The following is a 57,671-nucleotide window of genomic DNA, read 5'->3' as shown; positions in this document are numbered from 1 at the left end:
AAGATTTTATAGAACAAAGTTTAATTGAAACAAGTTTGCATAAAACTGAAAAAAATTACTATTTAGTAGGAGATGGGATTAAATATCAACTACTGCCCGATAGGAAAAATGGATATTTCAAAGTAATTAAGGTCTTTTCAATAGATAAGTATCATGAAAACGAATTAGAAAAGTTAAAAGGAATCCAGATAAAACTGAATTTAGATATTATCCAAGTTAGACCTAATGGTATAGATCCTTCCGAACTGATTAATTTACTAAACGAAATTGATGCAAGTTTCGAATCATTCAAGCAAAAAATAGCAAAATCAGAACAAAAGAATAAATTAATTGCTAATTGGGAAGAAGTCATAAAAATACTAAAAACAGTAAATTTTAATAGAGAACGTATAGGTAATTATGAAAGTTTTGAATATGAAGCTTCAAGTAATTTCTTAATAATTAAAATGGACTCTAATTATGATTCTTCTATGTTGCAAGATGGAGACTATATTCGTTTACAGAAAGGTTCAAATAAGTTTGTAACTGTCGGTCCCTTAAAAAGTATAAAAGAAGATAAGTTAAAAGTAGCTTTACTTTCGGATGTTGATATACAAAATTTAAGTAAACGCGGCGAGGTAAGAGTTGATATATCAATGAGTAACAAAATGCTAAAAAGATATAGTAATGCTCTATATTCATTGAGAAATAATGAATCAGTAAACAGAGATCTAATGGATATACTTATTAATCCTGAACAGATAACAATGAAGGAACTCCAACTAGATTTAGACTTTGTAAATAAAAATATAGATGAAGTTAACAAAGAAGCAGTTGAAAAAGCCTTGAAGACTAACGATATGTTTTTAATTCAAGGTCCACCCGGAACCGGTAAATCAACAGTAATAACAGAGTTAATTAATCAAATATTTTTAATGGATTCTAAATCAACTGTTTTAATAACGTCTCCTTCTCATGTAGCTGTTGATCATTTGTTGAAAAATGTACTTAAAAATCAATCTGATAAAAAGATAGTTCGTATAGGAACTAGTGAAAAGATTTCAAAGGATGCTAAAAATCTATTAGCCACTGAACAAATTAAAGTATGGGCTGAAGAAGTAAAGTCAAATTCAATAAGAAATACAATTGAATATATAGAAGAGTTATATGGTAAAGATAAAGAACTCCAAAAGTATATGGATTATACTTTAAATAATAATAATAATAGATCTGATGAAGTAGATAATAGGTTATTTGACAAAAATGCTGTTGAGATAATTAACATTATTAGAGATTGGACAAATAGGTTGGATTTACTAGATGAATTTGATGATATCTTTGCTAGGGAAGCATCAATTGTAGCGGCAACTTGCGTAGGTGTTTCATCTCGCCATACTTTAAGAAATTTAACATATGATTGGGTAATTATAGATGAGGCTGCGCGAGCGACTGCTCCAGAACTTATTTTGCCAATGTTACTAGGCAAAAAAATTGTTTTAGTTGGTGATCATAGGCAATTACCGCCAATAGTTAATCTAGTTCAAGATAGAGGGCTAGAGCCAAAAATCAATACAAAAAAATTAGAAAAGAGTTTATTTGAAGATATATTTGAACTCTGCGCGCCAGAAGGCAAAAAAACATTAACTTCACAGTTTCGAATGCATCCTGTGATTTCAAAACTAGTAAATACAAGCTTTTATCCTACTTATAAAATAAACACAAAAGTAAAAGCTGAAAAAAGAAAACATAACTTAGGTTTTAATGAAGTTGTATTATGGATTGACACATCAACATTATCTGATAATTTAGAGGAAAAGTTTAATGATTCTTTTAGAAATAATTTAGAAGTTATTATAATTAAGAATGAACTTGATAAAATTAACAAGATATATGCTGAAAAAGGTATAAAGGCTAGTGTGGCAGTTATTTCCGGATATAACGCTCAGAAACAGTTATTAATAAATAAATTAGAGCCAAATGACCAAAAATGGACTAATGTTGAAATTCAAATTGATAATATTGATGCATTTCAAGGTTCTGAAAGTGATATAGTTTTTTATAGTCTAGTTCGTTCAAATGAAAATAATAACTTAGGCTTTTTAAAAGATCAAAGAAGAATCAATGTGGCTTTATCGAGAGGAAAAAATTGTCTGTTCATTGTTGGAAATAAAGAATGTGTTCTAAACAGTGAAGATAAATATAAAGAAGGAATCGGAAAAGTAGTTCAGTTTATTAATCGACACCCAAGTACGTGTATTATTAAGGGGGGAGAAGTATGAAGTTAGTGTTTGATGCAGTAAAATCTGACTTTCCAGATTATAAGATAATTAACATTACAGAAGTAGGTTTCCCTATTTTCCAAAAGGAAGTTATCTGTTTAGCTACTCTATATAAAGGTTTACCTGTATTAATGGATTTTTCCCTAAAGTTACTTAATCAAGGATTGGACATTAGTCAGATATCAAAAATGTTATCTATTGATGAAGAGCTAATAAAGAATTCAGTTTATGATTTAGAACTTAATAATATGTATGATATTAAGACTAAACAGTTAACAGATGATGGTAGAAAATATATTAGTGATAATAAATACGAATTATTACAAAGAATTGTTTTGCCGATAACAGTTGATGGATTCACAGGATATATAAAAAAATCTAGAAATTATATTACCAATAAAAATGCCAAGTTTACTAATTTAAATACATTAGAGCCGATTCTTGATAAAAAGGATAATAGTACCATTCATGGACAAACTATCAAAAGAATTCTAAAAGAGTATATTAATGAAAGTAACGCTGAATATGAAGGACAGTTAGTTGAAATAGTTTCAGTAAATCAAAAACAAACGGAATACAAGAAAATGTACATTGTGGTAATAGAAGATTCAGATAAAGAAAGTAGACTAGTTGTTTATGATAGAAATACTAGGGTAAATTATATAGATTCTGAGTTAATTAAGGCAGATGAAATTGGAATAAGCTTCTATACTGATAACTCAACTGATACATTTATTGATATGGTTAAAGATTCTACAGAGTTTGAAACAAGTGAAGAAGCACGTAATGAAGAAGTATATGATATTTTTAACTATGATTACTTTTACAGGGATTACAATAGAATATTTTTTGAGATACCAATGATTGAGGCCTACGATATTAATGATGAATGGATAAGTGAATTAGAAAGGTATTTAAAAAGAAAGCGTAATGTAAAAATCACCTTTACTGGTCATTATTATCCAACAACTAACATAAAAAATAAAGTATATAAAATTATAGAGTTAAGTAAAAAGTATGGTAGCTTGGAGTTAAAACATCAGGTTGATTATAAACATGGAAAAGTAATTTTAAATGAAAAAAGAGGATTCATTGATATACTTGCTAAGTATAAATTAAACTTAAAAAACAATAGATCCTGTGTTACTCACAATATCTTTAGGATTAATAAAGTAGAATCAGTAAATGCTGATTCGAAAAGTAACTTTGAGGTTATCCAACCGATTAATAATTTAGATGAATTAAAGGAATTAGTTAAAAGGATTATTGCAGCAGCTAAGAGTCTTGATGCGGAAATGGAAGACTTTTATGGAATGGGATGGCTTGATAATGGCCAATTCTTTAATGAATATAACTTAGATAATATTAAGTTGGCAAAAAGTGAAAAGGTCTTTAGTAATTTTACAAAAGACTTTAATTCATCAATGGTTGAGGTAATCGATGAGTTGGGAAAAAATATGGGAATTAAGAAGTACTTTTATGAAGATTTTAAAATGAATTATCCTAAATTACATTATGCACTAGATAGATTAAGAGTATACCGTAATTCTATGCAACATAACAAATTGAACTCCCTAAATTTAGAAAAATACTTGGAGTATATAAATCGTGATCTAAATGGAACATTTCCAGAATTTTATTCAAACGGTTATTTAATATTACAAACAATTATTTTAAAAGAAATATATAATTCTATTATTGAAACGTCTAAGGAATTAAATATGGCCTATCAATAAGATATAAATTTTCTAGTTATGAAATTATTGCGGTTTTCCATCCGCAATTCCACTCGTCCCACGGGCTTCCTATGATGTAAAAAAACCTAGCCCTAATTGTGCAGCCATAAGTACGTACACTTCTTTTAACGAAATTCCTACTGTACTTAGGCATTTAAGAAGCACCCTAAATAGGTGCTTCTTAATATGCACACAATAACCTATTATTTTAAATAATAGTGAGTTCCATTTCGTTCAATGTGATTTGTTCCTTCAAAAGTGATAGAATCTCTATCGGCGTGTGATTCCCAATCTACCTGAAAAGCCACTGGCTCTCCAAGACCATTAATTTGATAAACAATATAATAAATCTGTTCTCCATTTGGACCTAATGTTTGTCCGGGATTTTGCCCTTGCATTCTTCTGTCAAAATAAACATTACTCATAAGGGTGTTCCTCCTCTCATTAAATTATTGTTTTTCTTATAGAAAAAATTGTTTCTATTATTAATATAGCAGCAAGACATAAATATTTTCAGATTTTCAGAATTAAATAAATTTAGAGTATTAGGGATTAATGTTTCCAGTACTTTTTTTGCCTCTTAAATCACCACGGTGAACCGTACCATAAGTAAAGGCAGATAAAATTGAAAAGGAACCTATTTAAAAACAGGCTCTTTTTCAATTTTTATCTTCCTCTTTATAAAAACGTTCGCCAGATTCTGGATTGAAGTAAACAACTAATCTTTTATTCGTAATTGGATCAATTGAAATCTCATTTGTCCGGATGAATCCTTTTGGTACTTGCCTGCCGTGTTTTGTTTTGAAACGATGATCCCAAATGAACCATGATCCGATGATTAAAACAATGAGAATAAGGAATTGGATACTGTAAATTCCTATAATCCATGTCATTTATTTATCTCTTCTATAATAACTGCTGTTCCATAAGCTACAATTTCACTTATGTTTTGACCGATTTCACCTGAGTCAAAACGCATCATAATAATAGCATTGGCACCCATTGCTGTAGCATTTTGCACCATACGATCCATTGCTTATTTTCTAGCATCTTCAAGCATTTCCGTATACTGATTGATTTCTCCACCGACTAACCCCTTAAGAGAAGCAACTATATCTTTGCCAATCCCTCTTGCTCTTACGGTTAAACCAAATACTGGATCTAACACTTCTGTAACTTGGTGATTAGCAATATTCTCAGTTGTTACGATCATCATATGAATCCGCTCCTTAATTATTATTTATAGTATAATAAACTCTTCCGAGAATGAGGGTATTTACCATTGTATTTTTAGGCTAAAACTACATTATGGAAAGCCTCATCATTACTAAACGAGGTTCTTACCTAACATTCTTATGCAACTTTAATATACAAAATTACGTACAGGAAAGGGAAATAAAACATGGATTTTTGGAATACAATACTGTTTTCTGTGATTTCACTAGTTTTTTTCATTATTGGTTTATTAATGTGGCGTAGACCGGATTTATCGGGTGGAGAATTCAAATTAATAAAATTTCCAACATTTTATTCTATCAAATACATTAGATCATCAAACGCTTATCTTTTAAAGCATGTTGGGTATATTGTATTGGATTTATGATTATAGGGTTAATGTCAGTGGCTTTTACAATCGCATACATAATCCAACCAGAGGTATTACAAATTTTATAGGTTTAATTAGAATTAATTAGAACCACATAAAACGTTGATATATCAAGAAGAGAATGGAAATAGCAAATGAGAAATCCCAACTTATTTGGTACATGAATAAATTCGATAGCCCAATATCTCTTTATACCTCGTCATCATGTCAGAATGTTTATCCATAATTTCATAAAGCTCAGCTTCTAACTCATTTGCGTCAGGGATATCAGGTACTGACTCAATGGATGTATTTTCTTCTATGCGAATACGATCAAAACCCGCCTGTTGTAATAATGCCACCCAATCTTTTTCCGTAGAGAGGGAGTCAAATCCATAAAATTGTTTAATTTCGTTTTCCTCATTTTCCTTAAGTCGCCCGTTAATCGTTTGTTCAATAGCAATGAAGCGACCGCCACTTTTCAATAAACGAAAGATTTCTTTAAGGGCCATTGGCTTATTTACAAAAGCAAGAACAGATTCCGAAGCAATAAAATCAAAATGATTATCTGGTAAAGGGATTTCCTCAACTAAGCATTGCATTATTGTTACCGGTAATTGATTTTTTTTCATTCTCATTTTAGCCTTTGCAACCATTGTTGGATTGATATCGATGCCAGTTACTTTTGCTCCATATCTGTAAGCTATATAAGCAGCAGTTTGGCCAGTGCCGCACCCAACATCTAAAATGTGAGAATTTCTGTTTATGTCCTCCCTCTTGAATATTTCCTTTGTTAGATTAATACCACCAGGATGTGCACCCTCAATACCGAGTTTAGACAATAAATCTAGATACTTGGAGTTCTGAATTATGTCCACCTTCTTTATTTTTTTGAAAGATAAGAAGTATAGATGTCACTGCTTGAGAGCGGTTATTCGGGCATGAATGTTTTCTTGTTGTATAATATGAATTTAAAAAAGTCTGGTTCGCGCAAGCAAAATAAGAACTATCTATAAACCTCATTTAGTACTAAGACGGTAAATTGTAAAAGGTTTTGATATTAAGGTCTACCTAATGGGGTGGGCTTTTTTGGTTTGCATGTTTTTCATTAGATAATTGAACTATACCTCATTCGTTTTACTAGATTCTTCGATGTTATAAAAAAATGGTTTAGTTCACCTCTTTCATTGTAATACTTCATTAGCTTTTATCTCACCTTTAAAAACTACGTACTTGCGTATTACGTTACGTAATAGTTTATGCTAAAGGCAAATATTTTATGGAGTTGAGACTATGAAAAAGAAATTGATAAAATCCGTAACTATTTTAGTGGGAATACTGTTTGTTGTGCTGCTTGCAGTTGGATTATTGTTTCGGGATGATGATAAATTGGGAGGTTTTACTGACGAAGAAGGGAAAAGAGAGTTTATTGAGGCATACCATTCAGCTATGGAAGATTTGCCTAAATCAACGGAAGAGTTTTTGGTAGAGACCGAATTCGGCGAGGTGAAGGTTTATAAATTTTTGGAAGAAGGAACAGAATCAAAAACACCATTATTGCTGTTACCAGGAAAGTCAGCTTCTACACCAATGTGGGAACCAAATTTGAAAGATCTTATGAAAGATCGGCCTGTATACACAATCGATCTATTAGGAGAACCCGGATTAAGTGTTCAAACCAAAAGTATAGTAACCGCTACCGATCAAGCTGTTTGGTTAAACGACGTAATTGAACAATTGCCAGAAGAAACGATTCATTTATTGGGTTTATCCTTTGGTGGGTGGAGTGCAGTATATGTCACATTATTCAAATCAGAAAAAATTGCATCTTTGACATTGATTGACCCAGTCTACGTTTTTGGACCCATCCCTTTAAAAATGATCATAGCCTCCATTCCGGCTTCTATACCAGCTGTGCCAAAATCAATTCGGGAGAAAATGTTAAGTTATATCGCTGGTGGTGCAGAAACGGATGAAAGTGAACCTATCGGAAAGTTAATTGAAACAGGTATGAGAACCTATAAAAGTAAACTTCCTTTGCCGAAAAAAATAACAGAAGAACAGTTGCAAGAATTAACTATGCCCGTCTTAGGGATTTTAGCTGAAGACTCGACAATGCATCATTCAGAAGAATCGATGGATGTTGGCATAGAAAACTTGAAAAATCCATTAAGTCATATGGTCATGTATCCAAATGCCTCTCATGCAATAAATGGTGAATATCCAGAAAAACTAGCAAAAAATATAGTAGAATTTTTACAGGAAGTAGATCTAAATATGAAGCAATAAAGGAGCTTAGGGTGTGAAAAAGGAACGATATTATGTAAGTGATCTTTCCAACATATCAGGATTAACAGTGCGTACCATTCAATACTATGATAATGAAGGGGTATTAAAACCTGCAGGTCGGGATGAAAACAATCGGCGTTATTATACTGATAAGGAATTGAGTATATTAGAACAAATTACTTTTTATCGTAATTTAGGTTTCACTCTTAAACAATTAAAAGAAGAAATCAATTGTAATGACAATAAAGAATCATTATTAGATATACTATCCAAACAAGAAAACTACTTATATTCACAATTGGAAGAGACTCAGGGAAAAATCGATGCCGTAGCCACTTCAAAACGGTTAATTGAAGAGGGATATTCCCCTCCCTGGGAGTTATTATCGAAAATCATGAGGAACATCAATAAAGTGGATATTTCCATTTGGGGTGACTATCCCTTTTCAGAGACCCAGTTAACGATATTTGAAGATGTATTTGATTCTCAACAACATGTTTTCAACTTTTATAATGCATTTCGAAAAATATCCATAAAGGCAGTCTCGTATAAAGGAGCTGGGGTACCAGTAAATTCAAATCTTGCAATTGAGTTAGCAGAAGAGTGGATTAATATGGTTGAAAAAGTGACAAAAGGCAATTCAGAGATTACAAACTCTTTTCTCCAAGTAGATAAGCATCGGGAAAGATGGAATAAGGGTGAAAAAGATTTAATTGAAGAAGCAGAACCTTATTTAGAAGACATTCTTAAATCGTATTATGAGGGTAGAATTGACGAACTATAGTGCGGTCAACGGTAGCAAACAAACTTAATAAACTAATTAGTAAAAGCATTAGACCTTGCTTCGATACATACGGTGAAAAGCGATTTCTGCCTTTTCATGTATTGTTTTCGTAAATGGTTATTAAAGAAGACATGCCTCTATCTACATCCTAACAAAAACTATATTATAAGTCTATTATTAATTTTGTATAAATGTAATAATTAGTTTGCGCAAATACTTCATAACGTTATGGGAAATGAAGGAGACAATGAAACAGAATATCTACGATAACAATACGTTTTTTGAAAAATATAAAGAACTAAGAGCGCGAAAAAATAATTATAACAATTTACTGGAGCAGCCAAACTTTTTCACCCTAATTCCTACTGTCAAAAATAAAGTAATTTTAGATATTGGCTGTGGAATGGGAGATTTTGCAGCCTATTGTATTAGTCAAGGTGCAAAACATGTAACTGGGATTGATATTTCTTCGAACATGATTGCAAATGCGAAAAAGCGTCATAATTATGAGGGGCTAACCTTTGAGCAGGCTGCATTTGAGGATTTAACAATCCTGGACGGGACAATTGATTTTGTTAGTAGTTCCTTAGCTTTCCACTATATTGCGGATTTTCAGTTACTTGTTAAGAAGATAAGTATGGCATTATGTGAAGAAGGAATTTTATTATTTTCTTTAGAGCACCCGATTGTAACAGCAAATAAGGGAAATGAAAGTTGGATCACAAATGAAGAAGGTAACCTACTTCATTTTGCAGTCGATAATTATCAAAATGAAGGACTGCGTACTCAAAATTGGATAGTTGATAATGTTATAATGTATCACCGTACAATGTCTACTATCCTAAATACGCTTATTGAAAATGGTTTACAAATTGAAAAAGTTATTGAGCCAATACCGACTAAAGAAGCAGTCAGTAATTTACCAAGTCTTCATAAAGAAATTCGTCGACCTTCATTCTTAATTATAAGAGCAAAAAAGGTTAAAAATTGAAGTGACCATAGAAAAAATGCACATTTTTTTAGGTTTTTAGTTATGAGATAGATGTTTGCCCAGCTTGGCTTGAAAACGCTTGCCACGCGGAAGTCTAAGTGCGCGACTTCCGCAGTGCCTTAATTTCCGCAAAGAGCGCGTAAATACGGCAAATTGAACTCTTCGCAGTTCGATTGACTGCATGACCTGCATCGTGCAGGCCCGCGTGAAGTCGAGCGAAGACCCGAATCGAACGTAAGGTTCATGAGGGGACGGGCGAAGGAAAGGCAACCTAAACCCGCTGCATCCTGCAGCAACGGTTGCATGACCAGCGTCCTGCTGGCCCCAACGTAGTATGCGAGCGTCTGTCAACAAGCTGAAGCACCCCCAATTAGTGGAAGGTGCTGTTTTTTTGATTGTATAGATTGAAAGCAAAAAAGATGACTCTAATGAAGTTCAAGAGCCACCCTATGGAATTAACAAATCCGTTTCCTCAAGCGTTAATATTCTCCTTTAATGACGAAAAACGAGCCTCGAATTGTTCCGGCGAGTTTGGATTTCTGCCTAGCGAATTTGAATTTCCCTTCTAATTCCTTTGGAACATCCATCCCTTCGGAAAGTTTAAAACCAACAGCCCGCTTCTTAGGGTTATCGACGGTATACATTACGTTAACCTCAAGGCCATCCTCATAAAAGATGAAAGCCCATTGGATATTTTCCACTTGGAAACGGGATGTTTCCAAAGGTTTTGCTGTAAATTGAAGATCGCGTTCTTCTTTCAAAATCCGGTTCACATAATCGATGGTCGCATCGCTTTCGCTAGCTTGAACGACTGTAAATTCATGCTTATATTTGTTCATGAAATATCGGGCTTCATTGGCACGCAAACCAGCAAGTGCCTCTGCAACAGGTGAAGATTCTAAACCCGCTGTTGACACATTTTTAAAATCAACAATATAAGGCATTTCCTTCACTCCTGTTCCTATTTTCTAACGACAGGAATCCACATTTCACCGAATAAAAGACCGTTTCTTTGTCCCATTTCAACTGTTGTATTCGGACCGCCGACATAGGCAACATTCTTTTCTGCAGGCAATACTTGGCCAAAGGCGATGCCGGTAAGCGTATTGCTTAACTCTTGAGATGTCTTTCCTTCACCTTTTACAACTACATATTCCCCTTTAGGAAACTGGATCAATCTGGTTGCTTCAGGAATCGATTCTTCTGTTTGGACACCAGCATAATGCATCATCTTGTTGTTCACTGCTTCGTTTACGGTAAAAATGTAGTCATTTGTCGCAATCGCTTTTAAAGCGTCAAGCGTACCATCTTCACTAATCGTCTGCCAAAAGTCTGCCTTTTCTTGATTAATACCTGCGTAATCTGTGTAATCGCTTTTTAGCTCGACTCCAATGCCTAATACAGTAAAGCTGTCTTTTTCTTCAATTGTATATTCCGCCATGTGTAACACTCCTTCTTTTATGATGTTCAAATGATTTGCCATTTCATTTGATGAGTTTATAATAACGTGTAACTATGTCAAAAAATGATACTGTTTAGGAGGCTTCCCATGAAAAAGGTTGAACGGATTAATATTATGATGCGGTATATGAACAACCGTGCCCACTTTACAATTTCTGAGCTTATGCGGGAATTTACGATTTCTCGTTCAACTGCTATTCGAGATATTCGAGAAATCGAAGCGATGGGAATGCCTCTTGTTGCTGAAGTAGGACGGGATGGGGGCTATTTTGTCATGAGCAACTCGGTTCTGCCTGCTGTCCGATTTACCGATAGTGAGGTTAAAGCGCTTTTTATTGCCTTTATGGCTACAAGAAATAAACAACTCCCTTATTTAAAAAGCCGTCAGTCTTTAGCTGAAAAATTATTAGGACTTATTTCAGAAAACCAACAAGATGACCTTGTTCTGCTAAATCAAATTTTGCTTTTTGAAGGAACCAATCCGAATAATCCCGACTTGCTTGAACTGTCAGATCTTCCGCATCCGATGTTAGAAAAACTAATCCAACTCCTTCTTTCGGACAGCTATTTATTATTAACGATTCGGGAAGATGAAGTGATTAAATCATATCCAATTTACCTTTTGCACCTTTATCATGAAAAAGGTCTCTGGCTAATCGAAGGCTTTGATGTAAAGGATCAAAAAAGAAGGATTGTCTTAGTGGACAATCTCATCGATGTTCAATCATACACAGTGAAAAAGAAGTTAAGTAGGAAAAAGATATTAGAAAACCTTCGCAAGCAAGAAGAAATGAAGAATCTTATCGTCCAACTTGGTCCAAAGGCAATTGCCCAGTTCAAAAAATACCATCCTTTACAGATTTCAATTTCCTATACGAATCCTTACCAAACGACTGCCATTATAGAGGCTATTATCAATATTCATAGCCCCGAAGAAATGGACGAAATAATCAATTGGTTGCTTTTCTTAGGGAGTGATATTGAAGTTAGAAAGATACCGGTAGAAGTCTTGGGAAAACTGCAAGACAGGTTGCACATATTCTGCCCAGATATACGTTCACTCAAAACACAATAAAAGGACATACGATGAAAAAATTCATGCTAAACTTAACTATACAGAAAGGGGCACTGATAACGTTGTTGCTTGAGAAATTGAAGGAATCGAATTATACCGTTGTTTTGACAGGGGCTGGCATGTCAACCGAGAGCGGGCTTCCGGATTTCCGTTCTTCGGGAGGTCTTTGGGCAAAAGAAGATCCAAGCGCGATTGCCAGCACGGACGCGCTGAACCGGAACGTTGAAAAGTTTTTTGAGTTCTATCGGCACCGTGTCATTGGGCTGCAAAGCTGTAAGCCTCATGGAGGTCATGAAATTTTAGCCAAATGGGAAAGGGAAGGTTTAATTCAAAGTATTATTACGCAAAACGTAGACGGGTTCCATCAAGAAGCGGGAAGCAAGAACGTCGTTGAGCTTCATGGGACACTCCAAAAAGTCCATTGCCAGTCGTGTGGGAAAGAATATAACAATGATAAATACGTCAATGAACAATATCAATGTGAGTGCGGCGGCAAGCTTCGACCTTCTGTTGTGCTTTTTGGGGAAATGTTGCCGGAAGAAGCCCTATTAAAGGCTGCGGAAGAAAGTGAAAAGGCTGATCTGTTCATCGTATTCGGTTCATCATTAACGGTAACTCCTGCCAACCAGTTTCCATTGATAGCAAAGCAAAATGGCGCTCATCTCACAATTGTAAATATGGAGCCAACGGAATTGGATTTGTATGCGGATGAAACAGTACATGGCCGAAAAATCGGGGAAATACTTAAGGAATTGCATGTTAGTTTGAGGTAATGTTGAAAATCATTGAATCCAAAACACTTAACAATGAATATCACACTCAATCAAGATTGAAAAGAATCTTCGACCAGAAAGATAATGTTACGGCGGTTATTGGATTGAAATCCTTACATAGCAGCAAAGCTAACTGTAAATTGTTAAGGCTTTTCGTTTTGCTGATGATTGGATGTAAGGAAGAGCGTAGTCCAATCGAGTGAGTTCTTAGTTCCGTTGATGGGAAAAGTAGAACTTGAATATGGGGAATAAGGCAAGCGCAAACTCGTTCCTGCTTAGGGGCGGGTATTTTTATTGTCAATAACTTGGAGTGAATATTTCGAAAAAATGATTTAAAAAACTTAATTGTCATTGATTGGGGCGTTTTTCTGTGAAAATAAAAATTGTTTATGCGCTATTCCGAAGTAGTTATATGTTTTATAGGCAGTTATATGTTTTTTGAACGGATTATGCGTCCTAAACGGTCTTATGCGCTAAATTGATAGGTTTATATGTTGCTGTATGATTTATTTGTTGAAGGGAAGTTTTTATGCATTTTGGAAGTGGAAGCTCATGAATGATTTGTTTTTATTTCTTTTTAGTTCAGTCGGAAAGAATACCAAAAATCAAAGGAGGGTATGTTGAACGTATCGAGGGAATGAGGGAGAGGATTGAAAGTGAGAAGTGGAGTTACGGAAGGGAATGGGAAGGTTGTTCCTTTTCTTGTCGCAACGATGAAAGGCATCTCTCAAGTAGTTCTCATTGAAAATTGGGTGACGGGTTTGTTCATATTGGCAGCCATTACGATTACCTCTTTTCAGTTAGGCTTGATCGCGTTTCTTTCGGTGGCAATCGGGACACTTGTCGGACGAGTGGGCGGCGGTGATCCTGTAAGTGTGTCACAAGGTTTGTACGGTTATAATCCGATGCTGACAGGGATGGCGGTTCATTTATTCTTAGAAGGACCTGCAAGCTGGGGGATTGCATTATTTGGGGCATTGATTACAGCTGCCTTTACTGCATCGGTGCTCACACTTTTAGAGCCTACCGGCATGCCGACTTTAACATTTCCGTACATTGTGACGACATGGCTCATAATGTTATCCTCTTATCGTCTCGAATCACTTAAACTGACCGATGGTTTAGTACCACAAGATTTATCGCATTGGAAGTTGAAAATCGAAGGGAATATTGATTGGCTGAGCGCTTTCATTGACGGAGCTGGTCAAATATTTTTTCTACAAGGTATTATCGCTGGATTGTTAATTTTTATAGGAATATTCTTTGCGGGGTTAAAATTTGGGATGTACGCACTTGTCGGAAACTTTGTAGCTATGGTTACCGCCTATATCCTCGGTGCAGAACATTCTCTAATAGACGCAGGGCTTTACGGTTATAATGCCATTTTAACAGCGTTAGCAGTTGGGGTCGTATTTCGGGGAGGAGAGAGCTGGATGGCGCCTCTCACTGCAACGATCGGCTCAATTTTAACGGTGTTGCTAATCGCAAGCGTTGATACAATTCTATTGCCGTATGGATTGCCAGCATTGACGATGCCGTTTGCTTTAAGCACATCAATTTTTATCGGTGCAAGGAAAATCATGCAATATACTTGAGGCTACAGAAATCTAAAGCAAGGCGCAATTTCGTTTAGTAAATACCGAAGTTGTGCCTTGTCTTTACAACTCATTCCTGTCAGTTATAGGAGACAATATGCTTCAACTATAAATGTTAATAAGCTGTCCAGCCTCCATCAATTGCAATTACTTGTCCATTTACGAAGCTTGATTCATCAGAGCCTAAGAAGATCGCTAATTGTGCAATTTCCTCAGGTTGTCCAGCGCGAGGGTTAATGGCCATACCTAATGCTTGGCGGCTTGCGCCCATTTCGCTTATATTCGTCATGGAAGAGCTGATGTTCGTGATGACCGCTCCTGGTGCGATACCGTTGCAACGGATGTTTTTGTCAGCATACATGAATGCCGTGTTTTTCGTTAATCCGACGACTGCATGCTTAGATGCTGTGTAAGCAGCTCCAGCGCGTGCACCGTACAATCCACCTGCAGAGATGTTGTTGACGATTGTGCCATGTCCTTGTTGGAGGAAAAGGTTCACTGCGATGCGCATTGATTTCATGACGGCAGTTGTGTTGACAGCGAATACTTTTTCCCAACGTTCATCTGAAACTTCACCGACAGGCTCCATGCCGTCCATAATGCCAGCATTATTCACAAGGATGTCCAATTTTCCAAAAGCCCCTTTTGTTTCGTCAAATAAACGCTGTACATCCTCTTCAGAAGCAACATTTGTTTGAAGCGCAATCGCTTCAGCACCAGCAGCTTTTAATGTATCTGCTACTGCTTGTGCACCGTCCAAGTTAATGTCTGAAACAACGACTTTTGCGCCTTCCTTCGCATAACCTTCTGCAATTGCTTTCCCCATGCCAGATGCCGCGCCAGTAACGATTGCAACTTTTCCTTCAAGTCTCATTTCCAATCAGCCTCCTTAATTATAATAAACAATTGTTCAATAAAAATTATAGTAGTAGTATAGAGTTGTTGCAATAATCAAAAACACGGTATTTGTTCATTAATAGACAAAAACAAAAATACTGTTCAGTAAGAGGTGATAAATGATGCGTACGGATTTGCGCATAGTGAAAACGAAAGAGGCATTGCATAATGCGTTATTAGACATATTGGATGAAAAGAGCTTAGATGCAATTTCTATAACGGAAATATGTAGGCGGGCAAAAGTGAATAGAGGCACTTTTTATTTGCACTATACGAAGGTGGAAGATCTATTTGAAGAGTATTTTAAGGAAATTACTGCAGATTTAGCACGTTCTTATCAAGAACCTTACCGCCATGTATCAGTTTTGAAAACGAGTGAGTTAAATCCGGATACAATTCGTATTTTCCATCACATTGAAAAGTATAAACATTTTTATCGGATTGTTTTTTCAAAGAAAGTGCCGTTAATGTACTATTATTTATTATTTGAGGAAATTAAACGTCTATTGTTTCAAGATGAGGAAGCTTTTGTCAAGGAAGGAATCAATCATGAGCTTTTTTGTGATTATCAAGCCAATGCCATTATTGGAATTATTATAGGATGGTATCAAAAAGATTTTTCTTACAGTGCAGACTATTTAAATCGCCAGCTTGTGCAATTTGTCAATATACGGGTTGATCATGATTAAGAAACAAGGTAGTGTAAAGATGGCAGATGTAATAAAAGTGATTATGTCACCAAACCGAAAGTTTAAAGTAGAAATTATTAAAAGACCGGATCAGCTTTTTACGGTAATGGTTTATAGATGGATTGAGTGGGAGGATGACTACTCTTATAAGTATTGGAGCCCCATGAAACAAGGCTTGTCATTAATTGATCCGGAAGGAAATGCGATAAAAATTGCCATAGAGCGATTAATGGAACTATCGGGTGAAGAAATAGAGATAGATGATTGAGCGATTGTACATATTCAAAAAAGCCGTGCTCATCTGCGCACGGCTTTTTTTGAATATGAGTTACTATTTCTCTTCTTCGCGTTCTTCTTCGATTTTCTTTATTTCCATCATATGTTCCCGATATTCTTCCTCGACTTCAGAAGTGGAAGGGATGAATGGCTCGGTATTGTAATCAATGCGTTTGCCATATCGGATCATCTCATAGATGATCATTCCGTTATTCGGTTTACCGTTAATGGTCATCATCGGCACGATGTCAAATAAAACATAATAAAAGGCATAGAAAATAAAACGATCCCAAAATGTCTTATACTCCTCCATCCAGCCATTCGCAAGCAAGAAATTGATCAATAGAGCAATGGAAAGATTCATTAAAATAGGTCCAGCATAAATGCATATATAAGCGAAATTGCTTTTCCGCTTGATTGCATCATACGAAAACCAACTATACATATGATAATATTTTCGAATATCTATCATGCCAAATTTAATGATCCGCGGTCCAGAACCAATTGTGATTCTTGGTTTTACAACACCGAAAAGATAGCTTACGATCAAATAACCCATCTCCCGCAAGAATACGACGACAGGCAAAATGATGAATGCAGATATTATGAGAGATATAAGGTCAGCTACTCCAAACATGGCGACACAACCCATTGAGAGGTACTTTATATCTTTGTATAAATACCCGGAGCATAGTCTTCTAAACAAAATTACTACTACTTCACTTTAAAAAAATATAAAACACCAGCCCCTTCACATGGCTGGTGTTTTTAGCTCACTTCATTTTTAAGTTCTTTGTATACCGCATAGGCTTTTTTTTCAGCGCTTTTTTTATCTTTATCAAAAATCGTGATCAATTTATTTCCGATAATGAAGTTCCATTGTTTTGTCATGTTGTTCACCTTCCTTCACCTCCCTTTTTGCATACCACTTATGAACTGTTTATAAACATTCCTAACCAATCATGCATATTTACAGGACTTTTTACGATACTAGAATTGCTTTAAAAATGATTGGCTGGAGGGAAAAACATGGCAAAGGATTCAAAACCAAGCTGGAAGAAAGAGCATCCTAATACTTTTTTGGGCAACTCGGTCCAAAAGGCAACTCGTTCCGTGAAACAAGCGATGTCACATCCTGAAGAGATGGCAGTAGAGCATGCATTCAATTCGATATCACGTGCAGAAAATGCTCTTTCAAATGCCGAACAGCACAATGAGCATATGGATACCGTAGAGCAAAACAAGGAGCAGTTAAACAGAATGAAGCAGCAGTTGAAGGCCGTTCAGGAGAAAGTTGAAGAGTAATTTGTATACACTTATAGCTTTCAATAAAAAAGACAAGTTGGATGTTATCCGTCCAACTTGTCTTTTGAAGTTGCTATTGTTTGTTGAGGTTCTTTATCGGTCACGTCTAATATGTCGAGCAAGAACACGAAGACAGGAATTCCGATGATCAGTCCCCAGACACCAAAGAAGTTTTGCGAAAAGATGAGTACGACAAATGTGTAAAAGACGGGGAGATCCGTTTTAGATGACATTAGCTTAGGATTTAATATGTACGCTTCAATCGCATGGATGACCGTAATTGCGATGAGCAAATAGACGACTGTCAAATAGCCTCCAATTGTAAAACCGATAATCGAAAGAGGAATCAGTGAAATGATCACTCCTGCAACAGGGATCAGTCCACAGAAGAAAATCATAATGCTCAATCCGATAATTTGCGGGTAGCCGAGAATCATTAACACAATGACCGACAAAAATGTATTTACTAAGGCAATGATGAACTGTGCCTCGATTACTTTACCAAACGTACGGGAAAACTTTTTTCCAAAAAACTCAATTTCATAATAGAACGGAGCAATCTTACTGTTTTTAAATTTACTCGTAAATTCAATGAGTCGCGGTTTCTCTAAAAGGAAAAACAAGCTTAAGATTAACGCGATGAATACTTGAATACTAATTTTGCTAATATCTGAAAATGACTTTAATAAAAATGAAACACCGTTATCGACATAAGCTTTAATTTGATCGCCAGATATGAAAGAGTCAATAACGCCAAGCAACGGATTTTCTTGTGGGTGAGTAAAGAAATTCTTTATTTGCTTAACTAACTGGCTAATTTCAAAGGAGATAAGGGGTAAATATTTTACAACTACGATTGCCAAGACACCTACTATGAATGTATAAATCATCATAACAATCAATTTGCGATTCAATCGAATGCCCTTAGCTGTAAACTCGACAAGTCGATTTAATAAAAATGAAAAAATAAAAGTAAGCAAGATTAAATTCATCATGCTTCTTACACTAAATAGCAATATAATGATTAACGCAAAAATGATAACGCGTTTTACTTCTTTCCTCCGAAGTAGCTCTATGATCACATCCATGTAAACAAATACTCCTCATATCCAAATTTTTGTATGTATTGGTTGAAATCAAGCATTCTTTCTACCTGTTTATTGCCATTCCGGTGGATGCTTCCGCAGGGAAGGCTAAGAACACAAACGTTTAACCCTTTTACGTTTCCATTCTTCTTATCAAACGAAGATTACAAACTTGAATTCCTTATCTATCGTACTTCATTTTGCACCTATAAGTGAATAGCTATACAAAAAATATTCAATTATGCATAAGTATTTGCATATATCTTACAGCTGTGTATGTAGGCAATACAATTAGTAGTTTCGCTTCTCCTCTTTTACTGAAAGAATGTGTGCCTCAATGCCATACTCTCCCCTGATGACTTTTCTTGCCCCAATGGCGTTTCTTGCTGTAACTTGCATAATCTGTATCGAACCTTTCAGTTTCATTTCAACGAGAAAGCATTTAGAACCGCACATCATTTATAAATCCCTCATTTCGGAAAAATGTTATGGTACTATCTTGTATTGTAGAATAGCGATGCATAGATTGGAAATGTGCTGCTGTAACGAAAAGGAAGGTGATCTCTGCGGTGCTTCATCATATGAGATAGAGTAATCCAAAGATGATCATTACTTTTCAAAATTAATAGTGTTCCTGCTCTGAGCTTAATCATTGTTATAATAAAGGAGTGTCTCAAGATCAATGAATTTGACGCTCTTTTTTAATATGACAGATCATAGTAGCCAAGGAGTGGGGATAATAGATGAATAAAAAAGCAATTGCGGATATACGTAAGCATTTCAAATTAGATACAGATTTATTGACGGTTAAAAACATTTATAACGTTTATATACGGCAGGAAAGCAATGAGATCTACCATGAAGTTAGCCAGCCATTTGCTATGTTGGACCGCGAGCAGCAAGAGCTGTTTCTTGCCAATTTCAAAAAAGTGTTGGGCGGAAAATTAGATGTAAAGCTGTTTGAAGTGAGATTCCGGTCTGAAGCAGATGAGCGAACGGAAACGACGCAAACGATCCTTTATGAAGGGCTGCATACAGAAAATGTAGAGGAATGGAAGGCAGATATGCAGCGCATCGCCCAAAAGATGGTGCAAGACGTTCAATATGAAAAGGATATTGTCGTGACGTTCATTCGAGGAAATTATTATAAGCCGACGAAACGGCATAGCGAAGAGTCGGAGGTGGCTGAACGGGATGAAGTGTTTACGACGCCTTTTATTCTTTGCAGCTTGAACCAGACGGAACAGCCGAAGCGTTCGCTCGTCTTTGACTTCGTTGAAAAGGAATTTAAATCGAGATTTATCGGTGATCCAATCATTAACCTTACATCGCCGATTGGCGGGTTTTTATTCCCCTGCTTTACGGATAATGCAGCAGACGTGAATCACGTTTTGTATGCTGCTGGCAAAGCGAATAAGCCAGATTTCCATTTCATCGAGAATGTATTGGACGGAGAGGAAATTATGACTGCTGAGGAAGATAAGGTTGTCTTTGAAGAGATTGTAAAATCAGTCGTCGGTGAAGAAATGAATACGAAAACTCTTGCAAGCGTTTATGATGAAATTCAACGTATGATGGAATTGGACGATGAGGAAGAGGCAGAGGAAACTGTGCCGACTTTGGACACGAAAGAAGTAACTCGTGTACTAAAGGCGAGCGGCATAGAGGACGTAGATTCAGCAAAGGTGGAAAGAGCATTCCAAAAAGTTGTCGAGGATGAGACGTATGAAATGAAAGCAGCCCATATTGTACCAAGCTATGCGTCGAAATCGATTAAAATCGAAACGAAAGTTGCGAACATCGCCATTAGCCCACAAGACTTACGATATGTGAGGCAAGTCACAGTTAACGGCAAGCGCTGTCTATTGATTGAAGTAGAAGAAGACACGGTCATTGAAGGATTTACTTTGCTTTCGGAAGAGTTGCTGTAGGTACTGTTAAGAAAAACAGCTTTGGAAATAATAAGGTGGAAGGCAATAAGGAGGCAATAGGAATGAAACGAGTATATTTGGCAAGCCCGTTTTTTAATGACAAAGAGATAGGCTATTTGGAACAGGTTGAGATGATGTTAGACGAAAAAGGATTGAAAGTATTTTCACCGTTCAGACATTCAGCAGATGCAGAGATGGGTTCCCGTCAATGGTCGATTGAGACATTCATGGACGATATCAAACATATTAAATGGGCAGAGGTTGTCGTAGGAATTTATCATGGAAACTATTCAGACAGCGGAACGGCGTGGGAGCTTGGTTACGCCTATGCGACAGACAAGCCCGTCATCTTAATCCATGTAGGAGAAAACAGCAATCTAATGGTGCATGAAGGTGCCCATGCAAATATTACATTAAAAGAATTGAAAGACTATGACTTTGATCAGCTGCCAAGCTCGTTTTATTCGGGGGCAATGCTTTAATGAGTCAAATGAAAGCAGACAGTGCATTATGGCGTACTGTCTGCTTTTTTCATTGTAGAATCCCCTTTTTTCTGGAGTGTTGTTTCACGTACTGCTTCACCTTTGAAGCAACATAGAGGAAACCAACAGTGATCATTCCACCAAAACCACCCGGTAGCTTCCATATAAATGAGCATCTCCCCAGACCCATCAACGCCGTATGAATGGTAATATTCCAATATTATCGTAATAGCGCAACATGCACAAAGAAATTTTTTGTTATATTTTGAAGGTCTTCCTCAAGGTGCAAGCGTTTTTGATACAATTAGATCAGAAAATAAAGTGAAGTTAGAAAGATAGGGCTGATAATGTTGCACACAAACTTTTCATTTGAAAATGAAAGAGTAATCCTAAGAGAATTTACAAAAGAAGACTGGTTGGGTGTTCATAGATATGCGTCACAAGAGATCGTTTGCCGATACCAGCCTTGGGGACCGAATTCGGAGGAAGAGTCTAAAGGTTTTGTGGAACAGGTTATGAAAGATGCCTCTAAAGAGCCAAGAATAAGATTTGTCTTTGCTGTGATCACTAAAGAGGATGGACAGATGATTGGAGCCGGGGAGATTAATATAAGAGATGCTACGAATAGAAGCGGTGAAATAGGCTATATAATCCATCCTGATTATTGGGGAAAAGGCATCGCGACAGATGTAGCGAACCAATTGCTTGATTATGGTTTTAGCGCACTATCGCTTCATCGGATATATGCGACTTGTGATCCGAGAAATATCGGTTCATCTAAAGTATTGGAGAAAGTCGGGATGACGTTAGAAGGAAAAATTCGCGAGAACTTACTCGTAAAAGACGGTTGGCGGGATTCATTGTTGTATAGCATTTTGGAATACGAGTGGAGGAAGTATCATGACAAAAATAGGGCTTATTAGACACGGTCTAACTGAATGGAACTATCTTGGAAGAGCACAAGGGATATCTGACATTCCTTTAAATGAACAGGGCATACAACAAGCAGTTAAAATCGGAGAACGACTTGCAAATGAAGAATGGGACATCATCATTTCGAGTGATCTATTAAGGGCAAAAGAAACGGCAAAGATTATTGGAAGTAGGATGGGGTTGCCCATCACTGTTGATCAAAGAATAAGAGAAATAGATTGCGGTGAAATTGAAGGGACGACTGAAGACGAAAGAGTGATTCGGTGGGGAAAAGCCTGGCGTGAAGCAGATCTTGGCATGGAAAAATTTGAAACGGTAGCCCAAAGAGGGATTGGGTTTTTAGAAGACGTTGCGATTCGATACGAAGGGAAGAGCATCCTTGTTGTAAGCCACGGTGCTCTAATAGGACTTACTTTGCAGCATTTGCTGCCAGAAAAGTTTCCTACAACTCATATTGACAATACTTCCATATCGATTCTTCAACATCATGAAAAAGAATGGAATTGTCAACTTTACAATTGTATAAAACATTTATAACAGGCTTGTATTATCCCGTAAAACAAAGGGAAAAGACAAAATAAAAAGAGCAGCTGCAACCACTCTAATAATGCTATTTCTTATAAATTTCATTTGCTTTACACACGTTTCTTGAATCCTCAAAAAAATTATATAATTAGTTTAAGCGTTCAGTTAACCCATTAATATACCAATTGGCTTTTGTAATCTTTACTTTTCCATCATGGTCATGTTTCGCTTCTATTGCATAATAGGGTCTCTGTAAGTGTTTAAATTCCTCGGGTGAAAATTCTATTTCGGCTTCTTGATCAGAAAAAGCATAATCTACATTAAAATTCTTGAAAATAAATTTCAAATATTGAATTATGATATCTTCGGCAGTCTCTAATTCCTTAATGTTATAACTACTGATAATCGAGTCTTCTTCCATTTCAAATAAGTATCCAAAATACTTATTTGTTACTTTTAATGTAATTACAGCTTCAATAGTTAGTTTCCCAAAAGGAAAATTAGAAATTGGAATTTCTAAAAAGTGAAATTCCTTCAAGGTTGATAGAAAATCTTTATTGGAATACGTTCTATAATCATCCACTACATTCCAATGAACCCCAGAATTATCACTTGAAAATTTCACACAATCAATATTAACCCCAAGATGTTTTAAATTATTCATTAAAATAGTATATTCATTGTTTAAATCATTAGTAGTACTTACCCAACCTAAAGATATTTTTGAACCCATGTAAACACACCCTTTCTTGTTTATTCTCTTGCGACTTTCAAACCGTTATTTAAATGATAAAGACATTGATCAGTTGTATACTTCCATCCCGATATGAAATCCCTATCGGTTGGACTGACCTTATGTGCAGTCATTTCGTTCATAGGCGGGGTTGCAAGAACATTTGGTGTCGGTTTCCGGATGGATATTTGGGATTATGGTTCAGTGCCAACCATTTTAAGCATCCCGGTTTCCATATTGTTCAGCATTCTCCTATTGTTTATCGCGGTCATGTGTTGGAAATTGCTTTTGCAATCTGTCCAGTTTGTGAAGTCCTAATTATAATTTGGGTGCCTGTCAGTAAACAAATCAAGTTTTGCGCTACAATTGGATATAAAAAAAGAAAACCTCTATAATGGGTTTTCTATAATTAGATACATTTATTATTAATGGGTAGTCGTCATAAATGCGTTATACACAAACACTCAATCCATTATCTTCTAAAAAGAGGAATCCTTTTAAGCGCAGCGCAAACAGGAATGGCCACTAAAATTCCAACGATATTTTGCACTAAATTTCCCGGAATGGATGCAGCAGGTACAGCCCAATTTCCGAACAGAATCCTTTCACAAATATAGTAACCAGCTAACATGAATGGAACCGAAGTGATAGTCGCCAACAGATTGAACGTAAAACTGCCTCCATTGCGGCCGCCTGACCAAGCAATCTTCCCAACGATATATCCCTGCAGGCCCCGTGTCAAAAACGTGAAAGGTGCCCATAATGTCCATCCCGATATTAAATCAAACAATCCCATTCCGACAGCACCGGCAATTGCCCCTTTTTTGGGGCCGAACAACATCGCGACCGTAAAGAGCATTGCTGTTCCAAGGTGGACCAAACCGCCATTTGCCGTAATCGGAAGTTTAATATTCAAAAGAAGCGTAGCGACGAATACTAAAGCGATTAGCATTGCCGAAATAATCATGTCCAAAGTTGGATTTGTCGTGCGCGATTTACTTTGTAAAATGGTTATTTTCGATGGAGTAGCTTTTACATTGCTTTCTCTTTTCATTAAGTTCATCGTTCCAAACCTCTTTTAATTTTAAATTTTGCTTGCATTGCTTACATTAACAGGCAAGTGGCCCATTTAAAAGTATCAATTTTATGCAATATAATGTGGTCAGTTTTGTACAGTTTTAATAGATAAACGCCCTGCTTGTATAAATTGCATTGTAGAGATTGATAAATTTTCTTAATCCGAACAAAATTGTAAGATTCGTTGTTGTTTTTGTTCGTTACATCGATGGAGGGCTACCTCATTGCACGGTATGATGGAAACAAATGAAAACAGCTATGGGGGATTTGTATGATGGATATCGTAGTGCAGGCAACAGGTATTCAAAAAGTATATGGGACAAAGAAAAACTTAGTTTCTGTGCTTGAAGGGATTGATATAAGCATCCATGAAGGGGAGTTTGTTGGCATTATGGGTCCTTCAGGAGCGGGTAAAACGACGTTGCTCAATATTTTGGCTACAATCGATAAGCCTACTTTGGGAAGTGTACGCATTAGCGGTACAGAAATCACTACATTGCGTGATGAACCACTGTCTGAGTTTAGGCGTACGAATTTAGGTTTTGTTTTCCAAGATTACAATTTGCTTGATTCATTGACGATTCGGGAAAATATACTGCTGCCGTTAACATTTTCCAACAAAGTGGATTTCACGACAGATTTAAAAGTAGAAGAAATAGCAGGGAAATTAGGTATCCAATCAATTTTAGATCGGTATCCATATGAAACGTCCGGCGGACAAAAGCAGCGGACTGCTGCCGCACGGGCGATTATTCATAACCCAAAACTTGTATTGGCGGATGAACCGACTGGGGCATTGGATTCGAAGTCTTCGATGGATTTGTTGTCAGCATTTCAATTGATGAATCAAGAATATGCGACGACTATTTTATTGGTGACGCATGATGCTTTTGCGGCAAGTTATTGCGATCGTGTCCTCTTCATGAAAGACGGAAGGTTGTTTACCGAGATCGTTAAGGGAGATAAGGACCGAAAATGGTTTTTTGATCAACTGGTCACAACGTTGTCATCTTTAGGGGGCGGTCGTTATGACATTATATGATGTCGTCCTGAAAAATTTAAAATACAATATTCGCAAGTATTTTCTTTATATCGCGTCGTTACTATTTAGTGTCCTCATTTATTTCACTTTCGTTTCTTTGCAATACAATGAGCAAATTGGCGAAGCATTTGGACGGGAAGATAAGATGGGCCCTTTATTGACAGGGGTTTCCGTTATACTGTCTTTGTTCATCATGATTTTTGTATGGTATTCCAATACGTTCTTCATAACGAACCGGAAGCAAGAAATTGGGCTTTATTCATTAGTTGGTGGTACAAAAAAGGAAATCGGGCGGATGCTGTTCTATGAGAATATGTCCTTAAGCCTTTTGGCGTTAGGGATAGGCATCGGGCTTGGGCAGTTGTTCTCGACATTATTCAGTATGATTTTGCTGAAAGTAATGGGCATTTCCATAATTGTCCAATTTTCAATGAACCCGGTAGCCATTCTTCAAACGGTAATCGTTTTTTTATTCATAATGACGATTGCTTCGCTGCAAGGGTATTTTCTTGCATATCGATTTGAATTAATTGAACTTTTTCAAGCAAAACATAAGATTCAAAAACAGTGGAAACCGTCTTATTTGCTTGCGTTGCTTGCAATCGTCCTTATCGGGTTTGGTTATTGGAGTCTTTTACATGCATACGAATCAACAAGCTGGTCAAAACATTTTGGTAGAAACTTTACTATAATCCTCATCGTTTTAGTAATAGGGTCCTTTTTATTATTCCATTCAGGCACTAGCTTCTTGATCCACCTTTGGCAAAAGAGGAAAAAAGCTTACTACCGTTGGAAGAACTTATTAACTTTGACCCAATTGAAAAGCCGTCTTCGTAGCAATGGGCTGCTGTTGACAGTTATTTCAGTTTTGAATGGCATGACGCTCGTTGCGTTTGGATTCGCTTATACGATTTACTTTAATACGTTGCAAACATTGGAAGATCATGTGCCATACAGTTATCAGTTTGATGTGCAGTCAAGTTCTATTGATGATGAAATGACCAAGATTTTATCCAACAATGAGGAGCATCCGGTTATTTTTGATGAGACATTTGAATATGCAATGGTTCCGGGATCGGCAAGCGAACTGGAATTAGTGCCAGGCGGCTATTTGTATTACGAGGACTCTTTCGCGGTGTTACCAGTATCAACGTATAATTCGCTTGCTGGAAAGCTTAGTCGCCTTCCGATTGATTCGATCGGGGATGGCGAGGCAGTGATGGTAGGCCGGAATTTCATTGGTTCGCAAAAAGAAGATGAAAATGTCGGCAGTACGTTAACACTTATGAGCTTAGAAGGTGAATTGCCGATTCGTATAATTCACAATAAGGTTGAGTCGCTATTTTCGTATGAAGTACAGCCTTCCGTACTAATCGTAAGCGATAGGTTGTATGAGCAGTTATCTAGAGGGGCGACAATACATGGAACACGGGTTATCAAAATTGATGATCAGAAGGAATCTGCTCGATTGACTAAGGATTTGAAAGCCGTTTATGAATGGGACGAGGAACAAACAACAGAATTTGAACCAAATAAAGGTTTTTATAGCTTCTCAGAAAGCTTTGAAACCGCACAATCCATATATGGCTTGCTTATTTTTGTGTTCGGGTTTATGGGGCTCGTCTTTTTGGTAGCAACGGGCAGTGTCATCTATTTTAAAACATTGACGGAAGCAGCAGAGGATCGAAGACGATATGAGATGTTACGTAAGATAGGGTTGAGCCGGAGGAAAGTGAAGAAGTTAATTGTGAGACAGACGTTTCTTTTATTTCTTTTGCCTCTCGTTGTCGGTATCGCGCATAGCAGTATGATACTGACTGCGCTATCAAATGTAATGGATATCAATTTCTTATATCCTGTTTCAACTAGTATCGCTATCTATACATGTTTGTACGGTCTTTATTATAAGTTGACAGTCGAGACGGCAAATAAACTTGTGAATCCGTAAACGGAGCTTCGTCACTACCATTTTACGAGATTGGACGATTTTTTTGTATATTTATAGTTTGATGTGACTAGTCGTTGCTTGGAGTGAAACGCGCCGACGTAACATCGAACGGGCTTTGCGAACAAAAGCAAAGCGTTGAGAGCACCAAGAACTGGAAGCCCCCCCCGGAAAGCGTGCGCCTGGAACGGAAAGCAACGTTTCAAGGATGCACCTCTTTTCATCAACAGAAAAAGGGGTGTCATAGAAAGTCAGTTTTCACAGACTTTCTGGACAGCCCCGTATTACATAATAGTGGAATAGTAATCGTTTTTACGAAAATGAATTGTTACGGCTGTACTTACGCCTTCTGTAGAAGATATTGTTACGTTATGACCTATTTTGTCCATAATTTTTTTGGCGATATACAAGCCAATTCCAGTCGATTTCCGATTGATTCGCCCGTTTGCTCCGGTAAATCCTAATTGAAAGACTCTGCTAATATCATGCTGTGGAATACCAACGCCCTCATCAAGGATTACCACTCTACTTTCTTCCAAGTCTTCCTCTGAATAGATCGTGATCGTGCCACCGTCATTTGAGTATTTTAATGCGTTTGAAAGGAACTCCGAAAGACTGTATGCAAGCCATTTGGAGTCTGTTTCCACGCATAGAGGCACCATTTGAATGACAATTTTTATCCTTCTTCGGATAAATTCCTTTGCGAATTGTTTTACGACAGAACGAATGACAGCATCGAGCCCTGTTTTGCGAATGATATAATCTCTGGAGAAATGATCAGTCCTTGTAAAATAAAGTGCTTGGTCAACACTTCGCTCAATGCGCGAGATTTCCTCCGAAATGCTTTCACTATCCGGATTTTCCTTTGCTTGCTCTGAAATCAACTTACTGATCGCAATTGGTGTTTTAATGTCATGAAACCAAGTTGTCATGAATTCCATTGATTCCTTTTTATCGTGAAGGATAGAGGTCAATTGTTGCTGATGTGCATCATTTACAGATTGGAGGAGTTCCCAATACAAGTGCTGCTCGTATGTTTTTGGATCGTCAATGCCATCCCGTATGAATGTTCCTTTGCTCCAACGGGAAGAAAAGGCTTTATATTGCTTTGAAACGAGGTAAAAATCAATTGTTAAAAATGAAATGAAGAAAAAAAGCGCGATCGCATGAATGTAAACAAGGTTAGAAAAATGGACAGACATCGTCGGCTCGACATAAAGCATAATCGTAATGAATGACATAATTGCTATATACAACACAAATAACCGCTTTTGGAAGCGGATATACTGACGAAATGATACGCTCATGAGAGTATGTATCCTTGGCCTTTTTTAGTTTGGATATAGCCATCCAATCTATGCTCACTCAGCTTTCGACGAAGCCTATTAATATTAACAGTTAATGTGTTGTCATCGATGAAATTTTCATCTTCCCATAAGGCTGCCATGAGCTCATCTCGCTGGACGATTTCATTTTTACGTTCAAGAAGGATGCATAGAATCCGAAACTCATTTTTCGTCAGTTCAATTTCCCCATCTGGACTGGAAAGGACGGCCCTTTTCACATGTAATGTCAAATCGCGGTGTGAAAGTATATCCATGTCTATTTGTTGATATGTATACGAACGCCTTAAGAGAGCATGGATTTTCGTTAACAGCATTTCCATGGAGAAAGGCTTCTGGATAAAGTCATCCCCACCCATATTCAGCGCCATCATCATGTCCATCGTTTCTGTGCGCGACGAAAGAAATACAATCGGAATGTTCGAATGCCGACGAATCCTTTCGCACCAGTAAAATCCATTCATATAAGGCAGATTAATGTCGAGAAGGATAAGATGCGGTTGCACCATCAAGTACAGTTCCTCCACATTACTGAAATCCTCTGCAACGTGAACACCATACCCCCAGTTTCGCAATTCAGTGGCGATAATCGAACTGATTTTTATTTCATCTTCTACAATCAGAATGGTAAACATATCAGATCCCCCTATATTTGAAATGAAGGCGAAGAAACTACCCGAACAGAAAAACCTCCATTATCCCGATTGTATCATAGGAAATAGAAGGAAAAACTGTGATGACGAAAATGTAAGTTTGCCATTGCGACAATGTGGTGAATCGTAAAGCGACTAATAGAGGCTTTCAAATAACACTATTCAATATTGGATATTTTATTTCATAGATAATGGTCTTTTAAGTACTAATTAAAGGTTTTTAAAGAAAATCATCATGATTTCAAACTGACATTACTCCTTCAGATGGTTATTGTTTTAGTTAATACACTTTTATTTTTGAATGGAGACAAAATTATAAAAATAGAAATTGGTAGTGTAAGATAGTAGTTAAATTGATACTGGATTATTGTATGGAAGGGGATGACGAAAATGGATATCCAGACGGTCGCATGGTGGAAAGCGATTGTAGAATCGATGAATGATGGAGTACTTGTAATCGATCGTGCCGGAATTGTGAGGACAATCAATCCGGAGTATACCAACATTACTGGAGTCACTCCTGATATTATTGGGAAGCCGTTAGTAGCATACCGGCCGGGTGCGCAATTACCGAAAACATTAATAGATGGAGAAAGTCGGGTTGGTGTATATCGAAAGGCACGTGGCAGGGAATATGTTGTTGATATGGCCCCTATTATTGTAGATGGAGAAATTATTGGAGCTGTTTCGGTCTGTAAAAGTCTGAATGAGGTGCACACACTTACCCAGGAACTTGCTAAGCAGCAAGAGACAGTGGCTGAATTAAAAAAACAAATGCGTTCGATTTACAAAGTAAAGTATACATTCGAAGATATTATTAGCCAGGATTCCAAGATGAGGGATCTAATCTCTATTGCCAAGAAAACAGCTTTGACCAATCTACCAATTTTAATCACTGGAGAGAGTGGGACGGGAAAGGAATTATTTGCACAATCCATTCATCATACGAGTTTACGCACGAATGAGCCATTCATAGCAGTCAATTGCTCCGCTATTCCTGTGACATCAATTGAAAACGAACTATTTGGTTATGCAGAAGGCGCTTTTGTAGGGGCATTACAAGGTGGAAAATCAGGTTTGTTTGAAATGGCAGATGGCGGAACTTTATTTTTGGATGAGATTGGTGATTTGTCAATGGACGTGCAGGCGAAAATATTGAGAGTGCTACAGGAGGGAAGCATTCGTCGGATTGGAGAAGTGGTGGAACGGAAGATCAATGTACGAATCGTTGCGGCTACTCACCGTGATTTACGACAGATGATAGCAAAAGACTTATTCCGGAGTGAGTTATTTTATCGCCTGAACGTCGTCAGTATTCAAATCCCTTCATTACGTGAGCGCAAATTGGATATTCCTTTGATTATTAATTCTGTTACCCCACAGTCTTATACAGTTGACGAAGAGGTAATGAATTTTCTCACTTCCTATGATTGGCCAGGGAATGTTCGAGAATTACGTAATGTTATTGATTTTGCTGTATGTATGACGGAAGAGAAAAGAATTTCCATTCAACATTTGCCAGACTTCATGCGTAAACATCATACGTTGTATGCAGATGAAACAAGAATCATTCCATTACACGAAGCAGTGGACGAGGCGGAAAAGAAGATTCTTCAGCATGCACTTCAATACGTTGGTGCAACGGTTCAAGAGCGGTTAAAATTAGCGAATGAGTTAGGGATTTCTTTAGCTACTTTATACAATAAAATGAAGAAATACCAATTAAATTAAACATTATAGTTGTTTATAATGATGCTCAATTTAGTTCTAAAAAGTTGGAATGGTCGTTATGGATGGCTTTAAAGGAAGTTAAAAGGAAAGATGATAGATTGTCAATTCTACTAAATTAGAAGGGGAAAATGCCTATATGACAGCATTTTCTCCTTTTAATTTTGCTATTATTTATATTGGATTGTATAAAAAGTTTGTAAAAAGAGGTGACGGAGTATGCTACGTATTGGTTCAGGTGCAGGATTTTCCGGTGATCGTTTGGATCCAGCAATCGAACTTGCTGAAAAGGGAGATTTACATTATCTAATATTAGAATGTTTGGCTGAACGGACAATCGCATTGGCTCAAAAGAGAAAAAAAACAAATGAATTGTTAGGGTATGACCCGCTGCTTGAGAAACGTATGCGTTCCCTATTGCCGATTATTAAAAGAAAAGGTGTAAGAATTGTGACGAACATGGGTGCCGCAAACCCTATAAGTGGAGCACAAAAAATAATTGATATTGCTGAAGAAATGGGACTCTCTGTAAAAGTAGCTGCAGTGACAGGTGATAATGTACTGCCTTATATTTACGCGAATAGGAAAAATTTAGACTTTACTCCACAACTAAATGAAAACGCTTCCGTTATTTCGGCAAATGCTTATATGGGAGCTGACTCAATTGTGCCAGCTTTGCAAACAGATGCCGATATTATTATTACTGGCAGGGTAGCAGACCCATCGTTATTTTTGGCTCCAATGGTATACCATTTCGGATGGTCATTCGATGATATGAAGTTGTTAGGGAGAGGGACTGTAATTGGCCATTTGCTTGAATGTGGTGGGCAATTGACCGGAGGATATTTTGCGGACCCAGGGAAGAAAGACGTACCAAACATGGCTAACATAGGATTTCCATTTGCAGAAATTCAGTCAAACGGATCAGCGATACTTACGAAATTGCCGAATACAGGTGGTGCGTTGAATTTACGGACAGTAAAAGAACAATTGTTATATGAAGTAATGGATCCAAGCCAATATGTAACTCCAGATGTCACCGCAGATTTTACTACTGTTTCCATCTGTGAGGCTGGAATCGATCGAATAAAGGTAACAGGGGGTGCTGGAAGGATTAAACCTAATTTATTAAAGGTCAGTGTTGGATATGAAGCTGGTTTCCTTGGTGAAGGAGAAATTACATATGCAGGAGAAAACGCATTAGGACGTGCTGAACTTGCAGGGGAAATTATTGAAGAGCGGCTAAAAGGGCGATTTAACGAAATAAAAGTAGATTTAATAGGAGTTACATCTGCGCATCGCGGCTCTTTTGGACATCTTGGTCAACCTTACGAAGTAAGGCTGCGTGTTGCTGCTAAAGCGAATAGTATGGCGGATGCAATGATCGTTGGTGAAGAGGTTGAGGCACTTTATACAAACGGTCCCGCAGGAGGGGGTGGAGCACGTAAATATGTTCAAGAAGTAATTGGAATTGTGTCTACGATGGTCCCTCGTGACAGTGTCGATGTGAATGTCGTAATAAAGGAGACGGCGAATGATGAAAACTAAACTATATGAGATAGCCCATAGCCGTGCAGGGGATAAGGGGGATGTACTAATGCTGTCTTTGATTCCATATGATGAAGCGCTATATCCAATATTGCGTGAGCAAGTATCTGCAGAGCGGGTGAAAAAACATTTAAAACACATCGTTTCAGGTGAAGTAACTCGATATGAATTGCCAAACATTTCGGCACTGCAATTCGTATGCCACGGAGCATTACTTGGGGGAGTGACAACGTCACTTGGGATGGATACTCATGGTAAATCCTTGAGTTATGCTTTATTGGAAATGGAAGTAGATTTAGATAAGTAAGGGTCGTTTAATAAAGGGGGGATACTGTATGGTAGCTTTATTGGGATTCTTAACGATACTCGTATTTTTGGCATTGATTTTAACAAAAAGAGTTTCTGTAATCGTGTCATTAATTGTTGTTCCTATCATTTTTGCATTGATAGGCGGTTTTGGAGCGGATATGGGAGATTTCATGCTTGAAGGAATTAAGAGTGTGGCACCTACAGGAATTATGTTAGGTTTTGCGATTCTTTACTTCGGTATTATGAATAATGCAGGACTGTTCGATCCACTTATTTCTCGTGTATTACGAGCAGTGAAAGGGGATCCTCTTAAAGTCATAATAGGCACTGTTATCATTGCTATGTTGGCGCACTTAGACGGGTCAGGTGCTTCTACGTTTTTGATTTCAATACCTGCTTTGCTTCCTCTATATGATAGGTTAGGTATGAGTAGGATAGTACTTGCTGGAATGGTTGCTTTGGGAGCAGGAGTTATGAACTTGCTGCCTTGGGGTGGACCTACTGCTCGCGCTGCAACCGCCCTTGGTCTCGATACAAGCGATATATTCAATCCGATTATCCCGGCTATGGTTGCAGGAATTGTCTGGGTATTATTTGTTGCAGTCTGGATTGGGCGGAAAGAGAGAAAGCGAATCGGTGTAGTAGATATTGAGTATAATTTTCATGAGGAGCTGACGCCAGAAGAAAGAGCAATGAGACGCCCCAAATTATTTTGGTTCAATCTATTGCTAACGATTTTAACAATAGTAGCTCTTGTCAAAGTGTGGCTTCCTTTGCCTATCATCTTCATGGTTTCATTTGCCATAGCAGTTTTGATCAATTATCCAAAACCCGAAGACCAAATGGAACAAGTGAAAAGTCAGGCGGTTGGAATGATAACAGTAGTTTCTATTATTTTTGCTGCGGGAATTTTTACGGGTATTTTAACAGGCACGGGTATGATTACTGAAATGGCAAACGCCTTGGTATCTATTATCCCAAGTGAGTCCGGTGGCTTTATGGGGATCATTGTAGCAATAACTGGTATGCCTTTAAGTTTGTTGTTCCCTCCAGATGCTTATTATTTTGGGGTGCTGCCAATCATTAGTGAAACGGCCTCTGCCTATGGAGTATTACCGGCTCATATAGGGAGTGCTGCTATTTTAGGCCAGATGACGACAGGTTTCCCTTTAAGCCCTTTAACCGCTTCTACATTCCTATTAATCGGATTAGCAGGAGTCGAATTGGCGGATCATCAGAAATTTGTTTTTAAATGGGCATTTGGCACGACAATCGTCATGACAGTTGTTGCAGTGATTACAGGGGTTATCATCTAAATAATTATCAAAAGTAATTGAACATTTAAAGCGAATTAATTAAAACAGGACCGTCTCCTACGAACGATCCTGTTTTTGCTATATAAAAGCTCTTCATATTCTTCCTTGTCAATTGTATGAACGCAGTCCAATGGTATCTTTTAGAAGAATGTTAAGATTTTTGGAGGCTTTTGGTTGGATCATTCAATTTTAAAAAAGCTGCCTGCTTCAGGACTGCCTTGTGAATAAATGATTACAAAGTAAATGCTTATAAAGAGTATTTTACCGGCCATTCATTATTGGCCGTAATTCTTCTCTTCTGCCATCGCATCCGCTTTGGTTGCATGCACAGTGCCGAAAGCATGATGAGGAGGGGCATAAATTGTGTAAAGCTTTAATGGTACGGGACCTGTATTCGTAACATTATGCCAGGTTCCTGCAGGCACAACGATAGCTGAATTAACAGAGACGTTTCGTACGAAGTTTAAAAAATCTTTCCTTTCTCCCATTTGCACAAGTCCTTGGCCTTGCTCAATATATAGAAATTGATCGGTGTCTGGATGGATTTCTAATCCGATATCATCCCCGACATTGATGCTCATTAAAGTTACCTGCAAATGTTTTCCTGTCCATAGCGCCGTCCGATAGGTGTCGTTTTGCCTTGCAGCCGCCATCATGTTTACAACAAAAGGCTTTGCCCCATAGTCATGTAGAGGGATGGAAGCAAATCCGGCATCTTGCCACGGTTGCCCCCAATAAACCGGCTGCATCTGGGAATAGTTCATTGGCATAGGGAAGTAGTAAGGGGATACGTTAGAAGAATAATAAATGGCTCTCAATCCTTTCCTCGATCTTTATCTCTTTACTCTATGCATTATAGTAAAGGAATATTTGTCTGTTTAAATTAGCGATGTATGGATCATTGATTCAATCATTATTCTATGTTTCTTTTTAGTAAAGGGGGAGGGGGTATGACGATGGAGATTAGAATGATTCAACAAAGGGATTATGAAGACTTGGTAGGTTTGATGGAAAATTTGGGGTATCCTACAACGATTGAAGATCTATCCAAACGATTTGATGTGCTTCAAGAGCATGCTGATTATGAAGCATTGGTAGCAGTTAAAGATGGAAGAGTCGTGGGGTTTGCAGGTCTTTGTAAAGCATTGGCTTTTGAATTCACAGGAGTTTATGTCCGGATCATAGCTTTTGTTGTAAATTCAAACAATCGAAAACAAGGGATTGGCATGGAACTGTTGAAAGAATGTGAGCAATGGGCGATTCAGCAAGGGGCTGATACTATTGTTTTAAACAGCGGAAACCGGGAAGAAAGGCAAGCTGCGCATGCATTTTATATAGCTAATGGGTTTGTAGGAAAGAGTACAGGTTTCGTTAAGAAAATATAGTGGGAAGCTATCAGAGGACTGAACGGCTTCTGGTAGCTTGGCTCGTTCAGTCCTTCACTAACTTTAGGATTTCTATAATAGGATTGTCGTTGAATAGACGAAGAATTTTGCAAATAGATGGTTGTTTATTCATTGTTGAATGACCATCAAAGGAAACATGGTTTTACAGCAGAATGTTTATTGAAAACGTTTATGACCTCCCGACAGTTTGCTGTGCGCCTATTTACTTTCGCCATACATCAGCAGCCTTTTGAACAATCTCCGACTCAAGTTTTCAATCCTCATGGCATTCTCGGTGGATCCTTTATACACGGATGAAGCATCTATTTCAATGGAAAGCCTGATATAAATGAATCAGTGAAAATCAAAAATAGTTGAAATTGATAATCGTTATCAATTAGAATAAGTTCATATGGGAAGTTTTAAGACGAATCGAACTTTAAATTGTTATGTAGTTATGATGGCATTGAAAATAGATGAACCTGGAGAGTGTGCATATGCGGGAAGTTTTTGATGTGACGATCATTGGCGGCGGACCGGCGGGACTTTATTCTGCGTTTTACAGCGGGCTACGAGAAATGAAAACGAAAATTATCGAATATCAACCGCAATTAGGCGGTAAAGTTCACATATATCCCGAGAAAATTATTTGGGATATTGGCGGGCAGACCCCCATTTCAGGAGAACAGATCGTTAAACAGCTTGTTGCACAAGGGTTGACGTTCGATCCGACAGTTGTGTTAAACGAAAAAGTGGAGTCGATCAGTAAGGACGGGGACGGCTTATTTGTTTTGCAGGGCGGGTCGGGAGAAAAGCATTATTCAAAAACGGTCATTGTTGCAATTGGCGGGGGCATATTGAAACCTCAAAAATTAAATATCGAAGGTGCAGAACGATATGAGCTCTCCAATCTTCACTATACGATTAAGTCGTTACTCTATTTCAAAGGGAAGACTGTAATTATTTCAGGAGGGGGCAATACCGCTATTGATTGGGCGAATGAATTAGAACCAATTGCGGAAAAAGTGTATGTAACGTATCGAAAAGATAAAATGAAGGGACATGAAGCCAATGCGACTCAACTAATGGATAGCTCTGCTATTTGTCTTTCGAATACGTCCATTACAAAGTTGATTGCTAGCGATGATCATGAAGTGATTGAAAAAGTGGAACTGACAAATCACGAAACTGGAGAGATTGTTCAATTGCCGATTGATGAGGTCATAATCAATCATGGATTCGAGCAAGATGCTTCGTTGTTCCAAAACAGCCAGTTACCCGTTGAATTGAAGGATGATTATTACATCGCGGGAAACGCTCTAAGTGAATCTTCCATCGAGGGCTTATACGCTGCAGGAGACATTATTCGCTATGAAGGAAAAGTCCAATTAATTGCGGGCGCATTTCAAGATGCCGCAAACGCTGTGAACCGAGCAAAACTGTTTATCGAACCGGAAGCAAATGGCTTTGGGATGGTCTCTTCGCATAACGAGCTGTTTAAGGACCGTAATAAGGAAATAGTGAAGCAGATGGTTCAGTAATCACGTCACGGTTTTAGTATGGAATAATAAGGTTAATTGCAATAGATCATGCTTACGTAGATCTTTTGATATACATTTACAGTTTTATTATAGGCGGGATGTCTAACGATAGAAGTTGGATTGTATTCAAAATGTCTCATGAAATTCAATAGTTTGCTCATCGTCTTCTATCTGTCTGATAGGTAGTAGATATTTTAATCTATAAATTATTATGATACACTGTAATAAGGCAATCATTGATACAGAAAAGGTGTGTTCATAAGGTCATGTCTTGGCTGTAGTGACGCAGGTTCGTTCACATCCTTTCTGCAATTTCATATATAAGGATGGTAAAAATGAGCAACAGAGATACGAAAACAGAAGTCATCTTAATTGGTGCAGGAATTATGAGCGCTACATTAGGTACAATTCTAAAGGAATTAGCGCCCGATTGGAAGATTACGGTATTCGAGACGCTCGCAGAAGCTGGTGAAGAAAGTTCCAATGAATGGAATAATGCCGGTACAGGGCACTCTGCATTATGTGAATTAAACTACACACCTGAAAAGCCTGACGGTTCGATTGATATTAAGAAAGCGATTAATATTAACGAACAGTTTCAGCTTTCCAGACAGTTTTGGTCCTATCTTGTAAACAGTAACTTGATTCAAAATCCACAAGATTTTATTATGCCGATTCCTCATATGAGTTTAGTTGAAGGGGAAGAAAACGTCACCTATTTGAAAAAGCGTTTTGAAGCGCTGAAAGATAACCGACTGTTTAAAGGGATGGAATTTTCTTCTGATCCTGAAAAACTGAAAGAATGGATTCCATTGATTATGGAAGGCCGTACGTCCACTGCACCATTGGCTGCAACGAAAATTGATTCGGGCACAGACGTTAACTTCGGTGCATTGACTCGCATGTTGTTCGAGCATTTAAAGAGCCAAGGCGTAGAAATCCATTACGGTCATCGTGTAAAAGATATTAAGCGTGCTGGAGACGGCACTTGGGAATTGAAGGTTCGCAATGAAAATAGCGGTGAAACGGATCGTCATACTGCAAAATTTGTGTTTATCGGCGCAGGTGGCGGCAGCTTGCCTTTATTGCAAAAGACAGGTATTCCTGAGTCGAAGCATATTGGCGGCTTCCCTGTAAGCGGTCTATTCCTTGTGTGTAAAAACCAGGAAATCGTTGAGAAGCACCATGCAAAAGTATACGGTAAAGCGAAGGTCGGTGCTCCGCCAATGTCGGTTCCGCATCTTGATACAAGATATATTGACAATAAAAAGGCGTTGCTGTTTGGACCATTTGCCGGATTCTCACCTAAATTCCTAAAAACAGGCTCTAATTTTGATTTGATCGGTTCTGTAAAACCGAACAATGTCTTCACGATGTTAGCAGCTGGCGCGAAGGAAATGTCATTGACGAAATATCTGATCCAGCAAGTTATGTTATCGAATGAGAAGCGTGTAGAGGAACTACGCGAATTTATTCCAGAAGCAAAACTTGAAGACTGGGATATCGTTGTAGCCGGCCAACGTGTACAAGTTATAAAAGATACGGAAGCGGGCGGTAAAGGAACGTTGCAATTCGGAACTGAAGTCGTCAGCGCGGCGGACGGTTCAATTGCTGCATTATTAGGTGCATCTCCAGGAGCATCTACTGCAGTGCATGTCATGTTGGAAGTTATAAAAAAATGCTTCCCGCAACAGCTAAAAGATTGGGAGCCGAAAATTAAAGAAATGATTCCATCATATGGCATTTCTTTAGTAGAAAACGAGGCGTTGTTCCATGACCTTTTCGAGTCTACTGCACAAACACTTGGCTTAAGTGAAAAGTCACAAGCCGAAGAAGAGTCCTCAAGTGTAGAGACTACCAACACAGAATCTTCATCTATGAATGAGGAAGTAGTAGAAAACGTATAACCTACTGAATGAATTATAGAACCTTCAATCTTTGGATTGAAGGTTTCAGACTGTAGACAAAGTATCTTTTTACTTTGTCTACAGTCCTTTTAAGGTTTGTAGTCATGAGATAGGTGTTTGCCCAGCTTGGCTTGAAAACGCTTGTCAGACAAGGCGCGAAGTCGAGCGAAGACCCGAATAGAACTTAAGTTCATGAGGGGACGAGCGAGACGAGCAACGCAGTATGCGAGCGTTTGTCAACAAGCTGGAACCTTCAATCTTTGGATTGAAGGTTCTTTTTCGTTTGTAAGAACGATTTTCATTTTTTTCGAATAATAAAAGCCGCATGACGACCGCATTGTTTATCTTCCCGATAAGAAAAACCGTCAGGGCTTTTAAATGTGCAAGTTCGATCCAGTACGATCTGTTCTGATGGAATACCCGACAATTCGCATTGTCTCTTCACGACGAGCTGATTATCGATATGATATTTGCCGGTTTGTTCATTGTAGTACATAAATTCCTCTGCATAGGCCAAGCTTTTGAATCGCAAAAACACATCTTCATCGACTTCAAATTTTTCTTGGCTTAATGCATCGCCAATTTGCACTTTGATGTTCGTCATGTTGCATCCTTCGTTTTGGTGTAAGTGTGCAAATAACTTTATCGTAATTTCTTTTACAGTGCCTTGCCATCCGGAATGGATAACGCCGATCAAGCCATTTGTTTCATCATGAAAAATGACAGGCACGCAGTCCGCAGTAAAGCCTACAAGCATAATACCGGGTTCAAAAGTGTAAAGTGCATCTGTATTTGCAATGGCTGTATTTTGCTGTTTAGATCCTCGCCCCTTGTCATTTGCAACCACCCGGTGAAAGTTGGCGCTATGGGTTTGATTGGCACAGACAAAATCTTGCAAACTGCAGCCGACAAGAGCAGAAAGCTTCTGTCTATTTTGGAGGACAGCCTCAGGATTTTTACATACGTGAAGTGCCATATTGTTGAACTCAGGCGCTTTTATATCTTTCATCGACATACCCGCTATGTAATTGTCATTTTGTAAGAAGATTTTCGTTTTCATAGTATCCCCGTTTCTATATTTCGATTATGATAAAAATAGAGGTTTTTCACAAAATATAACATATCTGAGGTGATGCTGCATGTTTCAAATGATAAAGAATGCCCAGGAATACTGGCTTGTCGATCAAGTAAAGAAGGAAGATGCAACTGAGGCTGACTACGAGAGAGCGTTTGACCAGCTGTTAGAGGAATGGCGTGAGCGGAAAGTGGGCTATTTGTCTTTGCTTATGGATGAAGCGCATGATGCTTATTTGATGGACAAAGGGTTCCGAAAAATATCTTCAATCGTTGAATATACACGAAAATTAAATGAGCTTCCCGAAAAAGCTTTAGGCATAACATCTGTGGCACTGTCGGCTAGTGACATGGACGATACAGCTTTTGCGGAGCTATATGAGCAATGCAGAAGTGGAACTGCGAATAAAAATCAGTTGTTCACGATTGAACAGACGATGGCTTCTTTTGAATTGGAGTTAGGGAAACAGTGGCGCAATCATTGTTTCATATTCTATAAAGAAAATGATGTCATAGGCTTGGGTATCCCCCATATCGAAGCGGGTACTGACGATGAAGGGCGTTTATTTTATTTTGGCGTTGTTCCGCAATGGCGCGGAAAAGGGTACGGTGCAATTTGCCATCGACTATCACTTGAGCGGTTAAAGGAATTTCGTGCAAAGACGTATGTAGGCAGCACAGATGTTAATAATGTGCATATGATACGGATTTTTGAACGTAATGGCTGTACATTAAGGGATCGGAAGGGAATTTATCGAATCGACAATTAGGCTTAACTTATTTTACGCTACGGAAACAAGAGGGAAAGAGTAAAGGCAGGGGGGCCTTAATCAGCAATCAAGCATATTGCCCCTACCTATCTAAACCCATTATTTATTTTTGAAAGAACGGATAGCGAAATAAATAAGTGATCCTATGGTGATTCCGATGAATATCGGCAAGAAACCAATCCCTAAAGATGCTGCTTTTCCTAAGGCTACTTGAACGGTTTTAAAATGTAAATATGTGAAAAAGAGTACGCATTCATTTTTCAACACATTGAGCAACAGCATCGAATTTTTATATTGGAATTCGATGTTGTTTTCATTTAAATTCATATAGTTATGCCACTCAGGATGCCGTTCCATGAAAGCCATGAAAGCAAATAGAAACAATGCAATGACTGGCAAAAGGATGAGTTCCCATTTGGATCCCCAACGATCCACCTCACCTGCGCCATTATAGTGCCCTGGCACTTCGTCAGGCAATTGTCCCCACATGAAAATTAAGTAAATGATCCCCGCAAGGTAGGCAAGTAAGGTGACGGTGTCAAACCCTTTTGCAAACCGGCTACGCTTGATAGTCATCATAGGTCGATTGTTCATTTCATATCACTCCTAAGGTACACATTCTTGTACGAATGAGAAGGCATAAAGTTTCGTAGGTTTGGCATTAGGTCATAAATGGCGCATAGTTCTATCCAAGAGGTTCGATCTATTTTCAATTCAAAAACGGATGAAGAAACAAAGTACGTTCCTTCATCCAATCGTTTAATTGACTATCCTTTTGTCATCGATGCTCCATTTATAATGAGTGGGGACTCATGAACGTCTTTTTTAGTTTCCATCACTTCAGATTCAATTGTTTTCCCTAACATATAGTATTCCGTCTCTTCTTGCGTCAAGCTGTTATATCGTTTTTTCATTGCCATATAGAAGATTCCTCCACCGATTCCCCAGCATAGCAGTAAAATATAAGATGGTGCTGAAAGGGCAGCTGGTGAAACAGGGATGAGTAGAAGCAATAAGAAAGCAATGCTTGCAATAATGCCAATCAATGATAAAGCTTTTTTCACCGGCGCAACTTCTCTTCCCGCAGGCTCTGCTTTCCACGCCAAAACTTTAAAGGCTGCGAGACAGGTGAATAAATAAGCGACAGATACGCCAGTTGACGACATGTCGACTATCCAAGTGAGTGCTTGGCGACCAAACCAAGGCATCGGTAATGTAATGAGTGCAACGAACCAAATGCCCCAAATCGGAGTTTTCTTCTTTTTTTCGATTTTACGGAACAGATTTGGCAAAGCACGGGCACGAGCCATTGAAAACAACAGACGGCTCGATGACATATAAAACCCATTTAACCCGGTAAAGATCCCCATAATAATGGCAATTGACATAATTACAAGACCAACTCGTCCCAACGATAAGAATACAATATCGCCTGTCGGCCAAAGATTGCTGTTCCCTGCCATTTCAGGGAATGTCCATGAAGTAAGGCCAATCATAATTGCATAAATAAGAAACGAAGTGAACAATGAAGCAACAATAAGCATTGTCGCTTTTCTTGGCGAAAATCTGAATTCCTCAGCAGCTTGGGGAACATTGTCAAATCCGACATAAGCCCATGGCGCGATTGCCACAATAACAAGAATGGAAGTGAGAATAGATTGCTTTCCACTAAAGTAAGGCTTGATGTTCTCCAATGGCTGCTCAGCAAATCCAAATGTAAATAATCCTAATAGGACGACTCCGCCGACTAATAGCACACTGAAATAAAACTGGATTCTTCCGGATATGTTTGCTCCTGTCGTGTTAATGAACGCAAAAAGCAAAATGAGAAATGACGCGATAAGCACTTCTGGCATATAAACGTCCCAACCAGCGATCGTATATAAATAATGCGTTTTCATTAACCCTGGCATTAAAAACTTTAAAAGCAATGTAAAAGCCGAGGCATTCAGTGCAACGATTGAAATATATCCTAAAGATAGGAACCATCCGCAAATAAAAGCCCACACTTTTCCCGCTGCAATAAAAGCATATGTAAAACCGCCCCCTGATACCGGGAATTTTTTAATCATAACACCATAGCTTGAAGCAATAACCATCATGAGGAGTGCACCGATTAAAAGCCCGATTATCGCGCCTAAAGGACCAGAATCCTTAATCCAGTCACCGGGTAAAATGAAAGCGCCCCAGCCGACGGACGAACCTAACGCAATTGCAAACACCCAAGATGGTTTTAACGTCTTTTGTAACTTTCTCCTTCGAACTACATCAGTACGATCCATAAAACTTTGCCCCCTAAATTGCTGATGGGTTTCCATTCCCTATTTTGAGATAATGAAACTATGAAAAATAGTATGGGAAGGTTCGCATAAAATTAGGCAGTCCAAACGGATACCCAAATAAGAATGTAAAGTGAAGTAAAAAAACGACTCAGGCGTGGGCCCGAGTCGTTACTCGCGATTATTTTGTATAGTTATCAAAATATCCTTGAATGAACACGATAGGTGTTCCTTTATCTCCGCTGCCGGAAGTTAGATCGGATAAAGAGCCGATTAGGTCAGTCAGTTTCCGAGGCGTTGTGCCTTGTGCTTCCATAGAACCAACCAGATCTTCTTCTTTGTTTTCGATGAACTCATTAATCGCTTTTTTCAAATCATCACCGCGCAAGTCGGCAAAGTTGTTGTCCGCGAGATATTTCAATTTGATTTCGTTTGGCGTACCATTTAGGCCTGCTGTATAAGCTGGAGAGACGACAGGGTCTGCCAACTCCCAAATCTTTCCGACAGGGTCTTTGAAGGCACCGTCGCCGTATATCATCACTTCGACAGTTTTGCCTGTTTTCTCTTTTAGCATTGCTTGAATTGCGTCTACGACAGGTTGGCAGTCGCGAGGGAATAATTTTACGCTATCTTCCGTCGCTTTGTTGGAGCCTAATAGACCATAAGCTTCGTTATAACCGCTGCCTTCAATTGATTCAGAAAGGATGTTATCCAAGCTGTAAATTTTTTCGCCGCCATTCGCTTTCAAAATACGCTTCGTTCTGAAGCGAGAATGAATGTCGCATGTAAGTACGTTTTTTGTATAATCAAGAATCGTTTTTGCGTTATTTGAGAAGATTACCTCACACTCTACGCCGTATTCTTCCACAATTGATTTATAGTAGTCGATGTAGTCTACACCAGTAAATGTATGTTTATTGTAACCGAAAAGGTCACGGAATTGTTGTTCTGTCAATACGTCTGTCCATGGGTTTACGCCTTTTTCGTCAAGCGTATCGATGTCGACTAAATGATTGCCGACTTCATCGGAGGGGTAACTTAGCATCAATACAATTTTCTTTGCTGCACCCTTTGCAATGCCTCGCAAACAAATTGCAAAACGGTTTCGGCTCAAAATCGGGAATATGACACCGATTGTTTCTTCGCCATACTTTGTTGCTACATCTTTTGCAATATGATCGATCGTCGCGTAATTTCCTTGCGCACGGGCGACGATGGATTCAGTAATGGTGACAATATCTCTGTCCTGAATGTTGATCCCTTCAACTTCCGACGCTTTTAGCACACTATCTACAACGATCTCTTCGATGTTGTCCCCTTTATTAATGATGGGGCAGCGAAGTCCTCTGACAACAGTTCCCACTACTCTTTCCAATGTGATCGCTCCTTATCGCGTTTCAAAAAATTTTATCGTCAATCTACTTGTACTATACAACGGTGAGTGATATAAGTAAAATTAATACTTCTAATAATGGGCATAAGGGGTGTTTATATGGTTAGTAAATTAGATCTGTACCGTGTTTTTAGTATTGTCGGTAAAAATGAGAGCTTCTCTGGCGCTGCTAGAGAGCTTTATATGACGCAACCGGCAGTCAGCCAATCAATTATGCAATTGGAGGCTGAATTGGATACGCGCCTCTTTAACCGAACACCAAAAGGAGTTACGTTGACGATGGAAGGAAGCCTTCTGTTGGAGTATGTTAATTCGGCCATTAATTTAATCGGCATCGGGGAAGAAAAGATTGCCGAATTTAAAAATTTGACGACAGGCGAACTTAGAATTGGGGTAGGAGATACCATTTCGAAGTATTTTCTACTCCCGAATTTGGAAACTTTCCGAAATAAATATCCGAATATTAAACTAAAGATTATCAATGGAACGACCGATGAAATAATAACGGCTCTAAAATCTGGCCATGCGGATATTGCGATTTGCAATTTGCCAATTCAAGATACGACAATCGTGGCAAGGCCATGTTTAACGGTTCATGATATATTTGTTTATGGTGAAAAATATAACAAATTATTGTCGAAGCCGATTGGTTTCAATGAGCTGTCGAAACTACCGCTCATTTTCTTAGAGCCGAAATCCAATTCACGCAAGTATGTAGAAGATTATTTTTTATCGAAAGGCATTCAAATCTCTCCTGAATTTGAATTGGGATCTCATGATTTATGCATTGAATTTGCAAGGATCAACATGGGCATTGCATGCGTCACACGTGAATTTTCACAAGACTACATGAATAAAGGAATTTTGCGGGAAGTTCAATTGACTGAAGATATTCCGGCAAGAAGCATTGGCATCTGCGTATTGAAAAGCGTGCCACTATCGCCAGCTACAACGAAATTTGTAGAAATAATAGAAGACAAATAAGGGGGATCATTATGTTTTCATTCAAAATGAGCAGTACATCTGAACTACGATTACTAGAGCCTCGGCATGCGCAGGAATTGTTTGAGCTGACTGACGGCTCACGGGATAGTTTACGGGAATGGTTGCCATGGGTAGACTTCACTCGGACAGTTGAAGACTCGAAAGGCTTTATTGACAGTACGTTAAAGCAGTTTTCCAATCATAACGGCTTTCAGGCAGGCATTTGGCTTGAAGGAAAATTGGCGGGTGTTGTTGGGTTGCACGGGATTAATTGGGCAAATCGATCAACATCAATCGGTTATTGGTTAGGCAAGGAGTTTGAAGGAAAAGGATTAATGACAAAAGCTTGCGAAGCTGTCATCACCCACTGTTTTGAGGAGCTTCAACTCAATCGTATAGAAATCCGGGCGGCGACTGAAAATAATAGAAGTATGGCAATACCAAAAAGGTTAGGCTTCACATTAGAAGGCTGCTTAAAGCAAGCTGAGTGGCTCCATGACAAGTTTGTTGACCACTATGTTTTTGGGCTTGTGAAAGAAGACTGGAAGAAAGAAATGTAAAGGATAGAAGCAGTCCTAAACAATCGAGGATTAGTAGGACTGCCTATCTCTCGTGGGAATTAAAATGGTTGCGATCTGTGTACTTTAGGACTTTCCTTTTCATTCACGATATGTCGCATATGAGTCCGTTCTTATAGCGACAAAGTCGATTTACATCCGGCCGGATTTGAAAATTGAGTAAATGAGATATAAAAATAGTAAACTGGCAATGATAGATCCAGCTTCGATGATAGGCAATCGCCAAAGCATATTCGTTTCGCCTGAAATGGAAGCACCTACGATCAAGCCAACCATGAGAATGCTGAATGACAGTAAAATGATGCTGAATGATAATCGGTTACTTACTTGGTCGAGTCTGCGCAAAATCATTTGCACTTGTGGAATATGAATGTTCATTTGCAAATTCCCTTTTCGGATCAACGTTGATAGTTCTTTCAAATCCTTTGGGAAATCTGTAAGAATTTCAATATTTTCTTTCCAATGCAAAAGTGATTTGCGCAAAACATTTTTCGGGCTATATCGCTCCATTATTAATTTTTTGCCAAAAGGTTCAACAGCACTCATAATGCTGAATCCGGGTGCCAATTTTGTAATGAACCCTTCGAGCGTCAGGATCGATTTCCCTAAAATCGTAATTTCCGTAGGAATTTGAATGCGATGTCTATAAGCTATCCGAAACAAATCAAGGAAAAACGCCCCCGGTTTGATTTCTTCAAATGGAACATCATAATATTTCGATTGCAGATGGTCGACATCTTTTTTGAATGTCATCATATCTGTGTCGTCTGATAGAATGCCCATAGCGTCCAATGTTTTGATCATATTTTCAGTGTTGCCTTTCCTCAATTGGATGATGAGCGTAGCGAAATGATATTTCATATCATCATCAAGCCGGCCGACCATGCCAAAATCGAGATAAGAGATGACGTTGTTTGGCAATACAAAAATATTGCCTGGATGCGGATCTCCATGGAAGAAGCCAGCCATCAATATTTGATCTAACATGGAGTGGACGATTCGCTCCGCAATCCGTTCACGATCATAACCTTCTGCATCCAGCCTCTCTAAATCATTCACTTTCACTCCGTGAATCAATTCAGTAGTCAACACTTTAGAAGTCGACAAATCCCAAAAGATACTTGGGATATGGACTGTCGGCACGCCCTCGAATTGTTTGGCAATCCGCTCTCCACTGCGCGCTTCCACTCGATAATCCAACTCATCCCGCAATGATCTTGCAAACTCATCAACCATATCTTGCAGACGGTATGCCTCTGCCCAATCCATATTGTCCTCTAAAAAGCGGGCTAAATCGGACAGGATCGTTAAATCTTTATTGACTACGTGATAAATGTTCGGCCGCTGCACTTTCACAGCTACTTTCTCACCTGAAGAAAGGCGAGCAGCATGGACTTGGCCGATTGACGCCGTAGCAATCGGTTCCTTCTCAAATTCAGTAAAAAGTGAGTCGATTGGCATTTCCAATTCAGTTTCTATAATTTCTTTCACTTGTTCAAAAGGAAAAGGGGCAACGTGGTCTTGTAATTTCTCGAGTTCGTCCGCAATTTCAAAAGGAACTAAATCACGCCTAGAGCTGGCGATCTGTCCTAATTTAATGAATGTCGGACCTAACTCCTGTAAGGTAAGGCGCAGTTTCACACCGATATCTTGCATATTCATTACTGCTCCGTCCTTCTTAGAAGAAGTACGATCCGTAATGCCTAAACGAAAAAGAATATGGCTAAAACCATTTTTCAGAAAAGCATTCATAATTTCCCGATAACGTTTCGTATGTCTAAATCTGTTCTGCAGCAATCCGATCCCCCCAATCATTCATCTTTCTTTACCCGTTTTGCAGTATTTTAGATGCTATATTTGATTAAGTATGCAACGATACATTGAAATGGTGCAGGTAATATCAGTTTATCATGAGTTATATAAAGGAGTGTGCATGAATGATAGTAAAATTAAAACGTGCTTATGAAAGAGCATCCGAGGAAGATGGTGTACGTGTGCTCGTCGATCGTGTATGGCCGCGTGGAGTTTCAAAAGAGGAGATAAGGATCGATCACTGGATGAAGGAAATTGCTCCATCAATCGAGTTGAGAAAATGGTTTAGCCATGATCCCGGCAAGTTTGATGAATTTGTGCATAACTATAAAAAAGAGTTGTCTGCAGGCAAGCAGCAGGAGCAATTGAAAAAACTACAGGGCATTGTAGAGGAGAACCGCTGTGTAACGCTCGTATACGGAGCGAAAGATGAAAAATACAACCAAGCTATCGTTTTAAAAGAACTATTGGACGAGCAATGGACGTGAAATCATTGCTCAATCGTTTAATCATGCATTCTCCATATAAATTGTCTCAGCTATCAACGTAAAAAACCGGTCCCTTATCGGAACCGATCCAGACTGTAGACAAAGTATCTTTTTACTTTGTCTACAGTCCTTTTAAGGTTTGTAGTCATGAGATAGGTGTTTGCCCAGCTTGACTTGAAAACGCTTGTCAGACAAGGCGCGAAGTCGAGCGAAGACCCGAATAGAACTTAGGTTCATGAGGGGACGAGCGAGACGAGCAACGCAGTATGCGAGCGTTTGTCAACAAGCTGAACCGGTTCCTTATCGGAACCGATCTTCATAATTAATAAACTTTATCGCCATTAAAGATAGAGTTTTTCACGATAACGTAATCGACTGTACGAATAGCGTCCAATTTTGTGCCGCCCGCATAAGAGATGGACGATTGCAAGTCTTGTTGCATTTCAGTTAATGTGTCTTGGAGCTTGCCTTTGTATTCAACATACATTTTTTTGCCTTCGACGTTTTTCTTTTCGCCCTTTTGAAATTCAGAAGCTGAGCCGAAGTATTCTTTATATAATTTGCCATCTTTCTCAACTGTTTTGCCAGGTGATTCTTCGTGTCCTGCGAAGAGGGAGCCAATCATTACCATGGTCGCGCCAAAGCGTACTGATTTAGCAATATCGCCATGTGTACGGATGCCGCCATCCGCGATAATCGGTTTAGTGGCGGCCTTTGCACACCAGCGTAATGCGGCTAATTGCCATCCGCCTGTACCAAAGCCTGTTTTAATTTTTGTAATGCAAACTTTGCCTGGTCCGATACCGACTTTTGTAGCGTCCGCACCTGCATTTTCAAGCTCGCGCACTGCTTCTGGAGTCCCTACATTACCTGCGATAACGAATGTTTCAGGCAAATGCTGTTTAATATGCTGAATCATACGAATGACTGCGTTGGAATGCCCATGGGCAATGTCGATCGTAATATAGTCTGGAACTAACCGATCTGCTGCCAACTTCTCAACGAAATCGTATTCTTCCTCTTTAACACCTACGCTAATCGAAGCGATCAACCCACGTGCGTGCATATCTTTAATGAATTGTGCTCTTGTTTCAGGATTAAAACGGTGCATTACATAAAAATATCCTTTTTCAGCCAATTGGACTGAAATCGTTTCGTCTATAATTGTTTGCATATTTGCAGGCACGACAGGCAAGACGAACGTATGCTTACCTAAAGTGACAGAAGTATCACACTCAGAACGGCTATTAACAATACATTTTGCGGGAATCAATTGAATATCTTCATAGTCAAAAACTGTATCCATGAAAGTCACTCCTAAATACGAATGTTTTTAAGTTAAGTATCATGATTGTTCGTACTTATGTAATGTACTCTATTTTTAGAAGTACGTCAAGCATCATTCAGGTGAAAAACATACATTGATATAAAATTAACCAATATTGTTCGGCTTTTGTAGGGAAGCATTCACACATAGCAGTAATTGGACAAGGGGGATAAATACGGTAATAAGGGAAGCTAACGTAAGAAGATTGAGATTTGGCATGTGGTCGTGAGACATCCTGATGATTTATAGTTTTTTATTGATTAAAGGGAACATATGTTTTATTATTGAGATATGGAGGTGGGAAGATGGTCGCTCTGCTTAAGGAAGAGAGAGAAGGGTACGAGATGCACAAAGATGCTATTGAGGCTGCCTTCAAGGAAGGTATAGTTTCAGGTGCTCGGCAAGAAAAGATGTTGACAGTAATGACGATGCACGGGCTTTCGATATCTATAGAAACGATTGCATTATGTACACGATTGACTGTCGATGAAGTGAAAGAAATTCTTACAAAAAACTGGCAATAAAAATGCTGGACTCGGGACCGACGGCACAAAAAGCCATCGTTGCTTTGAGTCCAGCAAATATTCCAATAGATAGAGTCTCGTCACTCGTTTCCGTATTCCAACTGCTTTTCAATTTTGCCGTCCTTTCCGTGAATATAGACCATCGTTCCAGACTGTTCGGCCAATTTCTTTGCTTCGTCAATTGCCTCTTCCTGTGATTTAGCTGTACAAGATAGTTGATCATCGCCTTCTCGTCTGACAGCCCAGCCTTCTTCGTCATGAGGTACGACATGGTATCTTGCATCTTCTGTTCCTGCTCGATCTTCAAAATATTCATCTTGTTCTCGTCGATTTTCTTTCGTCAAATTCATCTACCCTCTTTCTATTAAGTTGTAGTTTTCCTTCCCTTTTTCATTAAACTCAAACGCTTTTACTTATTATGCAAACTTCTCTGCCTGAAAGACGTCAGTATTGTAAAATAGGATGTAGTGCAATAGAAGGGAGCAATCGAATGAGATTTATTAAATTCTTAATTGGCGTCGTCATTTTTATAGGGCTGATTGGGTTTGGTGTATATTATTTCGGTACAAAAATACTTGCAGATCAAGTTATGGATAAAGTGGAAGTTGAATTAGAAGCCAGTGGACAAATGGAAGCGATAAAGCAGGAAGTGCAAAACAATCTTGAAGTTAAGAAATTCCTTGAGGAAGGAAAAAGTGTAGATGAGGCGAAGCTTCCTTTTAAAACAAAAGATGAAGCTATGCGAGTGCTACTTAAAAAATTCAGTTTAAGTGAGTTGAATGATATACAAATAAAAGTAAGAAGCGGCATGACTACAGAAGAACAGCAACAGCTATTTGCTGATTTGCAAAACAGGCTGACAGAAGATGAGATGACCGCTCTGAAATTATTGGCGTACAAGGAATTGTACGAATAAAAAATAGTGTAGGAAAAGACCAGGGCCATGATACAGGCACCTGGTTTTTTCGTAAGCCGAAGTGTTGGACAAAATCTTTTTATTATGATTAACTATTATAGTTAATTAACCTAACTAACTATTAGAGGTGAGGCATATCAATTCATTACATCAAAGCTTTTTCAGTCAATATGGAAAGGTTTATCGGCCGTTTATTCATCAATTGAATGTAAAGTTACATAGCTATGGATTGTTTAATTCTCAATGGGCGATTTTGAGGCTGCTGTTTCAGGAAGGACAAATGACACCAGCTGAAATTGCCAACAGACAGCAAGTTGAAAAGCCGAGTGTAACGAAGATTTTGCAGCGTTTGGCGGAAATGAAGTATGTGGATGCGATGCCAGGCAAAGATAGGAGAGAGAAGCTAATCAGCTTGACCGATCATGGCAGAACGGTTGTAGAAGAAATTACCGTTCAATTGAAGCCATTATATGAGCAGTTATTAGAAGGTGTTGCGGAAAATGAAATTGAAGCAGCAATTGACGTATTGGCGCGTGTACACCAAAATCTGATGAGATAAAAGGGTGAAAGTATAGAAAGAACGAAATTATGGACGAAGGATTTTATTAATATATCAATTATCAATTTTATACTGATGTTGGCAATGTATTTACTATTAGTGACAATGGCGCCTTTTGCTGTTGACGAATTCGGAGCATCAACGAGTATGGGTGGACTTGTTTCCGGCATATTTATCATCGGAACATTAATTGCACGGATTGTTACTGGCGGGTTAATCAACAAAATTGGCAGCAAAAAAATATTGTTTATTGGACTAATTGTTTCTACGCTTTCGACAGCATTATATTTTGGTGCAGTGAACATGCCGTTGCTGCTAGCAATCCGTCTTATCCATGGTATTGGTTTAGGGATTGCCTCAACGGCGACGGGAACGATGATCGCTCAAATTATTCCACCATCCAGACGTGGTGAGGGAATCGGGTATTTTAGTATGAGTACAGTGTTGGCGACTGCAATTGGGCCTTTTTTAGGCATTTTCATAAGTCAGCATTACCCGTTCAATAGATTATTCATTCTTTGTCTTGTTTTGAGCATAGCAACGATCGTAATGTTTTTCTTTGTAAAAGAAATAGAGCGCAAAACAGTAGAACAGAAAGCTGAAGTTGTAAAAAAACGGATGGGCCTATCGGATTTCTTTGAAAAAAGAGCAATTCCAATTTCCATCATCACATTATTTGTTGCCCTATCCTATTCTGGGGTCTTATCGTTCATGTCCTTTTATGCAAATGAGTTAGGCGTTGTTCAAGCCGCAAGCTTCTTCTTTCTTGTCTATGCAATTGTCGTTCTGTTATCCAGACCGTTTTCCGGTCGTTTATTGGATGAGAAAGGGGCAAGATTCGTTGTCATTCCATCGCTCGCATTTTTTACGATCGGCATGATTCTATTAAGCCAAGTCCATGGCGGATTGATGTTGCTGCTATCGGGAGCAGTGATTGGGCTCGGTTATGGCAACTTCCAATCGATCGCCCAAGCGGTTGCGCTGAAAGGAATAGAAGTCGAGCGGATTGGCATAGCCACTTCCACTTTTTACATCTTTTTAGATTTTGGTTTAGGATTCGGGCCGTATTTTTTAGGCTTTTTAATACCGAGTATCGGCTATCACGGAATGTATGAACTATTGGCGATTGTCATCTTGCTTTCGCTGGTCAGCTTCATTTTCATGTCACGGCGCAAGGGCAAGTCTGTAGAAAAAGCAGTATAAAAAAAGCGAAGGAAGATAGGTTTCCTTCGCTCTTTTTACATACTTACAATTTACCCCACTTTAACTTCACTCATTAAAGCATGTGTATTGTCCTCGCTATCTTTGAAGAATGCCATCCATGTTTCCGTATCTCCCATTTTAGCTACGATATGTGGCTCGTCGATAAATGAAACGCCTTTACCTGTTAATTCATCGTAAGTCTGCTGAATGTGATCCACATGAAAATAAATGACAGAGCTGTGATGTGCAAATTTTTCTTTTTCCGGCAGGCTCAATAAAAGCCGGATGCCATCACATTCAAAGAAAGCCATTGTTTCTGTATTGAAGTACAAAGGAAGCTGCAGCTTGTCCTTATAAAATTCAGTTGCCCGTTCAATGTCCTTTGCCGGAACTGCAATTTGTCCGATTCGATTCATTTTCCCCAAAATTTTTCCCCCATTCATTTTATTTGAATAAAAATAATTAGAATAATCAAAGTATAGCATAACGCCTTTCTACATCGGAAGACTTAATGAAATTCCGACTGAAGATTGTTATGAAAATTTCGAATGATTGATACGATAGCAATCAATGAAAAGGGAAGGAAGGGGCTTCAAGTGTATATCTTGAAAACTATTTTGCGGAAGAAGGTATTGGTCGGATTATTGGCCTTTTTAGTCGTAACGTTGGGGTGTTACGCAATTGTAAAGTTAGATAAGGAAATTTTGCCTTATGTCGCCGTAGATGTAGCTTACGTTCAGATGGATACAGGGGATACTGCAGCTATCGATGTTGAGCAGAAAATTATTAACCCGTTAGAGCAACGGCTCAATGCAATTGAAGGTGTGGAAGAAATTGTATCTCGTGTCAGTTTAGGCAGAAGTGAATTACAAATAACATTGGAGCGGGGCCGTGGCGATGAACTTGTCAAAGATGTGGAACTGGCAGCCAATAGCATAAAGGCTGAACAACCGGAAATTAGGGAAATGGCGGTCGGGTTGTTCAGTACAAATCAAGATTATGGTTATTTCATGGATATTACAGGATCTGATCGGAAAGCAATGACAGCTTTTGCGACTGATATTCTGAAACCGAGACTTGAGAGCTTGCAAGAAGTGAAGGATGTCCATCTAACGGGGCTATTGGAACATGAAATATCCATACGTTTCGATCAAGATAAACTGACGAAGTATGGCTTGTCGCTTCAACAAATCATTCCGATCATTGCACAGTCTGACAGAGAGGCGACACTTGGCGAGTTACAAGATGGGCAAGAGACATCATGGCTTATATGGGATACAAAATTTAAAAGCAAAGAGGATATCGAGCAAATCGAAATACCAAACGCCGATGGATCCGTTCTTTTGAAAGAGCTGTCCGAAATTTCGTTTGATCCGGTTGAGACATCTTCCTTTGTATGGAAAAACGGCTCTAACAATCTTTTATTCGTGCAAGTAGGAAGCACGTCAAATACGAATCAAATCGACTTGGCGAAAGCAGTTCGTGCAGAAGTAGAAAAAATTCGGGAAGAGGGTCTTGTAGAAGGATTTACGTTGAATGAAATGCTTGCCCAATCTGATTTTGTGCAAGACTCGATCGATGATGTTACAGGCAATATCCTTATCGGTAGCATCGTCGCAATTTGCATTCTCCTATTATTTTTACGGAACATCCGGGCGACGATTATTATCGGCATTTCGATACCAACTTCCGTGCTACTGACATTTTTGGCGATGTTCGTTTTAGGTTATAGCCTAAATATGCTGACGTTAATCGGTCTCGGCCTCGGAGTAGGTATGATGGTAGACTCTTCAATTGTCATATTAGAATCAATATATCGTCAGCGAGAGTTGGGCCTCAGCAATCGGGAGTCTGTTCTTGTAGGTACGAAGGAAGTTGCTGGGGCTGTTCTATCCTCGATGTTGACAACAATCGTCGTATTTTTGCCAATCGGTTTTATTGGCGGAGAGATGGGTTTGTTTATGGTTATATTGTCAATCGTAGTCGCGGTTACCCTCATTAGTTCTGTCGTTGTGGCATTTACGCTTATTCCGATATTGTCCGATCAGTTCCTTCGATTTAAAAAGCGCAACTATCGTGAGAACCGTTTCTTAAAAAATTATGAAAAAGTTATTTCATGGATTGTAAGGAAGAAAAGAAGGAGCGTTTTCATCATCGTGTCTTTCTTTGCATTGTTCGTTGGTTCGCTCCTGTTAGTGAACCGCGTTCCGATGACGGTAATGCCCGATATTTTCAATAGGTATACGGAGTTGCTTATTGAATTAGAGGAAGGTGTTACTTTGGATGAAAAGCAGCAGGCTATCCGTAAAGTGAATGCAGAATTAGAGAAGATTGACGATGTGGAGACCGTGTACTTGCTTGATAATGGGGATATGATCGCTGCCATTATCAATATGACGAAAGGAGAGGAGATTCAAAAAGGGCAAAAAGAAGTGAATGAAGAAATTACTTCATCTTTACGTTTGTTAGTTGATTCTACACCAATTAAAAGTGTGCAGAGTTCGTTGGAAGGATTTTCGGAAGCTCCTGTCCAAGTGCTTGTAAAAGGGGATGACTTCGAACAATTACAGCAATCAGCCGGTGCGTTTATGGAAAAAATCAAAGAGATTGAAGGCATTGTCGGCATTCGCAGTACAGCAGATTATACTTCGGCAGAAGAGAGGATCGTTCTAAAAAACAAAGCGATACGAGAAGCGGGGCTTATGAGCGATGAAGTTAGACAATTTATTGAGCAAGCGTTCATACGTATGCCTATCGGTGAAGTCCGAATCGACAAAGAGTCCGTGCCGATCATCATCGGTTGGGCAAACCAAACAGCGACGGCGCAGGAGTTGCTCAACTTGGAAATTCCAACAGAAAGTGGTAGTCAAAAGCTTTCTTCGCTTATTGAGTTGAAGACCGTACAAACGCCAAATGAAATCGCCCACTTGGATGGGGAGCGCTTCATAGCCATTTCCGGAGAGATTGAAGGAAGAGACTTAGGAGCAATTAACCGAGATGTTCAAAAAGTGATTAATGAGTTCGAGATTCCTGCTGGCTATACGTTAATGACTGGGGGGGACCTTGAGCAGCAACAGCAATTAGTGATCGAAATGTTGATGGTGATAGGTGTTGCACTTTTCCTTGTTTACCTAGTAATGGCAGTCCAATTCAATCATTTAGGACATCCGATTATTGTCATGTCCATCATTCCGATGGCAATAATAGGAGTTATTGTCGGCTTGTTCATTACACAAATGGAACTAAATCTATTGTCTGCGATGGGGATAGTTATGCTGATCGGCATCGTCTTGAACAATGCCATTTTACTCATCGATCGAACAAAGCAATTGCGTGACGAGGGGTTATCCGTAGAAGAAGCCCTAATAGAAGCAGGAAAAAACCGGATTAGGCCAATTTTCATGACAACATTGACAACGGTAGGCGGGATGCTACCGCTTGCTTTATCAACCGGCATATCAGGCAACTACCAAGGACCGTTAGCTGTTGTGTTAATTTCCGGTTTATTATTTGCGACTTTCATTACGTTATTGCTAATTCCTTCCATCTATCGAGTATTTACATTTAAAGAGAAGGTGAAACAGAAGGAAAGCTTTGCAATAGGAGTGAAAAGACAGCCCGTAGCTAGTCGATATTCACGTTCAGATCAATAAAGCAAATCGTTGCTTCGCAATTGCATTCGTGTAAGCGCTGTTCTACACTTTTTGTAAATCAATTGCTGAAACGAGAGATGTACATGAATGAACAACAATATGACAAACAGCTCGGCATTAAGACTGCAGGAATGTTGGAGATTTCAGGCCAATCTGTGCACTACAACCGCTATGAAGCGACACCGTATGAAGCATTAACCATGTTAGGCGATAAATATGCATTGAAGCAGATTGACAGTGTAGTCGACTACGGCTGTGGGAAGGGTAGGGTCTCCTTCTATTTGCATAACCGTTTCCATTGCTCGGTGACAGGCATTGAGATGAACAGGCAACTTTATCGCAGTGCAATCGATAACTATCTTCACTACCGAAAAAAGAAGCGGGAGAAAGGCGGTTTCATTGCGTTTGAGCATTGTTTTGCTGAAAATTACGAAATTTCTTCCGAAGACAATCTATTTTATTTCTTCAACCCGTTTTCAGTTGAAATTTTTATGAATGTCGTTCGTAAGATTGTAAGCTCGGTGGAACAACATCCGCGTGATGCCGATCTTATTCTCTACTTTCCTACGATCGATTATGTAGAATATTTGGAACGGCAGACGGTGTTTACGCTCTATAAAGAAATTAAAGTGGATCGCTTGTATGAAAAAATGACAATGAGCGGTTTTTAATCTACCGGTTGATAGGCAAGTGACTTAGACTGCCTTCCACGTGGCAAGCGTTTTCAAGCCAAGAAAGGTAAAATTTTATCCCATGCAAACCTTCAAATGACTGTAGACAAAATAAAAAGATACTTTGTCTACAGTCTGGAGGGGCTGTCCAATAAGTCCCTAAAATAGAACAGGTGGCGAAAAACGAATCGTTTTTCGCCACCTGTTCTTGTATTTTTCTCATTTAATACTGAAAGTAGCTCG

At 38.6% G+C, this 57,671-nt stretch carries 55 protein-coding genes and 2 pseudogenes (1 of these 57 running past the window's edge); 34 read left to right on the top strand and 23 right to left on the bottom strand.

All coding sequences use genetic code 11. The features are described 5' to 3' along the window. Both ACFQ38_RS09360 and ACFQ38_RS09355 read left to right on the top strand, forming a co-directional pair. A protein-coding gene (locus ACFQ38_RS09360) for a serine/threonine-protein kinase (RefSeq protein WP_381480490.1) crosses the window boundary here: on the top strand, positions 1–2,258 show its 3' portion. It extends 880 nt beyond the left edge of the window; the window shows 2,258 of its 3,138 coding nt (coding positions 881–3,138); its start codon lies beyond the left edge, outside the window; its stop codon occupies positions 2,256–2,258. Beyond that, positions 2,255–3,994 (top strand): hypothetical protein, encoded by a 1,740-nt coding sequence (locus ACFQ38_RS09355; protein WP_381480489.1) that lies wholly within the window; start codon positions 2,255–2,257, stop codon positions 3,992–3,994. The genes ACFQ38_RS09360 and ACFQ38_RS09355 overlap by 4 nt, the downstream gene beginning before the upstream one ends. 203 nt (positions 3,995–4,197) lie before the next feature. Here the strand turns inward: ACFQ38_RS09355 and ACFQ38_RS09350 are convergent, their stop codons facing one another. The 4 genes and pseudogenes from ACFQ38_RS09350 to ACFQ38_RS09335 all read right to left on the bottom strand — a co-directional run bounded on the left by ACFQ38_RS09350 (position 4,198) and on the right by ACFQ38_RS09335 (position 6,421). After that, a complete protein-coding gene (locus ACFQ38_RS09350) occupies positions 4,198–4,419 on the bottom strand; it encodes a hypothetical protein (RefSeq protein ID WP_381480488.1) in 222 nt (73 codons plus the stop codon). Between the two features lie 234 nt (positions 4,420–4,653). Beyond that, positions 4,654–4,887, bottom strand: coding sequence for a hypothetical protein (locus ACFQ38_RS09345; protein WP_381480487.1), 234 nt, complete (start codon positions 4,885–4,887; stop codon positions 4,654–4,656). Continuing rightward, a pseudogene (locus ACFQ38_RS09340) lies at positions 4,884–5,210 on the bottom strand (YbjQ family protein). The gene ACFQ38_RS09345 and the pseudogene ACFQ38_RS09340 overlap by 4 nt, the downstream one beginning before the upstream one ends. Before the next feature lie 539 nt (positions 5,211–5,749). Next, on the bottom strand, positions 5,750–6,421 hold the full coding sequence (locus tag ACFQ38_RS09335) for a class I SAM-dependent methyltransferase (RefSeq protein ID WP_381480485.1): 672 nt from the start codon (positions 6,419–6,421) through the stop codon (positions 5,750–5,752). Positions 6,422–6,947: 526 nt separating this feature from the next. Between ACFQ38_RS09335 and ACFQ38_RS09330 the strand changes: the two genes are divergently transcribed. From ACFQ38_RS09330 to ACFQ38_RS09320, 3 genes are all read left to right on the top strand, one after another. Next, positions 6,948–7,868: an alpha/beta fold hydrolase gene (locus ACFQ38_RS09330; protein WP_381480501.1), complete on the top strand. Its 921-nt coding sequence runs from the start codon at positions 6,948–6,950 to the stop codon at positions 7,866–7,868. A gap of 13 nt (positions 7,869–7,881) precedes the next feature. After that, positions 7,882–8,652 carry a MerR family transcriptional regulator gene (locus ACFQ38_RS09325; RefSeq protein WP_381480483.1) on the top strand — a complete coding sequence of 257 codons (771 nt, stop codon included), beginning with the start codon at positions 7,882–7,884 and terminating at the stop codon, positions 8,650–8,652. 247 nt (positions 8,653–8,899) lie between these two features. Then, a complete protein-coding gene (locus ACFQ38_RS09320; protein ID WP_381480482.1) occupies positions 8,900–9,643 on the top strand; it encodes a class I SAM-dependent methyltransferase in 744 nt (247 codons plus the stop codon). A 479-nt stretch (positions 9,644–10,122) separates the two neighbouring features. On the opposite strand, the gene ACFQ38_RS09315 is transcribed toward ACFQ38_RS09320, so the two are convergent. After that, entirely contained in the window at positions 10,123–10,587 is a 465-nt protein-coding gene (locus tag ACFQ38_RS09315) for a phage tail protein (RefSeq protein ID WP_336824027.1), read from the bottom strand. A 17-nt stretch (positions 10,588–10,604) separates the two neighbouring features. Beyond that, positions 10,605–11,084: a GyrI-like domain-containing protein gene (locus ACFQ38_RS09310; RefSeq protein ID WP_381480481.1), complete on the bottom strand. Its 480-nt coding sequence runs from the start codon at positions 11,082–11,084 to the stop codon at positions 10,605–10,607. Between the two features lie 108 nt (positions 11,085–11,192). Here ACFQ38_RS09310 and ACFQ38_RS09305 point away from each other — a divergent pair, with 108 nt between their 5' ends. The 3 genes from ACFQ38_RS09305 to ACFQ38_RS09295 all read left to right on the top strand — a co-directional run bounded on the left by ACFQ38_RS09305 (position 11,193) and on the right by ACFQ38_RS09295 (position 14,547). Further along, positions 11,193–12,179 carry a helix-turn-helix transcriptional regulator gene (locus ACFQ38_RS09305; RefSeq protein WP_381480480.1) on the top strand — a complete coding sequence of 329 codons (987 nt, stop codon included), beginning with the start codon at positions 11,193–11,195 and terminating at the stop codon, positions 12,177–12,179. A gap of 62 nt (positions 12,180–12,241) precedes the next feature. Continuing rightward, entirely contained in the window at positions 12,242–12,952 is a 711-nt protein-coding gene (locus ACFQ38_RS09300) for an NAD-dependent protein deacylase (protein WP_381480500.1), read from the top strand. Positions 12,953–13,608: 656 nt separating this feature from the next. Beyond that, positions 13,609–14,547 (top strand): urea transporter, encoded by a 939-nt coding sequence (locus ACFQ38_RS09295; RefSeq protein ID WP_336824035.1) that lies wholly within the window; start codon positions 13,609–13,611, stop codon positions 14,545–14,547. Between the two features lie 115 nt (positions 14,548–14,662). On the opposite strand, the gene ACFQ38_RS09290 is transcribed toward ACFQ38_RS09295, so the two are convergent. After that, entirely contained in the window at positions 14,663–15,421 is a 759-nt protein-coding gene (locus ACFQ38_RS09290; RefSeq protein ID WP_381480479.1) for an SDR family oxidoreductase, read from the bottom strand. A 142-nt stretch (positions 15,422–15,563) separates the two neighbouring features. On the opposite strand from ACFQ38_RS09290, the gene ACFQ38_RS09285 reads away from it, so the two are divergent. After that, positions 15,564–16,133, top strand: coding sequence for a TetR/AcrR family transcriptional regulator (locus ACFQ38_RS09285; RefSeq protein WP_381480478.1), 570 nt, complete (start codon positions 15,564–15,566; stop codon positions 16,131–16,133). Between the two features lie 19 nt (positions 16,134–16,152). Next, the gene (locus ACFQ38_RS09280; RefSeq protein ID WP_381480477.1) at positions 16,153–16,401 is read left to right on the top strand and encodes a hypothetical protein; all 249 of its coding nucleotides are present in this window, start codon (positions 16,153–16,155) and stop codon (positions 16,399–16,401) included. A gap of 63 nt (positions 16,402–16,464) precedes the next feature. On the opposite strand, the gene ACFQ38_RS09275 is transcribed toward ACFQ38_RS09280, so the two are convergent. After that, the gene (locus ACFQ38_RS09275; RefSeq protein WP_336824021.1) at positions 16,465–17,046 is read right to left on the bottom strand and encodes a hypothetical protein; all 582 of its coding nucleotides are present in this window, start codon (positions 17,044–17,046) and stop codon (positions 16,465–16,467) included. Between the two features lie 131 nt (positions 17,047–17,177). Further along, positions 17,178–17,300, bottom strand: a complete 123-nt coding sequence (locus ACFQ38_RS09270) for a hypothetical protein (RefSeq protein WP_336824020.1) — start codon at positions 17,298–17,300, stop codon at positions 17,178–17,180. Positions 17,301–17,438: 138 nt separating this feature from the next. Between ACFQ38_RS09270 and ACFQ38_RS09265 the strand changes: the two genes are divergently transcribed. Continuing rightward, on the top strand, positions 17,439–17,714 hold the full coding sequence (locus ACFQ38_RS09265) for a hypothetical protein (RefSeq protein WP_381480476.1): 276 nt from the start codon (positions 17,439–17,441) through the stop codon (positions 17,712–17,714). 44 nt (positions 17,715–17,758) lie between these two features. On the opposite strand, the gene ACFQ38_RS09260 is transcribed toward ACFQ38_RS09265, so the two are convergent. Beyond that, entirely contained in the window at positions 17,759–18,802 is a 1,044-nt protein-coding gene (locus ACFQ38_RS09260; protein ID WP_381480475.1) for an AI-2E family transporter, read from the bottom strand. Positions 18,803–19,542: 740 nt separating this feature from the next. On the opposite strand from ACFQ38_RS09260, the gene ACFQ38_RS09255 reads away from it, so the two are divergent. The 4 genes from ACFQ38_RS09255 to ACFQ38_RS09240 all read left to right on the top strand — a co-directional run bounded on the left by ACFQ38_RS09255 (position 19,543) and on the right by ACFQ38_RS09240 (position 22,682). After that, positions 19,543–20,730: a DUF4317 domain-containing protein gene (locus ACFQ38_RS09255; RefSeq protein ID WP_336824017.1), complete on the top strand. Its 1,188-nt coding sequence runs from the start codon at positions 19,543–19,545 to the stop codon at positions 20,728–20,730. A 62-nt stretch (positions 20,731–20,792) separates the two neighbouring features. Next, positions 20,793–21,212 carry a nucleoside 2-deoxyribosyltransferase gene (locus tag ACFQ38_RS09250; protein ID WP_381480474.1) on the top strand — a complete coding sequence of 140 codons (420 nt, stop codon included), beginning with the start codon at positions 20,793–20,795 and terminating at the stop codon, positions 21,210–21,212. Positions 21,213–21,559: 347 nt separating this feature from the next. Beyond that, positions 21,560–22,135, top strand: a complete 576-nt coding sequence (locus tag ACFQ38_RS09245; protein WP_381480473.1) for a GNAT family N-acetyltransferase — start codon at positions 21,560–21,562, stop codon at positions 22,133–22,135. Then, entirely contained in the window at positions 22,113–22,682 is a 570-nt protein-coding gene (locus ACFQ38_RS09240; RefSeq protein ID WP_336824014.1) for a histidine phosphatase family protein, read from the top strand. The genes ACFQ38_RS09245 and ACFQ38_RS09240 overlap by 23 nt, the downstream gene beginning before the upstream one ends. Positions 22,683–22,818: 136 nt before the next feature. Here the strand turns inward: ACFQ38_RS09240 and ACFQ38_RS09235 are convergent, their stop codons facing one another. Together ACFQ38_RS09235 and ACFQ38_RS09230 are read right to left on the bottom strand one after the other, a co-directional pair. After that, on the bottom strand, positions 22,819–23,403 hold the full coding sequence (locus ACFQ38_RS09235) for an Imm64 family immunity protein (protein WP_381480472.1): 585 nt from the start codon (positions 23,401–23,403) through the stop codon (positions 22,819–22,821). Between the two features lie 472 nt (positions 23,404–23,875). Next, the gene (locus ACFQ38_RS09230; protein WP_381480498.1) at positions 23,876–24,370 is read right to left on the bottom strand and encodes an ECF transporter S component; all 495 of its coding nucleotides are present in this window, start codon (positions 24,368–24,370) and stop codon (positions 23,876–23,878) included. Between the two features lie 384 nt (positions 24,371–24,754). On the opposite strand from ACFQ38_RS09230, the gene ACFQ38_RS09225 reads away from it, so the two are divergent. Further along, complete coding sequence (locus ACFQ38_RS09225) at positions 24,755–25,522, top strand: ABC transporter ATP-binding protein (protein ID WP_381480497.1); 768 nt, start codon at positions 24,755–24,757, stop codon at positions 25,520–25,522. Beyond that, complete coding sequence (locus tag ACFQ38_RS09220) at positions 25,509–27,470, top strand: ABC transporter permease (RefSeq protein WP_336824011.1); 1,962 nt, start codon at positions 25,509–25,511, stop codon at positions 27,468–27,470. The genes ACFQ38_RS09225 and ACFQ38_RS09220 overlap by 14 nt, the downstream gene beginning before the upstream one ends. A 281-nt stretch (positions 27,471–27,751) precedes the next feature. Here the strand turns inward: ACFQ38_RS09220 and ACFQ38_RS09215 are convergent, their stop codons facing one another. Beyond that, a complete protein-coding gene (locus tag ACFQ38_RS09215) occupies positions 27,752–28,774 on the bottom strand; it encodes a sensor histidine kinase (protein WP_381480471.1) in 1,023 nt (340 codons plus the stop codon). After that, on the bottom strand, positions 28,771–29,445 hold the full coding sequence (locus ACFQ38_RS09210) for a response regulator transcription factor (protein ID WP_336824009.1): 675 nt from the start codon (positions 29,443–29,445) through the stop codon (positions 28,771–28,773). Before ACFQ38_RS09210 ends, ACFQ38_RS09215 begins: the two co-directional genes overlap by 4 nt. A gap of 408 nt (positions 29,446–29,853) precedes the next feature. Between ACFQ38_RS09210 and ACFQ38_RS09205 the strand changes: the two genes are divergently transcribed. The 4 genes from ACFQ38_RS09205 (at position 29,854) to ACFQ38_RS09190 (ending at position 34,364) form a co-directional block, all read left to right on the top strand. Continuing rightward, complete coding sequence (locus ACFQ38_RS09205) at positions 29,854–31,194, top strand: sigma-54 interaction domain-containing protein (RefSeq protein ID WP_381480470.1); 1,341 nt, start codon at positions 29,854–29,856, stop codon at positions 31,192–31,194. A gap of 216 nt (positions 31,195–31,410) precedes the next feature. Continuing rightward, on the top strand, positions 31,411–32,739 hold the full coding sequence (locus ACFQ38_RS09200) for an acyclic terpene utilization AtuA family protein (protein ID WP_381480469.1): 1,329 nt from the start codon (positions 31,411–31,413) through the stop codon (positions 32,737–32,739). Further along, positions 32,729–33,046 carry an AtuA-related protein gene (locus ACFQ38_RS09195; protein WP_336824006.1) on the top strand — a complete coding sequence of 106 codons (318 nt, stop codon included), beginning with the start codon at positions 32,729–32,731 and terminating at the stop codon, positions 33,044–33,046. Before ACFQ38_RS09200 ends, ACFQ38_RS09195 begins: the two co-directional genes overlap by 11 nt. Positions 33,047–33,074: 28 nt before the next feature. Further along, positions 33,075–34,364: a CitMHS family transporter gene (locus tag ACFQ38_RS09190; protein WP_381480468.1), complete on the top strand. Its 1,290-nt coding sequence runs from the start codon at positions 33,075–33,077 to the stop codon at positions 34,362–34,364. A 275-nt stretch (positions 34,365–34,639) separates the two neighbouring features. Here the strand turns inward: ACFQ38_RS09190 and ACFQ38_RS09185 are convergent, their stop codons facing one another. Then, positions 34,640–35,113, bottom strand: coding sequence for a cupin domain-containing protein (locus ACFQ38_RS09185; RefSeq protein WP_381480496.1), 474 nt, complete (start codon positions 35,111–35,113; stop codon positions 34,640–34,642). Positions 35,114–35,320: 207 nt separating this feature from the next. On the opposite strand from ACFQ38_RS09185, the gene ACFQ38_RS09180 reads away from it, so the two are divergent. The 3 genes from ACFQ38_RS09180 to ACFQ38_RS09170 all read left to right on the top strand — a co-directional run bounded on the left by ACFQ38_RS09180 (position 35,321) and on the right by ACFQ38_RS09170 (position 39,197). Further along, positions 35,321–35,749 (top strand): GNAT family N-acetyltransferase, encoded by a 429-nt coding sequence (locus ACFQ38_RS09180; protein ID WP_381480466.1) that lies wholly within the window; start codon positions 35,321–35,323, stop codon positions 35,747–35,749. A 491-nt stretch (positions 35,750–36,240) separates the two neighbouring features. After that, entirely contained in the window at positions 36,241–37,290 is a 1,050-nt protein-coding gene (locus tag ACFQ38_RS09175) for an NAD(P)/FAD-dependent oxidoreductase (protein WP_336824003.1), read from the top strand. A gap of 320 nt (positions 37,291–37,610) precedes the next feature. Further along, entirely contained in the window at positions 37,611–39,197 is a 1,587-nt protein-coding gene (locus tag ACFQ38_RS09170) for a malate:quinone oxidoreductase (RefSeq protein ID WP_381480495.1), read from the top strand. A 298-nt stretch (positions 39,198–39,495) separates the two neighbouring features. Here the strand turns inward: ACFQ38_RS09170 and pgeF are convergent, their stop codons facing one another. After that, on the bottom strand, positions 39,496–40,257 hold the full coding sequence (pgeF, locus tag ACFQ38_RS09165; RefSeq protein WP_381480465.1) for a peptidoglycan editing factor PgeF: 762 nt from the start codon (positions 40,255–40,257) through the stop codon (positions 39,496–39,498). Between the two features lie 79 nt (positions 40,258–40,336). Between pgeF and ACFQ38_RS09160 the strand changes: the two genes are divergently transcribed. Continuing rightward, positions 40,337–41,041: a GNAT family N-acetyltransferase gene (locus tag ACFQ38_RS09160; protein WP_381480464.1), complete on the top strand. Its 705-nt coding sequence runs from the start codon at positions 40,337–40,339 to the stop codon at positions 41,039–41,041. Between the two features lie 99 nt (positions 41,042–41,140). Here ACFQ38_RS09160 and ACFQ38_RS09155 read toward each other — a convergent pair whose 3' ends face one another. The 3 genes from ACFQ38_RS09155 to ACFQ38_RS09145 form a co-directional block, all read right to left on the bottom strand. Further along, entirely contained in the window at positions 41,141–41,635 is a 495-nt protein-coding gene (locus tag ACFQ38_RS09155) for a DUF1648 domain-containing protein (RefSeq protein ID WP_336824000.1), read from the bottom strand. 173 nt (positions 41,636–41,808) lie between these two features. Continuing rightward, complete coding sequence (locus ACFQ38_RS09150) at positions 41,809–43,323, bottom strand: APC family permease (protein ID WP_336823999.1); 1,515 nt, start codon at positions 43,321–43,323, stop codon at positions 41,809–41,811. 178 nt (positions 43,324–43,501) lie between these two features. After that, positions 43,502–44,695, bottom strand: coding sequence for a coenzyme F420-0:L-glutamate ligase (locus tag ACFQ38_RS09145; RefSeq protein ID WP_336823998.1), 1,194 nt, complete (start codon positions 44,693–44,695; stop codon positions 43,502–43,504). Between the two features lie 117 nt (positions 44,696–44,812). On the opposite strand from ACFQ38_RS09145, the gene ACFQ38_RS09140 reads away from it, so the two are divergent. Both ACFQ38_RS09140 and ACFQ38_RS09135 read left to right on the top strand, forming a co-directional pair. Then, on the top strand, positions 44,813–45,697 hold the full coding sequence (locus ACFQ38_RS09140) for a LysR family transcriptional regulator (protein WP_336823997.1): 885 nt from the start codon (positions 44,813–44,815) through the stop codon (positions 45,695–45,697). Between the two features lie 11 nt (positions 45,698–45,708). Next, entirely contained in the window at positions 45,709–46,257 is a 549-nt protein-coding gene (locus ACFQ38_RS09135; protein WP_336823996.1) for a GNAT family N-acetyltransferase, read from the top strand. Between the two features lie 150 nt (positions 46,258–46,407). On the opposite strand, the gene ACFQ38_RS09130 is transcribed toward ACFQ38_RS09135, so the two are convergent. Beyond that, positions 46,408–48,072 (bottom strand): ABC1 kinase family protein, encoded by a 1,665-nt coding sequence (locus ACFQ38_RS09130; RefSeq protein WP_381480463.1) that lies wholly within the window; start codon positions 48,070–48,072, stop codon positions 46,408–46,410. A gap of 140 nt (positions 48,073–48,212) precedes the next feature. Here ACFQ38_RS09130 and ACFQ38_RS09125 point away from each other — a divergent pair, with 140 nt between their 5' ends. Then, positions 48,213–48,575 (top strand): DUF488 domain-containing protein, encoded by a 363-nt coding sequence (locus ACFQ38_RS09125; protein ID WP_381480462.1) that lies wholly within the window; start codon positions 48,213–48,215, stop codon positions 48,573–48,575. A gap of 322 nt (positions 48,576–48,897) precedes the next feature. On the opposite strand, the gene guaC is transcribed toward ACFQ38_RS09125, so the two are convergent. Further along, complete coding sequence (gene guaC, locus ACFQ38_RS09120; protein ID WP_381480461.1) at positions 48,898–49,881, bottom strand: GMP reductase; 984 nt, start codon at positions 49,879–49,881, stop codon at positions 48,898–48,900. A 326-nt stretch (positions 49,882–50,207) separates the two neighbouring features. Here guaC and ACFQ38_RS09115 point away from each other — a divergent pair, with 326 nt between their 5' ends. Beyond that, entirely contained in the window at positions 50,208–50,426 is a 219-nt protein-coding gene (locus ACFQ38_RS09115; RefSeq protein WP_336823993.1) for a hypothetical protein, read from the top strand. A gap of 80 nt (positions 50,427–50,506) precedes the next feature. Here the strand turns inward: ACFQ38_RS09115 and ACFQ38_RS09110 are convergent, their stop codons facing one another. Continuing rightward, on the bottom strand, positions 50,507–50,776 hold the full coding sequence (locus tag ACFQ38_RS09110; protein ID WP_381480460.1) for a DUF2188 domain-containing protein: 270 nt from the start codon (positions 50,774–50,776) through the stop codon (positions 50,507–50,509). Positions 50,777–50,916: 140 nt separating this feature from the next. Between ACFQ38_RS09110 and ACFQ38_RS09105 the strand changes: the two genes are divergently transcribed. The 3 genes from ACFQ38_RS09105 to ACFQ38_RS09095 all read left to right on the top strand — a co-directional run bounded on the left by ACFQ38_RS09105 (position 50,917) and on the right by ACFQ38_RS09095 (position 53,104). Then, positions 50,917–51,342 carry a hypothetical protein gene (locus tag ACFQ38_RS09105; protein ID WP_381480459.1) on the top strand — a complete coding sequence of 142 codons (426 nt, stop codon included), beginning with the start codon at positions 50,917–50,919 and terminating at the stop codon, positions 51,340–51,342. 127 nt (positions 51,343–51,469) lie between these two features. After that, positions 51,470–51,901, top strand: a complete 432-nt coding sequence (locus tag ACFQ38_RS09100; RefSeq protein WP_381480457.1) for a MarR family winged helix-turn-helix transcriptional regulator — start codon at positions 51,470–51,472, stop codon at positions 51,899–51,901. Positions 51,902–51,913: 12 nt separating this feature from the next. Continuing rightward, positions 51,914–53,104: an MFS transporter gene (locus tag ACFQ38_RS09095; RefSeq protein WP_381480493.1), complete on the top strand. Its 1,191-nt coding sequence runs from the start codon at positions 51,914–51,916 to the stop codon at positions 53,102–53,104. A gap of 50 nt (positions 53,105–53,154) precedes the next feature. Here the strand turns inward: ACFQ38_RS09095 and ACFQ38_RS09090 are convergent, their stop codons facing one another. Then, positions 53,155–53,520 (bottom strand): VOC family protein, encoded by a 366-nt coding sequence (locus tag ACFQ38_RS09090; protein WP_381480492.1) that lies wholly within the window; start codon positions 53,518–53,520, stop codon positions 53,155–53,157. A 132-nt stretch (positions 53,521–53,652) separates the two neighbouring features. On the opposite strand from ACFQ38_RS09090, the gene ACFQ38_RS09085 reads away from it, so the two are divergent. Next, on the top strand, positions 53,653–56,757 hold the full coding sequence (locus tag ACFQ38_RS09085; protein ID WP_381480456.1) for an efflux RND transporter permease subunit: 3,105 nt from the start codon (positions 53,653–53,655) through the stop codon (positions 56,755–56,757). A gap of 83 nt (positions 56,758–56,840) precedes the next feature. Beyond that, positions 56,841–57,451 (top strand): annotated as a pseudogene (locus ACFQ38_RS09080) (class I SAM-dependent methyltransferase). The last annotated feature ends 220 nt before the right edge of the window (positions 57,452–57,671 follow it).

This window comes from Sporosarcina contaminans (genome assembly GCF_042679045.1).
Lineage (GTDB): Bacteria > Bacillota > Bacilli > Bacillales_A > Planococcaceae > Sporosarcina > Sporosarcina contaminans.
Note: the sequence above shows the minus strand (reverse complement) of the source record. Positions and strands in the feature narration are given on the sequence as shown.

Excerpts from the sequence above, each read along its gene's own strand:
- ACFQ38_RS09345 (WP_381480487.1), bottom strand. The coding sequence starts at position 4,887 with ATGACATGGATTATAGGAATTTACAGTATCCAATTCCTTATTCTCATT.
- ACFQ38_RS09210 (WP_336824009.1), bottom strand. The coding sequence starts at position 29,445 with ATGTTTACCATTCTGATTGTAGAAGATGAAATAAAAATCAGTTCGATT.
- ACFQ38_RS09310 (WP_381480481.1), bottom strand. The coding sequence starts at position 11,084 with ATGGCGGAATATACAATTGAAGAAAAAGACAGCTTTACTGTATTAGGC.
- ACFQ38_RS09085 (WP_381480456.1), top strand. The coding sequence starts at position 53,653 with ATGATTGATACGATAGCAATCAATGAAAAGGGAAGGAAGGGGCTTCAA.
- ACFQ38_RS09125 (WP_381480462.1), top strand. The coding sequence starts at position 48,213 with ATGATAGTAAAATTAAAACGTGCTTATGAAAGAGCATCCGAGGAAGAT.
- ACFQ38_RS09110 (WP_381480460.1), bottom strand. The coding sequence starts at position 50,776 with ATGAATTTGACGAAAGAAAATCGACGAGAACAAGATGAATATTTTGAA.
- ACFQ38_RS09190 (WP_381480468.1), top strand. The coding sequence starts at position 33,075 with ATGGTAGCTTTATTGGGATTCTTAACGATACTCGTATTTTTGGCATTG.
- ACFQ38_RS09245 (WP_381480473.1), top strand. The coding sequence starts at position 21,560 with ATGTTGCACACAAACTTTTCATTTGAAAATGAAAGAGTAATCCTAAGA.
- pgeF (WP_381480465.1), bottom strand. The coding sequence starts at position 40,257 with ATGAAAACGAAAATCTTCTTACAAAATGACAATTACATAGCGGGTATG.
- ACFQ38_RS09185 (WP_381480496.1), bottom strand. The coding sequence starts at position 35,113 with ATGCAGCCGGTTTATTGGGGGCAACCGTGGCAAGATGCCGGATTTGCT.
- ACFQ38_RS09260 (WP_381480475.1), bottom strand. The coding sequence starts at position 18,802 with ATGGATGTGATCATAGAGCTACTTCGGAGGAAAGAAGTAAAACGCGTT.
- ACFQ38_RS09285 (WP_381480478.1), top strand. The coding sequence starts at position 15,564 with ATGATGCGTACGGATTTGCGCATAGTGAAAACGAAAGAGGCATTGCAT.
- ACFQ38_RS09160 (WP_381480464.1), top strand. The coding sequence starts at position 40,337 with ATGTTTCAAATGATAAAGAATGCCCAGGAATACTGGCTTGTCGATCAA.
- ACFQ38_RS09275 (WP_336824021.1), bottom strand. The coding sequence starts at position 17,046 with ATGTTTGGAGTAGCTGACCTTATATCTCTCATAATATCTGCATTCATC.
- ACFQ38_RS09090 (WP_381480492.1), bottom strand. The coding sequence starts at position 53,520 with ATGAATCGAATCGGACAAATTGCAGTTCCGGCAAAGGACATTGAACGG.
- ACFQ38_RS09105 (WP_381480459.1), top strand. The coding sequence starts at position 50,917 with ATGAGATTTATTAAATTCTTAATTGGCGTCGTCATTTTTATAGGGCTG.
- ACFQ38_RS09290 (WP_381480479.1), bottom strand. The coding sequence starts at position 15,421 with ATGAGACTTGAAGGAAAAGTTGCAATCGTTACTGGCGCGGCATCTGGC.
- ACFQ38_RS09220 (WP_336824011.1), top strand. The coding sequence starts at position 25,509 with ATGACATTATATGATGTCGTCCTGAAAAATTTAAAATACAATATTCGC.
- ACFQ38_RS09180 (WP_381480466.1), top strand. The coding sequence starts at position 35,321 with ATGGAGATTAGAATGATTCAACAAAGGGATTATGAAGACTTGGTAGGT.
- ACFQ38_RS09270 (WP_336824020.1), bottom strand. The coding sequence starts at position 17,300 with ATGACAAAACAATGGAACTTCATTATCGGAAATAAATTGATCACGATT.
- ACFQ38_RS09280 (WP_381480477.1), top strand. The coding sequence starts at position 16,153 with ATGGCAGATGTAATAAAAGTGATTATGTCACCAAACCGAAAGTTTAAA.
- ACFQ38_RS09350 (WP_381480488.1), bottom strand. The coding sequence starts at position 4,419 with ATGAGTAATGTTTATTTTGACAGAAGAATGCAAGGGCAAAATCCCGGA.
- ACFQ38_RS09235 (WP_381480472.1), bottom strand. The coding sequence starts at position 23,403 with ATGGGTTCAAAAATATCTTTAGGTTGGGTAAGTACTACTAATGATTTA.
- ACFQ38_RS09135 (WP_336823996.1), top strand. The coding sequence starts at position 45,709 with ATGTTTTCATTCAAAATGAGCAGTACATCTGAACTACGATTACTAGAG.
- ACFQ38_RS09355 (WP_381480489.1), top strand. The coding sequence starts at position 2,255 with ATGAAGTTAGTGTTTGATGCAGTAAAATCTGACTTTCCAGATTATAAG.
- ACFQ38_RS09315 (WP_336824027.1), bottom strand. The coding sequence starts at position 10,587 with ATGCCTTATATTGTTGATTTTAAAAATGTGTCAACAGCGGGTTTAGAA.
- ACFQ38_RS09150 (WP_336823999.1), bottom strand. The coding sequence starts at position 43,323 with ATGGATCGTACTGATGTAGTTCGAAGGAGAAAGTTACAAAAGACGTTA.
- ACFQ38_RS09115 (WP_336823993.1), top strand. The coding sequence starts at position 50,208 with ATGGTCGCTCTGCTTAAGGAAGAGAGAGAAGGGTACGAGATGCACAAA.
- ACFQ38_RS09200 (WP_381480469.1), top strand. The coding sequence starts at position 31,411 with ATGCTACGTATTGGTTCAGGTGCAGGATTTTCCGGTGATCGTTTGGAT.
- ACFQ38_RS09320 (WP_381480482.1), top strand. The coding sequence starts at position 8,900 with ATGAAACAGAATATCTACGATAACAATACGTTTTTTGAAAAATATAAA.
- ACFQ38_RS09255 (WP_336824017.1), top strand. The coding sequence starts at position 19,543 with ATGAATAAAAAAGCAATTGCGGATATACGTAAGCATTTCAAATTAGAT.
- ACFQ38_RS09215 (WP_381480471.1), bottom strand. The coding sequence starts at position 28,774 with ATGAGCGTATCATTTCGTCAGTATATCCGCTTCCAAAAGCGGTTATTT.
- ACFQ38_RS09250 (WP_381480474.1), top strand. The coding sequence starts at position 20,793 with ATGAAACGAGTATATTTGGCAAGCCCGTTTTTTAATGACAAAGAGATA.
- ACFQ38_RS09205 (WP_381480470.1), top strand. The coding sequence starts at position 29,854 with ATGGATATCCAGACGGTCGCATGGTGGAAAGCGATTGTAGAATCGATG.
- ACFQ38_RS09305 (WP_381480480.1), top strand. The coding sequence starts at position 11,193 with ATGAAAAAGGTTGAACGGATTAATATTATGATGCGGTATATGAACAAC.
- guaC (WP_381480461.1), bottom strand. The coding sequence starts at position 49,881 with ATGGATACAGTTTTTGACTATGAAGATATTCAATTGATTCCCGCAAAA.
- ACFQ38_RS09225 (WP_381480497.1), top strand. The coding sequence starts at position 24,755 with ATGGATATCGTAGTGCAGGCAACAGGTATTCAAAAAGTATATGGGACA.
- ACFQ38_RS09140 (WP_336823997.1), top strand. The coding sequence starts at position 44,813 with ATGGTTAGTAAATTAGATCTGTACCGTGTTTTTAGTATTGTCGGTAAA.
- ACFQ38_RS09195 (WP_336824006.1), top strand. The coding sequence starts at position 32,729 with ATGAAAACTAAACTATATGAGATAGCCCATAGCCGTGCAGGGGATAAG.
- ACFQ38_RS09230 (WP_381480498.1), bottom strand. The coding sequence starts at position 24,370 with ATGATTATTTCGGCAATGCTAATCGCTTTAGTATTCGTCGCTACGCTT.
- ACFQ38_RS09240 (WP_336824014.1), top strand. The coding sequence starts at position 22,113 with ATGACAAAAATAGGGCTTATTAGACACGGTCTAACTGAATGGAACTAT.
- ACFQ38_RS09155 (WP_336824000.1), bottom strand. The coding sequence starts at position 41,635 with ATGAACAATCGACCTATGATGACTATCAAGCGTAGCCGGTTTGCAAAA.
- ACFQ38_RS09265 (WP_381480476.1), top strand. The coding sequence starts at position 17,439 with ATGGCAAAGGATTCAAAACCAAGCTGGAAGAAAGAGCATCCTAATACT.